At 43.2% G+C, this 57,671-nt stretch carries 38 protein-coding genes and 2 rRNA genes (1 of these 40 running past the window's edge); 18 read left to right on the top strand and 22 right to left on the bottom strand.

Annotated features, from left to right (window positions below; genetic code table 11):
• On the bottom strand, positions 1-304 hold the beginning of the coding sequence (locus K245_RS0105715) for a TetR/AcrR family transcriptional regulator (RefSeq protein ID WP_027358525.1). 362 nt of this gene lie to the left of the window's left edge; only the first 304 of its 666 coding nucleotides appear in the window; it begins with the start codon at positions 302-304; its stop codon lies off the left edge, out of view.
• 259 nt (positions 305-563) lie between these two features.
• Here K245_RS0105715 and K245_RS0105710 point away from each other — a divergent pair, with 259 nt between their 5' ends.
• From K245_RS0105710 to K245_RS0105685, 5 genes are all read left to right on the top strand, one after another.
• Positions 564-2,063, top strand: a complete 1,500-nt coding sequence (locus tag K245_RS0105710; RefSeq protein ID WP_027358524.1) for an acyl-CoA dehydrogenase family protein — start codon at positions 564-566, stop codon at positions 2,061-2,063.
• 306 nt (positions 2,064-2,369) lie between these two features.
• On the top strand, positions 2,370-3,482 hold the full coding sequence (locus tag K245_RS0105700) for an acyl-CoA dehydrogenase family protein (protein ID WP_035276570.1): 1,113 nt from the start codon (positions 2,370-2,372) through the stop codon (positions 3,480-3,482).
• 10 nt (positions 3,483-3,492) lie between these two features.
• Complete coding sequence (locus K245_RS0105695) at positions 3,493-4,341, top strand: acetoacetate decarboxylase family protein (protein ID WP_027358522.1); 849 nt, start codon at positions 3,493-3,495, stop codon at positions 4,339-4,341.
• A gap of 494 nt (positions 4,342-4,835) precedes the next feature.
• Positions 4,836-5,663: an SDR family oxidoreductase gene (locus K245_RS0105690; protein ID WP_027358521.1), complete on the top strand. Its 828-nt coding sequence runs from the start codon at positions 4,836-4,838 to the stop codon at positions 5,661-5,663.
• A gap of 245 nt (positions 5,664-5,908) precedes the next feature.
• Complete coding sequence (locus tag K245_RS0105685) at positions 5,909-6,805, top strand: alpha/beta hydrolase (protein WP_051283910.1); 897 nt, start codon at positions 5,909-5,911, stop codon at positions 6,803-6,805.
• Between the two features lie 114 nt (positions 6,806-6,919).
• Here K245_RS0105685 and K245_RS26385 read toward each other — a convergent pair whose 3' ends face one another.
• The 8 genes from K245_RS26385 to K245_RS23240 form a co-directional block, all read right to left on the bottom strand.
• Positions 6,920-9,583 (bottom strand): PAS domain-containing hybrid sensor histidine kinase/response regulator, encoded by a 2,664-nt coding sequence (locus K245_RS26385; RefSeq protein WP_051283909.1) that lies wholly within the window; start codon positions 9,581-9,583, stop codon positions 6,920-6,922.
• 154 nt (positions 9,584-9,737) lie between these two features.
• The gene (locus K245_RS23260; RefSeq protein ID WP_051283908.1) at positions 9,738-11,903 is read right to left on the bottom strand and encodes a chemotaxis protein CheA; all 2,166 of its coding nucleotides are present in this window, start codon (positions 11,901-11,903) and stop codon (positions 9,738-9,740) included.
• Positions 11,904-12,377: 474 nt separating this feature from the next.
• Positions 12,378-14,384 carry a methyl-accepting chemotaxis protein gene (locus K245_RS0105670; protein ID WP_027358519.1) on the bottom strand — a complete coding sequence of 669 codons (2,007 nt, stop codon included), beginning with the start codon at positions 14,382-14,384 and terminating at the stop codon, positions 12,378-12,380.
• A gap of 61 nt (positions 14,385-14,445) precedes the next feature.
• Positions 14,446-14,919, bottom strand: coding sequence for a chemotaxis protein CheW (locus K245_RS23255; protein ID WP_051283907.1), 474 nt, complete (start codon positions 14,917-14,919; stop codon positions 14,446-14,448).
• A 101-nt stretch (positions 14,920-15,020) separates the two neighbouring features.
• A complete protein-coding gene (locus K245_RS0105660) occupies positions 15,021-17,024 on the bottom strand; it encodes a methyl-accepting chemotaxis protein (protein WP_035276568.1) in 2,004 nt (667 codons plus the stop codon).
• Positions 17,025-17,059: 35 nt separating this feature from the next.
• Complete coding sequence (locus K245_RS26380; protein ID WP_051283906.1) at positions 17,060-20,215, bottom strand: PAS domain S-box protein; 3,156 nt, start codon at positions 20,213-20,215, stop codon at positions 17,060-17,062.
• A gap of 50 nt (positions 20,216-20,265) precedes the next feature.
• Complete coding sequence (locus K245_RS23245; protein WP_035276566.1) at positions 20,266-20,997, bottom strand: response regulator; 732 nt, start codon at positions 20,995-20,997, stop codon at positions 20,266-20,268.
• 347 nt (positions 20,998-21,344) lie between these two features.
• On the bottom strand, positions 21,345-22,343 hold the full coding sequence (locus K245_RS23240) for an AraC family transcriptional regulator (RefSeq protein WP_084156141.1): 999 nt from the start codon (positions 22,341-22,343) through the stop codon (positions 21,345-21,347).
• 402 nt (positions 22,344-22,745) lie between these two features.
• On the opposite strand from K245_RS23240, the gene K245_RS0105635 reads away from it, so the two are divergent.
• The 5 genes from K245_RS0105635 (at position 22,746) to K245_RS0105615 (ending at position 27,834) form a co-directional block, all read left to right on the top strand.
• Positions 22,746-23,930 carry an iron-containing alcohol dehydrogenase gene (locus K245_RS0105635; protein WP_027358517.1) on the top strand — a complete coding sequence of 395 codons (1,185 nt, stop codon included), beginning with the start codon at positions 22,746-22,748 and terminating at the stop codon, positions 23,928-23,930.
• A gap of 15 nt (positions 23,931-23,945) precedes the next feature.
• Positions 23,946-24,929: an aldo/keto reductase gene (locus K245_RS0105630; protein WP_027358516.1), complete on the top strand. Its 984-nt coding sequence runs from the start codon at positions 23,946-23,948 to the stop codon at positions 24,927-24,929.
• A gap of 72 nt (positions 24,930-25,001) precedes the next feature.
• Positions 25,002-25,637, top strand: coding sequence for a flavodoxin family protein (locus K245_RS0105625; protein ID WP_027358515.1), 636 nt, complete (start codon positions 25,002-25,004; stop codon positions 25,635-25,637).
• A 254-nt stretch (positions 25,638-25,891) separates the two neighbouring features.
• The gene (locus K245_RS23235; RefSeq protein ID WP_051283905.1) at positions 25,892-27,022 is read left to right on the top strand and encodes an MBL fold metallo-hydrolase; all 1,131 of its coding nucleotides are present in this window, start codon (positions 25,892-25,894) and stop codon (positions 27,020-27,022) included.
• Positions 27,023-27,291: 269 nt separating this feature from the next.
• Positions 27,292-27,834, top strand: a complete 543-nt coding sequence (locus K245_RS0105615; RefSeq protein WP_027358514.1) for a DUF4881 domain-containing protein — start codon at positions 27,292-27,294, stop codon at positions 27,832-27,834.
• Positions 27,835-28,525: 691 nt separating this feature from the next.
• Here the strand turns inward: K245_RS0105615 and K245_RS0105605 are convergent.
• Together K245_RS0105605 and K245_RS0105600 are read right to left on the bottom strand one after the other, a co-directional pair.
• Positions 28,526-28,825 carry a cold shock domain-containing protein gene (locus tag K245_RS0105605; RefSeq protein ID WP_084156140.1) on the bottom strand — a complete coding sequence of 100 codons (300 nt, stop codon included), beginning with the start codon at positions 28,823-28,825 and terminating at the stop codon, positions 28,526-28,528.
• Entirely contained in the window at positions 28,822-31,023 is a 2,202-nt protein-coding gene (locus K245_RS0105600; RefSeq protein WP_035276564.1) for an acetyl-CoA hydrolase/transferase C-terminal domain-containing protein, read from the bottom strand. Before K245_RS0105600 ends, K245_RS0105605 begins: the two co-directional genes overlap by 4 nt.
• A 309-nt stretch (positions 31,024-31,332) precedes the next feature.
• On the opposite strand from K245_RS0105600, the gene K245_RS0105590 reads away from it, so the two are divergent.
• Positions 31,333-32,892 carry a sigma-54 interaction domain-containing protein gene (locus K245_RS0105590; protein WP_051283904.1) on the top strand — a complete coding sequence of 520 codons (1,560 nt, stop codon included), beginning with the start codon at positions 31,333-31,335 and terminating at the stop codon, positions 32,890-32,892.
• 122 nt (positions 32,893-33,014) lie between these two features.
• Here K245_RS0105590 and K245_RS0105585 read toward each other — a convergent pair whose 3' ends face one another.
• The 3 genes from K245_RS0105585 to K245_RS23230 all read right to left on the bottom strand — a co-directional run bounded on the left by K245_RS0105585 (position 33,015) and on the right by K245_RS23230 (position 38,280).
• Positions 33,015-33,617, bottom strand: coding sequence for a hypothetical protein (locus K245_RS0105585; RefSeq protein WP_027358509.1), 603 nt, complete (start codon positions 33,615-33,617; stop codon positions 33,015-33,017).
• 72 nt (positions 33,618-33,689) lie between these two features.
• The gene (locus tag K245_RS0105580; protein ID WP_027358508.1) at positions 33,690-35,060 is read right to left on the bottom strand and encodes a DUF3999 domain-containing protein; all 1,371 of its coding nucleotides are present in this window, start codon (positions 35,058-35,060) and stop codon (positions 33,690-33,692) included.
• Positions 35,061-35,439: 379 nt separating this feature from the next.
• A complete protein-coding gene (locus K245_RS23230) occupies positions 35,440-38,280 on the bottom strand; it encodes a DUF2339 domain-containing protein (protein WP_051283903.1) in 2,841 nt (946 codons plus the stop codon).
• A 566-nt stretch (positions 38,281-38,846) separates the two neighbouring features.
• On the opposite strand from K245_RS23230, the gene K245_RS0105570 reads away from it, so the two are divergent.
• Together K245_RS0105570 and K245_RS23225 are read left to right on the top strand one after the other, a co-directional pair.
• On the top strand, positions 38,847-40,124 hold the full coding sequence (locus K245_RS0105570) for an ABC transporter substrate-binding protein (RefSeq protein WP_051283902.1): 1,278 nt from the start codon (positions 38,847-38,849) through the stop codon (positions 40,122-40,124).
• A 37-nt stretch (positions 40,125-40,161) separates the two neighbouring features.
• Entirely contained in the window at positions 40,162-43,575 is a 3,414-nt protein-coding gene (locus K245_RS23225) for a response regulator (RefSeq protein WP_084156138.1), read from the top strand.
• A 20-nt stretch (positions 43,576-43,595) separates the two neighbouring features.
• On the opposite strand, the gene K245_RS0105560 is transcribed toward K245_RS23225, so the two are convergent.
• The 5 genes from K245_RS0105560 to K245_RS27620 all read right to left on the bottom strand — a co-directional run bounded on the left by K245_RS0105560 (position 43,596) and on the right by K245_RS27620 (position 46,775).
• Complete coding sequence (locus K245_RS0105560) at positions 43,596-43,946, bottom strand: response regulator (RefSeq protein WP_027358506.1); 351 nt, start codon at positions 43,944-43,946, stop codon at positions 43,596-43,598.
• 171 nt (positions 43,947-44,117) lie between these two features.
• Positions 44,118-44,771: a histidinol phosphate phosphatase domain-containing protein gene (locus K245_RS0105555; protein WP_027358505.1), complete on the bottom strand. Its 654-nt coding sequence runs from the start codon at positions 44,769-44,771 to the stop codon at positions 44,118-44,120.
• A gap of 12 nt (positions 44,772-44,783) precedes the next feature.
• Entirely contained in the window at positions 44,784-46,175 is a 1,392-nt protein-coding gene (gene miaB / locus K245_RS0105550) for a tRNA (N6-isopentenyl adenosine(37)-C2)-methylthiotransferase MiaB (protein WP_027358504.1), read from the bottom strand.
• Between the two features lie 198 nt (positions 46,176-46,373).
• Positions 46,374-46,592 carry a DUF4911 domain-containing protein gene (locus K245_RS23220; RefSeq protein WP_035276561.1) on the bottom strand — a complete coding sequence of 73 codons (219 nt, stop codon included), beginning with the start codon at positions 46,590-46,592 and terminating at the stop codon, positions 46,374-46,376.
• A gap of 9 nt (positions 46,593-46,601) precedes the next feature.
• Entirely contained in the window at positions 46,602-46,775 is a 174-nt protein-coding gene (locus tag K245_RS27620; RefSeq protein WP_156906706.1) for a hypothetical protein, read from the bottom strand.
• A 48-nt stretch (positions 46,776-46,823) separates the two neighbouring features.
• Between K245_RS27620 and recJ the strand changes: the two genes are divergently transcribed.
• The 5 genes from recJ (at position 46,824) to K245_RS0105505 (ending at position 54,813) form a co-directional block, all read left to right on the top strand.
• The gene (gene recJ / locus K245_RS23215) at positions 46,824-48,599 is read left to right on the top strand and encodes a single-stranded-DNA-specific exonuclease RecJ (RefSeq protein WP_051283900.1); all 1,776 of its coding nucleotides are present in this window, start codon (positions 46,824-46,826) and stop codon (positions 48,597-48,599) included.
• A gap of 115 nt (positions 48,600-48,714) precedes the next feature.
• Positions 48,715-49,137 carry a hypothetical protein gene (locus K245_RS0105525; RefSeq protein ID WP_027358503.1) on the top strand — a complete coding sequence of 141 codons (423 nt, stop codon included), beginning with the start codon at positions 48,715-48,717 and terminating at the stop codon, positions 49,135-49,137.
• A gap of 1,030 nt (positions 49,138-50,167) precedes the next feature.
• Entirely contained in the window at positions 50,168-51,403 is a 1,236-nt protein-coding gene (locus tag K245_RS0105515; RefSeq protein WP_198013835.1) for an ABC transporter substrate-binding protein, read from the top strand.
• Between the two features lie 273 nt (positions 51,404-51,676).
• Entirely contained in the window at positions 51,677-52,570 is an 894-nt protein-coding gene (locus K245_RS23210) for an SDR family NAD(P)-dependent oxidoreductase (protein ID WP_035276560.1), read from the top strand.
• Between the two features lie 62 nt (positions 52,571-52,632).
• A complete protein-coding gene (locus tag K245_RS0105505; protein ID WP_027358500.1) occupies positions 52,633-54,813 on the top strand; it encodes an alpha/beta fold hydrolase in 2,181 nt (726 codons plus the stop codon).
• Positions 54,814-54,865: 52 nt separating this feature from the next.
• Here K245_RS0105505 and fusA read toward each other — a convergent pair whose 3' ends face one another.
• The 3 genes from fusA to K245_RS0105490 form a co-directional block, all read right to left on the bottom strand.
• Positions 54,866-56,956 (bottom strand): elongation factor G, encoded by a 2,091-nt coding sequence (gene fusA / locus K245_RS0105500; RefSeq protein ID WP_027358499.1) that lies wholly within the window; start codon positions 56,954-56,956, stop codon positions 54,866-54,868.
• A gap of 443 nt (positions 56,957-57,399) precedes the next feature.
• Positions 57,400-57,516 (bottom strand): 5S ribosomal RNA (rrf, locus tag K245_RS0105495).
• A gap of 56 nt (positions 57,517-57,572) precedes the next feature.
• Positions 57,573-57,671: ribosomal RNA gene (locus K245_RS0105490) — 23S ribosomal RNA — on the bottom strand; the annotation flags it as partial.

The raw sequence follows: 57,671 nt of genomic DNA, 5'->3' as shown, positions 1-57,671 counted from the left end.
CAATCTTTTCAATTACTGTTTCCGCTTTTTTCACGGCATTTATGACAGTATCAACCAGATCCTGATTGATCTCAACTGCCATTTTTTTCAGCACATCATCCTTGTTCTTGAAAAAACGGTAAAAAGTCGGCCTTGATACCCCTGCATCCTGAATAATAAGCTCCACGGTTGTCCCATGAAATCCATGAACAGCACACACATCTGCGGCAGCATCTATTATAACCCGGTCAAAAGACTGCTGGTCTTCCTGTTTTGGAGGACGCCCCCGCCTGCGCTGAAGAGTTGGTTTTTTATTGTTATCCATCTGTCCCTTATATCATGAAAATCTGCATAAATATTTTTTCTTGATTTAAATTAACACCACTGTTAATTTAATCACCAAATTAACACAGATGTTAATATAAAGCTTCTGAAATATATGACCTGAATTAATCAGCCCACACCCCTAAGCTGATTTTTTTCTTAAGTTTTAAAGAAAAGCAATCCGAACGGCACTTTAACTAAGAGCCGGTTTATTTCACAACCCCGCTGCAATCCAGTTTTTTTTAAAAAAGGAACAACAAATGAAACGCAAAGAAATAAATTCATGGCTGAATCAGGCTCCCTGTTTTGAAGAGATGCTGTGCGGCGTGAATGCAGCCGCAGCCCAGCCCAAAGACGTTGTAAGGGATATTAAGAAAGCCGTGGCCCTGGCCAGAAAATTCAATGAAGAAGTTGTCCGGCCAATGACTCTGGAACTTGAAAACAGGATAACTGAAAATCCTGATTATCTGCCCTGGGAGTTCGTTGAAACGGCAAACAGATGGGGACTATACTCACTATGGATTCCAAGGATCTTCGGGGGAAAAGGGCTCTGCCTCACTTCTCTTGCCATTTTTCTGGAAGAAATCGCCTCTGTATGCGCTGGCATGGCCAATCTTATAGGAGTTCATTATCTTGGATTCGGGACTCTTATCTCGGGCTGGAATTCCAAATTAATCATGGAAATCTGCAATGAAGTTGTCGAAGGAGAAAAAACCGGAAAACCATGCCTGATTTCCCTTGCTCTGACAGAACCTGACGCAGGAACAGACATCGAAGAGACTGACCTCATGGATAAAGGCGTCATAACCTGCCATGCCAAAAAAGCTCCGGGCGGATATGCTGTCAACGGCACAAAAGTCTTTATTTCTAACGGGCATTTATCCACCTGGCATATTCTTTTTTCTTTTGCCAGCACAAAAAAACCTTCTGAAAATCTTGTTCTTCTCGCTGTCAAAACAGGCACACCGGGATTTTCTTTCGGGCGCACAGAAAAAAAAATGGGCCAGAAATCATGTCCTGCAAGTGAGCTTGTTTTTCGTGACACTTTTGTTGAGGACAAAAATGTCTGCATTGATCCCTCACAGGCATCAAAACTCAAAAGAAGCCATACCTCAACAACCATGCAGATTATTGATTATATCTTTTCAGCATCCAGAGCCGGAGTCTGTGCGTTTGGAACTGGCGTTGCAAGAGGGGCTTACGAGGAAGCGCTCAGATTTGCGTCAGAAACAAAAGTTGAAGGAAAACTTCTCGTAAAACATGAATGGGCCCAAGGCATGCTTGCGGAAATGTACAAGAATGTTGAACTTGGCCGCCTTTCCTATCTCGAGAGCAATTACGCGAACAGCATCGATGGGGTATTCAGGCTCCTTAACTGGAAGCCTGTCTATTATATGACAAAATTCACTCCGGCATTTATCATGAAAAAACTGGTCTTCCCTTTTATGTTCCACAGCATGGGAACATGGCTGCTGCGGAAAGTACATTTTGACCAGCAGACAGAAAAGCAGATCGAAAGAACATCAGGCTTTGCTTCTCTTGCAAAATTCACGGGAACAGACGCAGGAATGAAAAACAGCCACCTCGCTCTGGAGCTTATGGGACAGGCAGGGCTGAGGCACGATCAAAGAGCTGAGAAACATTTCAGGGACGCCAAGCTGATGCAGATTTATGAAGGCACTAACCAGCTTAACCGCATTAATCTGTTTAAATGTTTGATAGCCCCAAACATACCTGATTCTGATGTCTTCGGAGACTAAACAAATAAAACAATAAAAAAAAATAAGTAACTATTCACCAAATATGAAATTCAACCTTTTAAAAGGACGCTTTTTTGAAAAAAAGCTTGGCAAAAAACTTCAGGTTTTGAATTTGTTGCCTGAATCCGTTGCGCATAACTTTCTTAAAATTTTCATGAAACACTTTTTACCAAAAGGGGTTTCCAAGAATGAAGCCATCCCTTTAAAAAGCTAACTGAATAGTTACAAAAATCATATTTATTTTCAAAACCATAAAGTTTTTGCGGAGCTTTTTCCAAAAAGCGACCCGCCGGAGGCATAAAAAAAATGACCGCAGATGCAAACACCCTCTCCATGATAAAAAAAACAGCTGCTGATTTTTCAAAAAAAGAGCTGATAAAAAACCGTGAAGAATTGGACAACAAAGGCGCCGATGAACTGCTCCGAAGCATTCTGGACAAGGCCTTTGATATGGATTTTTTCCATTCGGCAATTCCTGAGCCATTCGGCGGAACCGGACTTGGAATAACAGGCCTGTGCGCCATACTTGAAGAAATTTGCTGTGATGACGCAAGCATGGGCTGCATTCTTTTCAGCCACGCCTTTTCAATGAAAATGCTTGTCTGCGCAGGTGCCGAGGATCTGCTTGAAGAAACCAGGCAAAATGGCGCTTCGGCAAATCAGATAATAGTCGCCTGCCCGTGTTTCAATAATCCTTCTGAGGTTGAGCATATTGCTGATGCGATTCCAGACAAGGACTCTTACATACTTTCAGGACAGATTCCCTATGTTGTTCCGGCCAAACTTGCCTCCAGAGCCTTGATACCCGGACGCATAAAGGGTCAGGACGGTTATTCCTGGTTCATGGTAGATTTCAATCAGACAGGAGTCAAGACAGGCAAACCTGTGACAAGCTTAGGGATGCACGCCTGCAAGGCAGTTGATCTGGAACTCGTTAACGCGAAGGGCAGATTAGCGGGGCATATAGGAAAAGGAGCTGAGATTTTTGAGATAGCCGCAAATACCATGCATCTGGCCACTGCTGCAATGGCAAGCGGGATAATGAAAGGATCTCTCAAAGAAGCCCTTGATTATGCGAGCAAAAGAAATCAGGGAGGCCGCAAGATAATCAACTGGTCAGAACTCAGAATGATTCTCGCTGATATGGCTGTTCAATCAAAAGTTGCGGAAATGGTCGTGGCAAAGGCATGCGAGCTGGTGGAAAAGAATTTCCCTGGATGGGAGCATGCATCGAGGGCTGCGGCCATACATGTCCTTTCAGCAGCATGTGATCTGACAACAAACGGAGTTCAGGTTCTTGGCGGAGTCGGCTATATGAAGGATTTCGGCCAGGAAAAAAGAATGCGTGACGCAAAGCAGGTTCAGGCTCTTCTTGGAATTTTTCCATTGAAAAAATTAAAATATCTTGAAAAGAAATAAGGGGAACCACATGAAATCTTTTTTCAGAAATACCAGACCAGGCAAGAATGTAACTTATGGAATGGCGAACTTTGATCTGCCTATCCTTTATTTCAGGGACGATTTTTTTGGCCTGTATTTCACGGCAGATCTTGATAAAGTTCAGGCAATCATGCCATCAAAAAATCTTCACCCTGTAGTAATGCCAAACGGTAAAGCCATAATAGCCATTGCCGCCTATAATTACATAGACACAAGCATAGGCTCATATGGAGAAATCCCAGTCGGAATACCAGTTGTATACGGAAAAAAGACCACTCCAAAGACAGGCTTTTTTCCGGCCATGCTTGAAAGCTCCTTCCCTGGATTCGGGGTTATTGTTCAGCACCTTCCTGTCACCAAAGTGCTTGCGAGGGATGCAGGAAGAGGAGAATGGGGATACACAAAATTCGTGGCTGACATGAATTTCAAAATCACTCCAGAATATCTGGGATGCAATATGCAGGATAACGGCAGAAAAATACTTGATATTCAGGTGATGCGCAGAGGCTTTTCGATGAAAGACAATAAGCCTCTTACAACTTATTCCGTGAAAAACGAGGAACTGATCAAAACCGTAATCCCTCAGACAGGAATAAAAAGGGTTTCTGTATTTACAAAGGGTTCATTCGTAAAATTCGGAGATCATCCTGTGGCTGAATCCATAAAGCAGCTCGGCATTTCAAAAAAACCATTCATGTCTGTTTATTATACCGAGCGTTCCGCAATACTTCCTTCAGGCACAGTGGTTGAAAAAAATGTAAAATCTTTTGAAGGCCATATCGGTGAATCAAGAGAGGCTGTTCATTCATGCCAGTACACTGAGTATGAGGGACTTTAGGACTCTTTTAACCAAAAACCAAAAGCAGGCCTTATGTAAAGCAAGGCCGCTTTTTTGAAAAAAAGCTTGGCAAAAAACTTATGGTTTTCTTGTTATGCTGTATCCCTTTTTTACTGAAAAGCTGGAGCCTGAAGCTTGGAAATCATCTTGACCGGCTCAACTCCAAAACCTGAAAAGCTTGTGTGTGCTGCAATGTTGTTGAAATAAGAATATGTAAGTTGTGCTGAGCTTCAGCGAAGCCCAACATGAGACGGGAATTAGACCTACCGTCCCAGTCGAGCTTCGGCAAAGGACGCCTCAGCGCGACCTACGTCTAATTCGACGACATTGCGTTTGTGGGAGTATACATAAAAAGCTTTAAAGACAGTTATAATAGTTAGTTCTCAGCTCTTTTTTTTGCATAGCTTTTCTTTTTAATTCTAAAGTTTTTGCGGAGCTTTTTCCAAAAAGCGACCCGCGCGGCTTCTTTATCAAAAACCAAATCAGGGGATAATATGAAAAAATTCGCAAAACAACGGGTATTGGTCACAGGCGGAGGCTCTGGCCTTGGGCGCGCGCTTTGTCTTGGATTCGCTGAAATGGGCTGGAAAGTATGTGTGGCCGATATCAATGATGAAAGGGCTGAAGAAACTGCAAGGCTTGTTGTAAAAAAAGGCAGCTGCGCAATGACTTTTCACTGTGATGTGTCAAAGTCAGAAGACATTCAGGCTCTTGCCGATAAAGTCCTTGAGGACTGGGGAGGCATAGATATCCTGGTAAACAACGCAGGAATAGCGACAGCCGGTTTTATGGAAAAAATATCCGGTGAACAATGGGATCGCATAATAGACATCAATCTGAAAAGCGTCATTACATCGTGCAGGATTTTTATCCCTATGCTCGAGGCCCAGGGAGGCGGCCATATAGTAAATGTGGCATCAAACGCAGGAATAGCCTGTTTGCCTGAAATGAGCTGTTACAATGTAACAAAGGCGGCTGTCATATCCCTCTCTGAAACCCTGAAATCCGAACTTTCTCCAAAAAAAATTGGCGTATCAGTGGTTGCCCCCACCTTTTTCAAAACCAATCTTATGGAGTCTTTTCAATCTCCTGACGAACGCCAGAAAAAAATGGCCGAAACATTTTTCAAAAGATCGAGATACTCCGCAGAAGATATCGCAGCACATATTATCCGTTCAGTCTTTAAAAACAGGCTTTATGTGATAACCCAGTTAGACGGCAAATTTGTCTGGTATTTCAAACGCCTTTGCCCGGAAATTTTCTACAGGATTCTTGCCTTTGGCAACAGAACCAAACTTAATGAGAAATTCATGGGGATGTGATCAAAATAATTGAATTTCGAATCTATATTTTTGATTTCTGACAAGAGCCCTGGTAATTTCAGGGCTCTTGCGGATGTTTAGATTTGGTCTTATTCCAATTCTAAATCAAAGCGCTATCTCATTACAGTAATCAGGTTGGCATCGTCGTCAGCTCCTCAACGTACAAACCACGTACGTTTGCGTCGCTTCCTCCTTGCCGCCTTGATTTCATCTTTGATTTAAAAATGGAATTATAGGAGCAGAAAATGAAATATTTCATAAAGAGTGCCGAATTTACCGTCAGATCAGATAAACTGAGGGGCGATCTTTACATGCCTGAATCAGATTCCAAACCGCCAGTTCTTGTCATGGGACATGGATTCGGAGGCCTTCGTAAATTCGTGCTTCCTTCTTTTGCGGAACGCTTCGTAGACGCAGGCATGGCTGTATTATTATTTGATTACAGAGGTTTCGGTGATTCAGAAGGATCACCTCGATCTCTGGTCGATGCCAAACGTCATCTTGAGGATTTCGGGGCCGCTATTGATTACGCAAAAACCCTTCCTGAAATTGATGCATCTCGCATTGCTCTCTGGGGAACATCTTTTGCTGGTGGTCATGTTCTGACTATTGCATCGAGAAGAAAAGACATAGCAGCGGCAGTGGCCCAGGTTCCCCATGTGGATGGATTGGCCAGTTCATTGTTATTTCCTTTTAGTAAAATTCCGCAGGCCATGTATCTGGCAATAACTGATAGCATAGCTTCAACTTTGGGCCGATCAGCTGTCACAATACCCATTGTCAGCGAAACAGGAATTGCGTGTCTTATAAGCCATGACAGTTACGAAGGTTATAAATCGCTTATTCCTGAAGACTGTTCACTTAAGGATTATGTTGATGTTCCAGCCAGAATCATGCTCACGGTCGGAACTTACCGCCCTGTTGCCGAGGCCAATAATATCAAGGCTCCGGTGCTGATAGTCGCGGCTGAAAAAGATACTCTGATTCCTTTATGGGCTGTAAGAAGAACTGCTAAAAAAATCAAGGATTGCAGACTGGAACTACTTCCTGTTGGGCATTTTGAACTTTATAAAGGTGAATATTTCGAAAAAAACATTCTGATGCAGATTGATTTTCTGAAAGAGAAGCTGGGGATCATCTGAAGATAAATGTCGGATTACGGTAAAAGAACGCTCTAATCCTACCTACAAATTTGTCAATAGAGCATCGATTTTCATGGCTTACAGAGGGTTGCTTTTTTATTTTGGCAGTTTCCATCAGTCATCCCTGTTTTTATTAAGGATGCTCCTCACCTTCGAAGCAAGGTCTTTTACTGAAAACGGTTTCTGGATAAATTCATAATCATCCATCCTGAAACCATGAATTTTCATGGACTCCTCAGGATAGCCTGACATAAAAACTGCCTTCATTTCAGGATGCTTTTCCCTGATCTTTTTAAAAAGATCGGGGCCTTTCATATCAGGCATTATAACATCAGACAATAATAGCCTGACCTTCCCTGCAAAACAGCTATCTTCCATCATAAAAAGACATTCTTCACCGCTTGAGGCACAAATGGCATTGTAGCCAAGGCTTGTCAGAATGTTCAAAACCACCTTTCTTGTAATCTCCTCATCTTCAGCTACCAAAACGGTGGCTCCGTCCTCTGCTCCGGATAAAACCACCTGATCCCCATGCTCAGATTCGCCTTCAGGCAGGAAATTTTTCCTCTGGGGAATATATACCACAAAAACAGATCCTTTACCCGGCTCGCTATGGACAGCCACACCTCCGTCATGCTGGCTCGATATTCCATAGACCGTGGCAAGTCCAAGTCCTGTGCCACTGCCCTCTTCCTTAGTGGTATAAAACGGCTCGAAAATTTTCTTCTGCGTTTCCGCATCCATACCGAACCCTGAATCAGAAACAGAAAGAGTCGCATATCTGCCAGGAACAAGGCCTGAAATCATCGCAGCCTCGGCATCATCAAGAAAAACAGAGCCTGTTTCGATCACAAGCGTTCCGCCTTCAGGCATCGAATCCTGGGCATTAACAGCAAGATTCATTATTATCTGCTCGATCTTGCCGATATCCGCAATGATGGATGCGCCGGTGCTGTTATGAACTGTTCTAATTTCTATGTTTTCACGAAGGGTTCTTCTCAAAATTTTATAAAAGCCGTCAACAATGCCTGGAAAGCTTGTATTTTTTGTTTCAATGACCTGCTTCCTGCTGAATGCCATCAGCTGCCTGATAAGATCCTTTGACCTTTCAGCCGCTTTTTTAATTTCATCCAGCATAGGCCTTTGAGCACTCTCCCCTTGAGATGAAAGCATCATCATTTCCGTATAACCGAGTATGGGAGACAGAAGATTATTGAAATCATGGGCTATTCCGGCAGCAAGCCTTCCAATGGACTCCATCCTCTGGGCCTGTATAACATGTTCCTCAAGCTGTTTTTTTTCAGTTATGTCACGGACAAAAACCACAAAACTGTTCTTCTCGGTTGGAAGATTGTTTACACTGACATCTACATCAATGACTCTTCCGTCCCTGGATCTTAGCCTGCTCTCAAAACGCCCCCAGCCTTTTGCGCTGACATCCGCGAGCATTTCGACAACCATTTCGTGGCTGTATTTTGCCTCTATTGATGAAATATTCATTCCGAGAAGCTCTGCGCTGGAATATCCTGTCATGGAACAGGCAGCGTCATTGGCTTCGAGTATGCCAGACTTTATGTCTATAATTAAAAATCCGACCAGGGATGTCTGGATGATGGCCGAATACTTCAGTTCGGTCTGTTTTTTTTCTGTGAGATCCCTTGCCAGACCTATCCTGTTTATAATTTCACCATTGCTGTTCTTTAAGGGGAAAGATTTCACCCACATCCATCTGGTCTCGCCATCAGGCCGGACAATTCTGCACTCACCGTCAAAATAGCCTGTTTCCATAACTTTTTTGATTTCATTTCTAATTCTTGGCTGGTCCTCGGGATGGACAGAATCTATAAATGAAGCCAAATTTTCATAAAGAGCCTTGCTGCTGTAGCCCCAGATTTTCTCATACGAAGGACTAATATAAGTAAGGTGGGTTCCTTCAGCATCAATTATCCATAAAACCTCGTCAATATTCTGGGCAATAAGCTCAAGCCTGTCATCGAGTTCCTTGATATCAGTAATGTCGGCCAAAAGGCCCCTGAATCCCTTAAGATGACAGCCTTCAGTTATGGTTTTTACAGAAGCTCTCAGCCAGCGGATTTTACCATTTTGACCCACGACCCTTAATTTTGTTATAAAAACGCCTTCGATTGCGGCGTTCTTAAATTTATTGTCTATCCTTAAACGGTCGTCAGGGTAAATGAACCGGATAAAATCGTTTCCGATTATGTATTCGGGAGCATATCCGGTAATTTTACGGATCACAGGGCTTATATAGGTAATGACTCCCTGGCTATCCATTGTAAAAAGGACATCATTGATGTTCTCGACAATCTCCCTGTATCTGGTTTCTTTTTCAATAAGCTGCTGTTCATAGAGCTCCCTGTCCATAATCTCGGACATAAGCTCCTGATTGATTTTTTTAAGTTCCTCGGTTCTTTTCTGAACCATTGCTTCGAGTGTTCGTTTTTCCTGTTCGATTAGCCTCTTGTTCCTTAGACTGTCTAAAATCACGGCAAGAGTGGTGGCGACATTTTTTAGAACAAAAAAATCGTCGTCACCCAGGTCATTTTTGTCGAAGTTTATACCGCCAAAACTATAGTCAGGGGTGGCAATCTCAAGAAAAAAACCTTCGTGCTTTTCTTTATTACAGCTGAATCCGAGGTGTTTGTTCCCTGTCCAGTCTATTATTGCCTCGATGAACAGTTCCTTGATAACCTCCTCGGAATCAAGCTGGGAAAGGTTAAGCATAAGAAGAAAAAGATCATGCGGGATTCTTGACATTGTTGACTCTTTATATATTGAGAAAAATTGGGGTTATGGCCAGATCCTGTTTTTTTACGAACCTGCCATGACGTTTAACGAGTCTGAATACGGTTATATGTATTCAGACGTTCTCTATAATGGCGAAAATAATTTTTTGCGGCATTGTAACTCACTAATCAAAAACCTTATCAAACAGTCCTGATACGTCCATTATCAAGGCAACTCTGCCATCAGCCACTATCGAACCGCCGGCAATGCCTTTTATCCCCCTGAAAACATCACCAAGGGATTTGATTACAAATTCATCCTTTCCGAGAATATCATCCACAAAAAGGCCTATCTTCCTGCCCTTGTTCTCAATAACAATTACAATGCCGTCCCAGGGATTCTCAATATCAGACTTTGTTCCGAAAATGCTGCCAAGCCTCACAAAAGGGATCAGGGAATTCCTCACAAGAAGCATTTCCCCGCGCTCAAAAGAAGTCTTGTAATCATTTTTATCAGGCCTGAAAGATTCGAGAACTGACAGCGTTGGAATAATATATTTTTCAGTCCCTGACCTGATAACCATGCCTTCGATTATGCCAAGGGTCAGAGGGAGGGCCATGGTGAAGGTGCAACCCATTCCCTCAACAGAATCTATGGAAATATGCCCTTTCATTTTTTCGATGGACTGCTTCACAACATCCATTCCAACACCTCTGCCGGAAATGTCAGTGATTGAGCTGGCGGTCGAAAATCCGGGCTCGAAAATGAGACCATATATCTGCTCGTCGGTCATATTCTCAGAGGATTGTATGAGTCCCTTTGAAACAGCTTTTTCTGTAATTTTTCCCTTATTCAGCCCCCTGCCGTCATCTTCAATCTCAATGACAATATTGCCGCCTTTATGAAAAGCCCTTAAAAAGACTGTCCCATAAGGTGTTTTGCCTTTCGCTACCCGTTCATCAGCAAGCTCAAGACCGTGGTCAGCCGAATTTCTGATCATGTGAACCATTGGCTCGTAAAGGGCGTCAACCATATTGCGGTCGATTTCGGTTTCTTCGCCTGTCATCTGAAGAATGATTTCCTTGCCCGATGATTTAGAAAGATCCCTGATAACCCTGACCATTTTCTGAAAAGTGCTTCTGATTGGCACCATCCTCATGTTCATGGCTATTTTCTGAATCCCTGAGACAGAAGAGGATAGCTGGCTTATGAATTTATAGAACTGGGGGTCTGAATCCATATATTTCTGGCTGTACTGCCTCATCATGGACTGGGCTATTACAAGCTCCCCTGTCAGATCCACCAGACTGTCAAGTTTTGATGTGTCAATTTTCACCTGGCTTGAAACCTGATTTGAGGCCTGGCTTCTTTCTCTCTCCTGGTTTTTTACAGCCAGACTGACTGCCTCGGCATCAGCCTTTTTATTCTCAACAAGAATTTCTCCGAGCTTTTTCCCAGGATTCTTTTTCTGAATCTCAAGCCCCTCATCGAGATCCTCTTTTTTTACTATGCCCTTGACCACAAGAATCTCGCCTATGGGCATGTCATCAGACTCGCCCGATGCCTGCAAAATGGCGGCTATCTTGTGCTTGATCCCCTTTATACTGATCGCGCTGCTTGTCCATGGAGAGCCGCTTTCAATATTATCCCTAATCTCAAGAATCATTCTTTTTAAAGTATCGACAGACTCAAATATTACATCTATGACTTTTTTTGCGACCCTGATACTGCCCTGCCTGATTTCGTCCAGGAGGTTTTCCGTTGAATGGGAAAGGGAGTTTATTTCATTCAGATTAAGAAAACCTGAAACCCCCTTGATTGTATGAAAAATCCGGAAAATAGCATTTATCACATCCGAATCACCAGGATTTTCCTCAAAGGCGACAAGGCTGAATTCCAGAGCGTCAATGCTGTCAAGGGACTCGGTAATAAACTCACAGACTATCTGCTGGTCTTCGTCTGTCACATCCTGGCCGTTTGCAGTATTTTCAGGAGAAGAGGAAACATCGGTATCCATGTCTGAAAACCAGTCAGGCTCATTTTTAAGAGCAAGACCGGCCAGAATATCCCTGATGTTTTTTTCGTTATAATCATCTGTGAAGCAGAATTTTTCGACACAGGATACAAGGAAATCTATGTCTTTTTCCTCTTCAAAAATCAGCCTCTCTATATACCGTTTTATCACAGGAACGACCTCACGCACGGGATGATCTTCGGGCAGGATGTGAAGAGGAAGATTATCCATAAAATTAAGGCATTTGCCGAGGGCGGGGATGTCCGAGGCGCTGGCATTTGAAATCACTCCAAGAAATTTCTCGGATTCCCGCCTTATTCTTTTTGCAATTACCATTTAGCTGTTCCTGTATGTGACTTTATTTATATCTGTTTTGCCATCTTCATTGCGAGGCCATAAGCATTGACCTCAGGTGTCCGCTTTTTTTGAAAAAAAGATCAGCAATAATACTTAACGCCGAAACACTCATTCTTTTAGACTCTGTTTCCGTTAAATGCGGAATATTTTACCAACCCGACAACAAACCAATATCTTCAATAAAAAGCAGAGACTTACATGGTTAAATTGCCATAAAAAAGATTAATTCGCAGGTCGGATTAGAGCGTCTTTTGCTCGTAATCCGACATCGATCCGCATGCAGGCGGGTCGCTTTTTGAAAAAAGCTCCGCAAAAACTTTCAGATAATTAACCAAAGCATGCAGAACTTTAGGGCATTTGCGTCTGATAATAATAAAACGTGAAGTTTTTAGGGAACCTATCCTTATTTTATGTTTCAGAATTCATAAGGAATGCGGAGCCTTTAAATTGTGACTAAAACTCGGCAAAGTCGTCATTGTCAAGCGGAATAACATCCTCAGGCCTTATTTCCCTGCCCCTGCCTGAAAGAACCTGACCGGATTTTCCGGAGGCCCCCTTTACAGGCGAATAGGAGGAAAGCATGGGGCGCTTCATATTATGGGAAATCGAAACAGATTTTGGCCTTGATGGCCTGTTCATATGCATTGAACTGCCTTCTCCTCTTATCAGGATTATGAGCTGATTGACAAAATCCATCATTTGCTCTGACTGGGCGCTCAATTCTTCCGATGCGCTGGCAGATTCCTCCGCATTGGCCGCATTCTGCTGGGTTACCTTGTCCATCTCAGCAACAGCCCGGTTTACCTGCTCTATCCCCTTGGCCTGTTCGTCTGAAGCGCCAGCAATCTCGCTGACAAGCTCTCCGACCTTTGAAGCCGAAGAAGCCATTTCAGCAAAAGCTGTATTTGTCTGATCAAGAAGAATACTTCCGTCATTCACCTTCTTGACCGTGTCTTCGATCATCGCGGCAGTGTTTTTTGCGGCATCTGCTGATCTGAGGGCAAGGTTCCTTACCTCCTCGGCGACAACGGCAAAGCCTGCTCCTGCCTCCCCTGCCCTTGCAGCCTCGACTGCGGCATTCAAGGCCAGAAGATTTGTCTGGAATGCTATCTCGTCTATGGTCTTGATGATCTTCTGGGTCTGGCGGCTCGCATCCGATATCTCGTTTATAGAATCCGTGAGGGCGGACATGGATATTGACGCCTTTCTGACAGTCTCTCCGGCTTCCTTCATGAGATTATCAGCCTGGGCAGAATTGTCTGCGTTGCGTTTGGTCATGGAGGACATCTCTTCAAGGGAGGATGATGTTTCCTCAAGTGACGCAGCCTGTTCAGAAGCGCCTTCAGCAAGAGACTGACTGGAACTGGCCACCTGACCTGCGGCTGCCGCGACCTGGTTTGCGCCTTCGCCGAGCCCTGCAATGACATTGTTTATAGGCTTGGTTATGCTTCTGATTATGATGAATGCCAGGACAACACCGGCTGCGAATACGAACAAAAGACCTGAAACAAGAACAAATGACGAAGCCCTTAGATTTATGACGGAAGAATCGGACGCCTTCTTTGTTGAATCAACGGCAGATACACTTGTAGCCCTGACAAGCTCGAGGGCATCAAGGCCGACCACCACACGCTTATCTCCCACTTCAGCAAGAGATGACAAATTATCAAGGAAATCAGAAAGGGCTCTTTTATATTGACCCGCTGATTCCTCAATTGAATCGAGGAGTTTTATATTGACTTCCTGCCTTGTTGTTGCCCGTAAATCACCAATTTTCTTTGCAACTGTCTCAAAGCTTTTCATTGTTGCTTTAATGGCATCCATATCCCTCAAGGCCTGGGACTTAAAATTTGCTATGCGGATGGAATTTCCTATTTCAATGATCTCGTTTATTGCCATTATCTTGTCGAGGCGCTCATGCATTCTTTCCCCGCCTGCATCAGAATCAATATCTTTTGACGTGGCAATTTTCTGATTCTCAAGATAGGTAAAACAGGGTTTCATGTATGCTGATGCAGCTTCATCCATGCTTTTTCTGACAGCATTTAAATTGCCAATTCTATCTGATGTCGTTTTGGCAAGGGATTCATACTCGTCCATTTTGGAGGCAACCAGAGATATGTTTTTCCCAAAATCCTGGAGTTCGGGATTCTTTTCAAACAGCTTCTTGCCCATATCTATGCTTTCCCTGATCTTTTTCAGATCATCAATCGCAAGATCCAGATATTTTTTCTCTTCGGTAAAACCATAACCACGCATATTGAACATATAGCGCTGAATTCTGCGCTCAAGCTGGCCCGATATGGCCACTTCCTCAATATACTGGTCATCTATTCTTACAGCATTATTTTTTGCCTTTGTCATGCTTACAACCGAGATTCCACCAAGAACAAGAGCCAGAAAAATCACCGATCCAAAACCCCAGGCTATCTTAACCCCAAGCTTCATTTTTGCGAACATGCAAACCTCCGTAATCCCTATGATAAAAAGTAAAAAATATGCTTAAATCAGCAAAATAATATCAGAGTCCTGAAATCGCGCAGACCTCTCCTTCAGTAAGAACCTGGTCTATGTCCAGGAGGATTTTAACCCCTCCCCCAGATTTTGCCATGCCAAGGATATAACCGGTATTCAACTTGACACCGAACGCAGGCGTTTCCTCAATTTCTTCTGCCCTGATATTAAGAACCTCGGATACCGAATCCACAATTATCCCAATAAGAAGGTTGCTGCTTACACTTGAAATATCAAGTACAATTATGCATGTTCGATCATCATGGGGAATTTCATCCATGGAGAATCTTAGTCTCAAATCAATTACAGGAATGACCTTTCCCCTCAGATTAATAACCCCCTTTACAAATATTGGCGTCTGGGGGACAGAGGTTATGGGCATAAGGCCGATAATTTCACGGATCTTCATTATGCCAAGCCCGTACTCTTCACTGCCCAGCCTGAATGTCAGATATTTACCTCCAAGACCAGATATGTCCACTAACGCCCTCCTTAAAAACCCTTAAATGATTACGGTGCGTGAAAAAGCGCCACGCGCCCTATATTTCGCTCAAGTCCTGCATGATCATGATCTGCTTTCGGCTACAACTTGAACTGATCAACCATATGCTTGAGATGTTCCGAGAGCTTTGAAAGATCATGGGCGCTTACATCAACCTGGGCGCTGTTGTTAGACATTTCAGCCATAGATCCGTTCACATCAGCGATATCCTTCGTAATATATGAAGCTGCCGCTGAACTCTGGTTGACATTTTCATTGACTTCCTGAATGCCAGTGGAAACCTGGGCGACATTTCCGGCTATCTCTGTTGTGGCGGCTGACTGTTCTTCCACTGCTGCGGCAATTGTTGTAACCACCTCGTTAACCTCAGCGATGACACCTGTTATTTCAGTTATCTCTTTGACAGTGATTGCAGTTGTTCCCTGAATTCCTTCGACCTTTTCCCTGATGTCCTGAGTTGCGTCTGCCGTCTGTCTTGCAAGCTCTTTTATTTCATTGGCAACAACAGCAAAGCCCTTTCCTGCTTCACCAGCCCTTGCAGCCTCTATCGTCGCGTTCAGGGCGAGAAGGTTAACCTGTTCAGAAATATCCGTGATTGTCTCGATAACCTTTCCGATGGATTTTGCGGCTATCCCAAGCTGATCAATATTTTCAGTGGCGTTTGTTGCTTTCTTAGCGGCATTGCTTGATATGGTTCTCGCCTTTTCGGCGTTTCTGGCTATCTCGTTTATGGTCGAGGACATTTCTTCTGAAGCTGTGGCAAGCATATTTGTATTTGCGGATGACTGTTCCATGGCTGCCGCCACGCTGTGCATACTTGCGCTCATTTCTTCGGATGCCGCAGCAACAGCAGATGATTTTTCAGTAACTATCGAAATCCCTCTGTTCATCTGGGTTGAAATCACTGAAAGCTCGGTTGACGAAGAGGCAAGGGTCTGAACACCGCCTGAAATATCCTTCATTATTCCCTGGAGTTTTTCGATGAACACATTGAACCATGTTGCAAGTTCACCAACCTCGTCTTTTGAATTTACTGAAAGGCGCATGGTAAGATCACCTTCCCCCTGGGCAATATCCTTAAGACCTTCAACAGCGCTGTTTATTGGCCTGACTATTGATCTTGAAGCAATTACAATGACAGTACCAACAATCAGTATGGAACATATAATAACCAGCAAAGTCAGATTCCTGATGCTGACTGCCGCCTCAAGGAATTCATCGGAATCCTGGGTCACGCTTATTGACCACCCGTTTATTCCGACCGGTGCGAAACCGGCTATTTTATCAACCCCATTAAAAACATATGATTCAACGCCTGTCTGTCCGGCAAGCATCTGCTTGGAGATGCTGTCCATTTCCTTGATGGCCGAAGCATCCAGCTTAAGCACATGTTCCTGTTTAGGATGGGCAAGTACAATGCCTTTTCCGTTTAGCATATAGCCATAGCCTGTTTTACCGATCTTACGGTCTGAAACAAGGCTTGTAAAATATCCAGCTTTCAGAACTGACCCGAAAACTCCGACAATCTGCCCCTGTTCAGATTTAATTGGCGAGACAACTATGACAATCAATTTCCCGGTTGCTTTTGAGACAGTCATTTCACCGACAACATCTTTCTGATTTAAAACGGCTTTTTTGAATTCCTCATTTTCAGCGATATTAACGCCTTTGTATTCGGCCCCGCCCTCAAGTACGCCTGTCAAAAGATTGCCCTTGATATCAGTGACAAAAATCCCCTGATAATTATCACCCATATGGGTAAATTTTTGTTTCATATTCTCAAAAAGGATTTTTACTGATTCGGCTTCTTTCTCAATTCCGTTCTGGTTGATCAGGGCGACGTGTTTCATGATGTTCTGGGCTGAGGAAAAAGTTGCGGCAATTCTCATCTCAGCATTTAGAATATTATGGACAAGATTTGCCGTATCCTGGGCCAATATCTGAACCTTTTCTTCTGAGACGGCGGTCAAGGCACGGGATGATTTCGATATGGAAACCCCTCCCACGACCATCAAAGGGAAAAGCACGGCACAGAGACTGATAACAAGAAGCCTGAATTCTATTGACCTGACATTAATTTTCATAGTCTTATCCTCCCCGATAAGTTAGCAGCTATTTTCTATTTTTCTTTATTATCAAGAACCTCCCTGACCTTCACGGCCAGTTCATTCTGGAGTATAGGTTTTAAGACAAAGCCCTCTATTCCAAGCATCCTTGCCTTGTCTGCATCCATTTTCTCGCTGAAACCAGTGCATATTATGATAGGGACCCCAGCTCTGATCTTCTTAATTCCCATAGAGAGCTGATCGCCTGTCATTTTGGGCATGGTCATATCCGTAATAACCAGATCAAATCTGTAAGGATCGTCTTTGAAAAGCTGGAAAGCCTCGGCGCTGCTTGTACGGACAGTCACAGTATATCCGAGGCGCTCAAGCATTTGTCTGACCATTCTTGCGATTGCCTCTTCATCATCAACCACAAGAATCTTCTCGCTTCCGCAAGGAGTCGGAACCATATAATCCTTTTGGGCATCCTTTCTGTCTTCCATAAGGCATGGGAAATAAATAACGAATGAAGTTCCCTCTCCCTTAGTGCTTTGAAGTTCAATGTTGCCACCGTGGCTCTTTACGATCCCATGAACCACGGCCAGACCAATTCCTGTACCTTTATCTTTAGTTGTAAAATAAGGATCAAAGATTCTGCCCTGAATGGCCGGAGCTATGCCGCAACCCGTATCCGATACGGCCATACGGATATAAAGACCTGATTCTATTGAAAGATTTGAAGAAAGTTCATTATCCATCTGGATCTCATCAAGGGCGATCGTTAAAACACCGCCGTTTTCCTCCATTGCATGGAGAGCGTTTGTGACAAGATTCATGGCTATCTGGTGTATCTGGGTTGAATCAGCAAGCACAGGGCGGCATTTCGTATTTATAAAAGTTCTGACTGTAATTGTGCTTGGAAGTGTTGCTCTTGAGAAACGAACCACCTCGCCCAGAATGTTTTGGATGCGAAGAACCGTTTTTCCCGCCTTTGACTGACGGCTGAATGCGAGTATCTGCTTGACAAGCTCCTTTGCCCTGAAAGAAGCCGTGAGTATTTCACTGACATAATCCTGCAAATGACTGTCCGCAGGAAGATCTTGTTGTAGAATATCAGAAAAACCGATTAGAGGGAAAAGAATATTATTGAAATCATGGGCTATTCCGCCTGATAGGGCACCGATTGCCTCCATTTTCTGGGACTGAAAAATCTGGGCCTCAAGATTCAGCTCGTTTGTGATGTCTCTTTTTACAGCGACAAACTCGATTATTTCCCCATTGTCATCAAATACCGGGGAGATGGTCGCCTCTTCAGTATAAAGGCTTCCGTCTTTTTTTCTGCTTACGAAACGGCCGCTCCAGATTCTGCCGGATTCAATGGTTGACCATAGATCCCTATGCAAACCATCGTCAAGCGCTCCCCTGTTCAGGACTTTGGCTTTTTTCCCCATCACCTCGGAACAGCCGTATCCACTGGTCTTTTCGAATGATGGATTGACATATTTGATAACACCGCTCTTATCAGTGATTATAATGGTATCGGCCACCTGGTGCATGGCCGAGGCAAAACGCCGCAACTCCGCATCCTTGCTTCGGAGTTCTGTAATATCCGAAATAAATCCCTCTATCGTTACAAAAGCCCCTTCCATGGAAGAAACAGCTATGCCGCGCCCCCAGAGATGCCTGAAAGCTCCGTTTCTATGTATCACTCTAAACTCAACCTCGTAGGGCCGGTTATTGTTGAAAAAACCTGGAACCATCCTGGCAATCATCGCAGAATCTTCATGGTGAACTATGTCAAAAAAATTGACCTGGCCGGTTGTGAATTCATCAGGGGAATAACCAGTGATTGCTGTGCAACCATCACTCACGAACTCAACTTCAAGCTTTAGCTCAGAGCTGACCCTGCACCTGAATACTATTCCGGGTAGATTATCCATCAGGGTTTTAAGAACACGCTGGGATTCGCCGAATCTCTTTTCAGCCTCCTTCCTGCCAAGTATGTCCCAGGCCATCTTGGCAAGCTCGGTTACCACCTCCACATCGACCTGATCATAATCGGCACGTTTGTTGCCCACCCCGAGCGTTGCGACAATTTTTTCTCCCTCAAACACAGGCACGACAAGCTCACGGCTTATATGGGTATGCCCTGGAGGAAGCCCTTTTTTAGCATCAAGATCAGGATAGTCATTATGGATCACTGGCTTGCGGCCCCTTACACAATCTGCCCATACCCCCGCTTTGTCGAGGCCGTATGATTTTTCATGCGTTTTTATGGCACAGACCTTCACAGCGTTTTCAGACCATGTGTTCAGATGAATCATTTTGTTGATATCATCCACAAAATGAAAAAAAGAAAACTGGCTCTCGGTCAGCCGCTCAGATTCTGACAATACCTTCTGGAAAAGTTCGGGGAGGGAACTTGAAAAGGAATAATTACTGATGCAGAGCCTCGAGTTAAGAAGTTCATCAAAGCGCTTTTTTCTGCTGATGTCCCGGACTGAACACAGGACACCGGATATGGAGCCCCTGGAGTTCATAACCGGGGTCTTGATGGTCTGGTACCACACAAGATTGTCTTGTTGCCTGAATTTTCTCTCAAATTCCTTGGAAATGCCTGTCTTTATTATTTCCTGATCCTCGGCACGATATTTAAGGGCCTCTGTTTCAGGGAAAAAATCAAAGTCAGTCTTTCCCACTGCCTGGGCCTCCGTAATTCCTGAAGAACGGCAAAAAGCCGGATTGGCCTTCTGATATACCGAATTCAGGTCTTTAATCACAAGGGCGTCCGGGGTCGATTCGAAAATCACCTGGAGAAGAGTCTTTTCCTTTTCAAGTTCTGATTTTGCGTTTTTAAGCTCGGTAACATCATGAACGATTGTAAAAAGACTTTGCTGGCCTCCTATTGAAACGATTTCCCCAAACATGCTTAGATTGAGAATCTTTTTTTCATTTGTTCGAAATTCAACTTCAAAGTTTTCGAGTCGGCCTTTATCCGCAAGTTTTTTTTTAATCCTTTCCCTGTCTTTATCAGACATTAGCCCAAGCTCCACGGACGTTCTTCCGATGATTTCATGCTTTGGAAAACCAACTGCCCTTACAAAAGCCTCGTTGACATCAATATAAACGCCTTCATCAATCGTGCTGAAAAACATGATTATATTGAAACTCTCGTTATTAAACGCTCTGTAAAATATAGACTCCGGTTTTTTGAGGCTTGATTCAGACATATTCCCATTCCTCTTCAAGAATCTTTTCTTCAAAACATGAAAAAGCGAAACTAATTATCTGCCAGAAGCTTTTTAACCTCTGCGGCAAGGACTGAAACATCGGCTGTTTTTGACAGGAAAGAATCTGCGCCCAGCTTCATTATTCGATCTCTGTTCTCAGGGGAATCGAGACCTGACATTGCAAGAATTTTTGTCTGGGCAAGCTCTTTCTTGTTCTTTATTCTGCTGCAAACCTCAAATCCGTCTATTCCCGGCATGAAAAGATCAAGAAGCACAAGATCAGGAATGAGTTCGGCAACCTTTATGCCTGCATCAAAACCATCGCTGGCTGTCTCGACAAAATAACCCATTTTGGAAAGGGTGATCTGGAGAATCAGCTTCATCTGAATATCATCATCCACAATAAGAATGGTTTTCTGATGCTTGGCTGACTGGGTCAGGGACAGGTTATCCTTGAGTATTCGTTCCACTTCTTCCTTTATAATCCTGTGATGCCCCCCAGGAGTTACAAGGGCTTTAATCTGTCCCGATTTGACCCAGCCCCACAAGGTAGTGCGGCTTACTCCGGAGAGTTTCGCGGCTTCGGGTATGCTGTAGAACATTTTGGGTTCGCTCATGTGACCTTCTTGTATATTCAGATTATTTTTATCATAAATAACAATAATTTCATTATTAACATATTGAACATTTTTAAAGTCGAGAGCAAGCATTTTTTTCACATCAGATTCCATTTTGCGATTATCAAAATCTGACAAGGTCGCAAAAAGTCCGATTACCGTCATTCCGGCGCAGGCCGGAATCCAGAAGTATTTGAAATTACTGGATGCCGGATCAAGCCCGGCATGACGCCGACGCCTTTTTTTGCTTTTTGCGAGTCCATCAAATCTGACACAGGAAGAAAAAAAGGCCCCAAAACAAGCTGAAAAAAATTGCGAAGATGAAACGGGGAAAAATCCGGGATAAAAATATTAGAAAAATGTGTTTGAAAAGCCGGGTTTCCGTCATTCCGGCGAAGGCCTGAATCCAGAAGTGTTTGAAAATAAGCATATACCTGATCAAGTCCGGCATGACGATGATGTCTTTGTCTGACTTATTGCAAAACCATCTTGCTTTGGTTGAACTAAAATCCTCAGGCCATTAAATCGGCCGTCATTGACTTTTGATTTCCCTTAAGAGGCGAGTTCGTACCTCTTTCATCTGCGATTATCTGGTGCAACCCCTTGATATCCCGCAACGGCGGAGCGCCAAACAGTCGGCTGTACTCGCGGCTGAACTGGGACGGGCTCTCATAGCCAACCTGAAAAGCTGCAGTCGCTGCGTCCATGCGCTCTGTGAGCATCAGCCGCCGTGCTTCGTGCAGCCTCTGCCACTTCTGGAACTGAAGAGGACTCATGGCTGTCAACGCTCGGAAATGATGATGAAAGGTCGAGGTGCTCATACCACTGTAAGAGGCCAGATCATCAACCCTGAGCGGTTCAGTGAAATTATCCTTTAACCAGTCTATCGCCCTTGAAATCTGATGGCTCTGGCTTCCGACAGCCGCTATCTGTCGCAGCCGAAGCCCCTGCTCACCCATAAGCAGCCGGTAAAGGATTTCCCTCTGGACAAGCGGCGCAAGAATCGGGATATCATCAGGTTCATCAAGCAGATTGATCAACCTCTGGAAAGCGTTGAGTAGGGGCAGCGAAACCTTGGTGACAGCCATTCCACGATTTGCCTGCTGGGTACGGGGCAATGGGAGATCACTGTCAACCATCAGTTTCGCTATCGCTCTATGCTCAAGCTTAAGCATAAGCCCCAGATAGGGTTTCTCAGGGCTGGCCTCGGTTATCTGGGCCACTACAGGCAGGTTGACCGAGGTCAGCAGAAAATGATGAGCGTCATACACATATATATCATCTCCCAGAAATACCCGTTTGGAACCCTGGGCGATCATGCATATGCTCGGTTCGTGCATATAGCTTGTCAGCTCGGTTGGCGCTTCCCACTTTCTGAGCGAAAGCGCAGGGATGGCAGTATCAGGCTGTCCCATATCAACGGTCAATCGTGCAATACTCTCCACCAGAGCTACCTGAGCTGATACCAGACCACCTGACTCACTGGCCTGTCCAACATATTGTCGATGCATTGTAATCCTCCCATATTTAATCTTTTTCATGCTAACAGAGAGAGTGATCATTGCACAAGACCATTATCATAACTTTCGGACAATCAGGCAAGAATCAGACAGGATCAATCTACCGGGCATCTCGAGGACAGGTGTATATATCAAAACAACAAAACAAACGGCAGCCCCGCAGACCAAAACAGAAAGCTGATGATCTAAATGGGGCATGATGGATTTGCAAAGACTTTATATCAACTGAAAAATTTGATCGACTCGCAAAAAGTCAAAAAAGGCGGCGGCGTCATGCCGGACTTGATCCGGCATCCAGTATTATCAAATAGTTTTGGATGCCGGCCTATGCCTAAATGACGACAATAGGACTTTTTGCGACATTGTCAAATTCAACCGGAAAGGAAAACAGAAATGGATAATTTTATCTACAGTATCCCAACCACAGCATATTTTGGCAAAGGACAGATAAGCATCCTCGGCGAGACCCTCAATGCGCATGGAGCTTCAAAAGTGTTGCTGGCCTATGGCGGCGGAAGCATCAAAACAAACGGCATCTACGATGCAGTCATTGATCAGCTTGCCAAAGCCGGAATCACCCTTATCGAGCTCTCCGGAATCATGCCCAACCCAAGGGTCGAAAGCGTTGAGGAAGGCATCAGACTATACCTGGAAAACGGCTGTGATTTCATTCTGGCTGTCGGAGGAGGATCCACCCTGGACGCTTGCAAGGCAATTGCCGCAGGAGTAATGCATGACGGCCCGGTTACAGATCTTTTTGTGAATGAGTCGGGATTGTCCGATATTGCAGCAGCAGCTCCTATTGCCACAATCCTTACCATGTCAGGAACAGGCTCTGAAATGGATATGGGCGCTGTCATCACAGTTGGTGAAGATCACAAGAAAATGGTTCTCCTGCACCCGCTCGTCAATCCGAGGTTTTCGATCCTTGACCCTGAATACACCTTCACTGTGCCGGAAATCCATTCAATGGCAGGTGTAGCAGATATTCTCTGCCATCTCATGGAACAGTATTTTACCCCTGATGTAAATACAAAGGTTCAGGATCGCATGAACGAGGGGGTTATGATGGCCGTGCTGGAAGACGCGCCAAAAATTCTTGCAGACCCAAAAGACTACGACGCCCGCGCCAACATCATGTGGGCAAGTTCCATGGCACTCGCCGGATTCCAGTTCATGCTCGGCAAACCCGGTTTTTCATTCCCTCTTCACGGCATGGGACACGAACTCTCAAGCAAATATGACATGACCCACGGCGTAACTCTGGCACTTTTGACTCCGTCATGGATGCGTCACACAATGAAAATAGCCCCTCAATATTTGGCAATTTTCGCACGGTTTGCACGGAATGTTCTTGACGTACGCGAGGCGGATGACTCAAAGGCAGCTGAAGAAGGCGTCAAGAGACTGGAGGCTTTCTATTCAGCCATTAAAATGCCTGCAAACCTCCGTGAAGCGGGCGTCAGGGAAGAAGATCTTGATTTCATGGCAGAAAAGGCTGTGGAAAGAGGCAATCTGGGTATCCTGACTTCAATTGGCAAGGACGAAGCACTTCAAATCATGCGGGATGCATTTTAAGCAAAGGGGGAAAACATGCAAAAGCGTATTTTGGGAAACAGCGGGCTGGAAGTGTCAGCCATCGGACTCGGATGCATGGGCATGAGTTTTGGTTACGGCCCGGCATCGGACAAAAACGAAATGATATCCCTGATCCATGGCGCTATTGACCGGGGTGTCACATTTTTCGATACCGCCGAAGTTTACGGCCCGTTTACCAACGAAGAACTCCTGGGTGAAGCGCTTGCCCCATTCAAGGGAAAGGTTGCCATTGCCACCAAATTCGGCATAAAAATAGAGGGCGGCAAACAGATCCTTGACAGCAAACCTGATAGAATAAGAGCATCTGTCGATGGCTCGCTCAGGCGTCTCAGGATTGATGTCATCGATCTTTACTACCAGCATCGTGTTGACCCCGATGTACCGATTGAAGAAGTGGCTGGAACGATACGGGATCTGATCAGCGAAGGCAAGGTCAGAAACTGGGGACTTTCCGAAGCTGGTGTGCAGACGATTCGGCGCGCACACGCAGCTTTACCCCTTACGGCAATACAAAGTGAATACTCCATGATGTGGCGACAGCCTGAAGAAGAACTTTTGCCAACGCTCGAAGAACTCGGGATCGGCTTCGTTCCGTTCAGCCCGCTCGGCAGAGGGTTTTTGACTGGAAGATTTGACGGAAACTCGACCTTCGACAGTTCCGACTTCCGAAGCATTGTTCCACGCTTTACCCCTGAAAATCTTGATACGAATCAGGTTCTGGTCAATATGGTCAAAAAAATTGCAGGGGACAAAAACGTAACCCCGGCCCAGATAGCACTCGCATGGGTTCTGGCTCAAAAACCGTGGATCGTTCCCATTCCCGGCACGACGAAGCTTGCGCGCATGGAAGAAAATCTGGGCGCTGCGAATATTGAGCTGACAAACCCGGAATTGAAAGATCTGAACGACGCACTATCTATGATCGAAATTTCAGGGGATCGTTATCCGTCGGAATATGCTAAAAGAACTGGGAAATAGCAGAAAATTCATCTCTGCTCAGTCCGTATCCAACGGATATGGCCTGTCTTAAAAAAACATAAGGAGGCAAGCATGAATGTAATTCTTGTAAATGGCAGCCCACACGCAAAAGGCTGTACCTACACGGCTCTTGAAGAAGTAGCAGAAACGCTGAACAAAGAGGGAATCGAAACACAAATTTTTCAGGTTGGGACAAAGCCTCTGGCTGGCTGCATAGCCTGCAAAAAATGTGCGGAAACCGGACGATGCGCTTTTTCTGACGTGGTCAACAAGTTCGTTGATCTCGCAGTTCATGCGGATGGATTCATCTTTGGATCTCCTGTGCATTATGCGGCCGCAAGCGGTGCCATGACATCCTTCATGGATCGGGTGTTTTATTCGAATATGATGTCAGGCAGAAACGCGTTTTACTTGAAGCCTGCGGCGGCGGTTCTGTCAGCAAGAAGAGCCGGTACAACCGCCGCATTTGACCAGCTCAACAAATACTTCACCATATCCGAGATGCCCGTCGTCTCATCAAAGTACTGGAATATGGTTCACGGAATGGAGCCTCAAGATGTAAAAAAAGACCTGGAAGGGCTCCAGATAATGCGTACGCTGGCAAGGAATATGGCATGGCTACTGAAATGCAAGGAAGCCGGAAGAAACGCAGGAGTTGCGCTCCCGGTTAAAGAAGAGGTCGTAAGAACCAATTTTATTCGGGAATGATCCATAACAATGTTAATAGGTTCAAATTGGGGCTTTCAAAACAGATCTTTTCTATAATATCGGGATGAGAGAGGCAAAAACCAGTCAGGTTCGCCCTTCCCCCGGTGTTCTTTGATCTCTTATGGTGCGCGCAATAATTGCACGCACCATTGGATAACGCAGACGGTGCGTGGGAAAGCGCCACGCACCCGACTATTGACTTATTTCAACAACATTGCTCAAATAACCGGACAGAAAACCCAAGGAGGACATATTTGAAAAAAAGGCCGGCATTTTTTTCTGCAATTATCTTTTTAACAGGAATTCTGTCTGTAATACAGGCCTGCCAGCATCCCGTTCCGACGGACAACAGCCTATCAAGCCCAAGTCATGAATCAGGAGAAACTGACCAGAATACACCCCAACGCTCAAAATTCAGCGCGCTCATGGATTATTTCGTAGGCGGCGCAAAAAGAATACCTGACACTTCGCCCGGTCCATTTTCTACAGATCTGAACGCATTGAACAAAAAACAAGGGGATGGCCTTCAGATAACATGGCTTGGCCATTCCACTGTCCTCATGACAATCGAAGGTAAAAGATTTCTTACTGACCCTGTCTGGAGCAGAAGATGTTCGCCTGTATCGTTCATGGGGCCAAAAAGGTTCTTTGAAGCGCCTATCAGACTCAAAGATCTGCCGAAACTTGATGCAATCCTTATTTCCCACGATCATTATGATCATCTGGACAAGGAAACAATCCTGTTCATCGCAAACAATACGGATACTCCTTTTTATATGCCATATGGAGTCGGAAAACATTTCAGGGACTGGGGAGTGCCGGAAAAAAGGATAAATGAATACAGGTGGTGGGACGAAATAAAATTAGGAAATACACACACACTTGCTCTTACTCCTGCCCGCCATTTTTCAGGACGTACCCTTTTTGACAGAAATTCAACCTTATGGGCGTCATGGGTTATCATGGGCAAAGAAAAAAAAGTATATTTCGGCGGCGATTCAGGAATGTTTCCAGGATTTAGCGCAATAGGAGAAAAGTACGGGCCTTTTGACATTACAATGCTTGAAATCGGAGCATTCGACAAAGCATGGAGCGACATTCACCTCGGCCCTTTAAATGCCATCAAGGCCCATAAAATGCTGAACGGAAAAACCATGATGCCGATTCACTGGGGAACATTCAATCTTGCTCTCCACGCCTGGGATGAACCTATTGAAACCCTTATCAGCACAGCCAGATCGGAAGATTGTGAACTGTTTATTCCAACCCCTGGCAAAATCTATGGTTATCACAACCTGACAGCATATTCTATGTGGTGGAGAGAAAAGACAGAATTCCAGGCCCAGGCACCAACTGAGCCTGCTGAAGTTGAGGCAGCAAATTAGTCGCACTGCTTAAGTATGGAACTGGCCTTTGCTGGGCCTTGCTTGTAAACTGGCGTCAATTCTTATATATCAGGGTTGCTGCCTTGTATGGTTAAATTGCCGTAAAAAAGGCCAATTCGTCGGATTAGAGCGCCCTTTGCTCGTAATCCGACATTGATCCGAATGCCAGCGGGTCGCTTTTTGTAAAAAGCTCCGCAAAAACTTTATGACTCAAGATTTTTGTTTAAATAAGTTCTTCCAATAATCCGTAAATCTAACAGGAGAAAAAAATGAAAAAAAGCTGCCGAATCATTGTCATGACCGCTACGTTGCTTGGATTCATGGCCTCTTTTGCATGTGCTGAAGAAGTCAGCGGGAGGTGCGTGACATATGATAAAACAAAAAACACAATCTCCATCATCAAGGATTTCAATAATAACAAGACCAAGCCAGACTTTCAGCTTCCGTTACTGACATATTCATTGCCGGAAGGAACCACTGTTAAGGACGGAAAAAGAATCAAGCTTGATCTGACCGAAAACAAGCTTAAATACTACGACGATACTACAAATTCGCTTAAAACCATTGATTTCAAATTGGTTGAAAAAAAAGAAAATATTCAGCCTTTGGATAAAATTGTGGTGGGCGAAAAATTTCCGGCCATAGACAAGGCAAAAAAGACCGTTACCATTTATTCCAAAAGACAAAAGGTTCTGACAGTCATTTCTGTTGATGACAATGCATTGTCCTTACCAGAAAAAATCTATGATAGCGGAGATGATATTAAAATAACAGTTGGCGAACCTGGCAAAGCAGTTAAGGTAGAAAAGTAAAAGAGCATCTGTAGGTATATTTCAGACCTATTCGAACCGATCCAGCGTCGTACCTGAATTGTCATACTCTAAAAACAATAGATTCAGATGCGACGCTTTTTCATATGGGGTATCACATCGAAATTTATGCAGGTTGTGCTGCAATGCCATTTAGTTAAGGTTTTGAACATCCCAAAGGAGTTTTACACACCAGCCATGGGAACGTCTAAATATTAAAACAGCCTTGAAAGGGCGTTACAAATATCAATTCGAATGAAAAGTCTGTGTTTATGTTGCGCCCTTTCAGGGCATAATATCTCAATATAGACTATTTATCTGGGCTTGCAATCAGGGTTAAAAAACTTAAAGCATCTGGTTTATCAGTTGATGACATTGTTAAAGAGATTTTCGGAGGCGAGCATCCATTCATGCAACTCACCGACGGCCAATTTTCCACTGCTAATCTGGTCAAGTCTCTGCTTGAAACAATATAAAAAAATGAAAACACTTGTGAAATTATCACTGAAAAAGTCTTGATGATATTAGACTACAGACTTTTGATCGATGATTTTCATTTTTTAAGCAAATTCATTCCCACCGGCTCTGAGCATGGGAATGAATTCGGGGAGAAAACAGCCCGCGGAGGCTCGGACTATTTGGCAAAACAGAATAAAAAATCTATGGAGACTGCCGGTGTGCAACAATCACACTTCTAAAGTACTTTTCCGGCAGAATATGTGGTTCCAGCATCAATTTTCCTGACCTTGCGGGCACCGTCACCAAGATCAATTTTTACAATAACGAAACGCACCTTGTCTCCTGTGGATATATCAGCGCACTCCGGCATCATCAGGGATGAGGTGTCAAAATAAACCTCCTTCCCGCAAGTGCTTTCAATATAACCAAACAGCATGTTTCCGCGCTTAATGAACCAGCTTACAGTGCCCTCGGCTTCAATCTGATTGCTTTGATTTTCAATCGGAATCTTTTCCGAGCCAAATTGAACCATCATATCGCTCCGGACAGCTGAAGAGCGTTTACCACTACTTTCTGCATGAGTTTTTCCCTCATGCTTTTCGGTCTGTCGAGCTTCAATCTTTCGAGATATCTTCCTGCCCCTGACGGAGGAGCGGAAAACCACGAACCAATAATACCGCCTGCTGTGGAAAGCCTGTTTTCTTTGGCATTGGCCTTGAATTCCCTTAGAGACTTACCGAGAACAATCTCTTCTTCAGTGAAATCAGTGCCAAACGGAAATGCAGGGAAAAGACCGGCATTTCTGGATGGAGCAATAATTTTCTCCAGTTTTTCAGGAGTGTTGTTCCTGAATCTCTCAGGGATGATATAACCAGCCGGAACTTTCCGAGCCTTTTTGGCCTGACTAAGCAGGGTTTCCTGAAATCTTGAATCAGCTATATTCAGAAGCGCCTGAATGATTTCGCTGTCGCTTTTTGAGCGTATGTCGGCAATTCCGTATTCAGTTACAACAACATCCCTGAGATGGCGGGGAATTGTTGTATGCCCGTAATTAAACACAATATTTGAGGCAATATTCCTGCCCTCTCCTCTTGTGCTTCTTATCATTATTATTCCGCGCGCATCATCAAGGGCATGGGCCATGGACACAAAATTATACTGACCGCCGACTCCACTGATCACCTTTCCGTTTTCAAGGCCATCAGAAACGACTGCCCCCAGAAGTGTGACCATGAGTCCTGTATTTATGAATCTGGAATTTTTCCTCTGAAGCACCCTTAGCTCGCTGCTGGAATACCTGTTATTGGAATAAAGCTGATTCACATTAAGCACGCTGGTCATATTGATCTGCATGCGCTCTTCTTCGGACATATCGCGAATCGTGTCGTAAAAATCCTGGGGGCCTGCGTAAAAACCTGCGTGAATCCAGACTCCTTTTTCAAGCTTGTTTCCTAGACAGTTTTCCGCAATTTTTTTGAAGTTTTCAGGGTTTTCGAGATCAGCCTCATAACATCCTGAATCAGTTGTTATATGACCGCTTTCAAAGGTCAGGCCTTTTTTGAAAATTCCATATTCCACAAGCATGTCAAAATCGTCAGTCGAAAGCATTTTCCCAATAGCGCCATTTTGGACAAGGCCGCAAAGCAAGGAAGGTGTCACGGCGCCGTTTTCGCCAATGCCGTCATTCACAAGTTTCTGGATATGAATATTATCATAGCATCTGCGCTTCATTATGCCATTTTTGTAAAGCTGAAGAAGTCCATCCACAAACATTTCCGTAGAGCCATAAAGCCCTTTTTCAAAGACTCCGGTAGCGCCCCATTTCTCGATGATCTGAGCCGAGTTTTCGAGAACACCGCTTCTTTCCAGAATATCTATATAGGCAGAATTCCTGTTCTGCCTTGCAATTAAAGCCGTGGCAACTGCATCGCCAAGGGAGCCGATCCCTATCTGAATGGTTCCGTCGTCCTGGATCAATGCGCTGGAATTAAGGCCTATCATATAATCAACGGTGCTGACGGCTTCCCTTGGAATGCTGAAAAGCCGCGTTTCAATGGACGGATTTTCAAGAACAGCGTCAAACATTGAAGGATCGCCAAGAGCGTCTCCATACATGAAGGGTAGAGTTGAATTGACCTCGGCAACGACGCAACTGTTCATCCTGGTCTCACGCTCTTTTTTTCTGAGAAGATCAATGAGATCTATTGTCGTGTCACCATTGCAGCCAAGACTGATTTTTGTATTCCCGGAGACTTCCTTTTTACCGATCAGTGCTCCGACGACATTGGCGCCCTGGGCAATGACATCCCGGGCAGCAAAGGTATAATTCGTGCTGATATAATTCTGCTGCATATAATCATTACCCATGAACGCGCCTGCCTTGCAGAAGAACTCGCTCACCTCCACATTAGGCGGAAGATTTCCAGTTCTTGCCGCTGCCGCATATTCGAGTGGAACATACCCGCCCCAGATTCTTTCTATTATGGGGCCAAGCATCCTGTGTTCAAGCTCGCTGGAGCTGACTGGAGTTTCAAGGGAAAGGGCTGTCATGATTTTCAGTTTGATTCCAGGATCGTTTTTGGCCTTTCTGAAAAGCGCGTTTACTATGTTGTTCGGCTTTCCGAGGGCAAGCTGGGTTCCGAAAGCAATTTCTTTTCCTGTTTTTTGGACTATGTAATCCGCCATTTCATCCGGATCGGTAAAATAACGAGGTTCTTTGTTTATTTTTATCATGTTTTTCTCCTGTAGCTCCGATTCCATATCAAAGCGCTATCTGCGTTGGCTACGTCGTCAGCTCCTCGACGTACAAACCACCGTACGCCTGCGTCGCTTCCTCCTTGCCGCCTTGATTTCATCTTTGATTTGAAATCGGAATAAATTATGGCCTCTTCTCGTAATTTGCTGCCAATAAAACAGAATACTAATTACAAAAACAGTGCCATCCAAAAACATCTTGATTTTCAAGGAATTACAGATATCATGGCAATAAAACGTGAAATAAAACGAATACACTCGCTAAATAAAACACATACGTGAAATAAAATGATTAATGCAAATCCTGATCTTTCCCCTGATCTATTCAGGGAAGTTACCCTCAGAATCTGTGGCAGCCTCAACATAGACGAAGCTGTTTATGATGTTTTCACATATCTAAAAAAACAGCTTCCCCTGGATGCTATCCTAATCAGTGTCTATGAGGCCGGAGTCAAGGCGGCCAGGGTCATAGCAATGGCTTATGGAGACAGGGGCTTCCTTGTGGATGAATACGTGCCCCTTTCCGAATCAGCGTGGAAATCCATTGGCAAATGGGAGGAAGAGTCAAAAATAGAGACCATTCCCTGGATCAGGGATCATACCCATCCGATAAATATTGAAATGGTCAGGCTCCTCCAGAAAGGGATTCTTGTGGACAGGGCCATACGCGGTGATGAATTCTGTAGCATAACCTGCGCCCTTAAAATCAAAAAAACCATAATAGGCAATCTCACCCTCTGCGCCTGGGGGGCCGAACATTACAACACTTCCCACGCAGAACTCATAAAGGAAATAAACGAACCATTCGCCATAGCACTTTCAAACACCCTCAGATACCTTGACATGGAAAGGGACAAAAAGGCGCTCTTAAAGGAAGTTCGCCAAAAGGCCGGAGATGTGATGATCGGAGCCGACGCAGGGCTTGTGGAAGTAAGAAGGCTTATTGAACACGTCTCTCCTACAGACAGCCCTGTGATTCTGCTCGGAGAAACAGGCACAGGAAAAGAAGTGGTGGCGGCTGAACTTCACAGGCTTTCAAGAAGATCCCAGGGGCCTTTCATTCGTCTCAACTGTGGAGGAATTCCTGAATCACTCATCGATTCCGAGCTGTTCGGACACGAAAAAGGCGCTTTTACAGGGGCTTTTGAAAGATCGGCAGGCAGGTTCGAGCGCGCCGACGGAGGGACTCTTTTTCTCGATGAAATCGGAGAACTGCCCCAGGCCGCCCAGGTAAAACTTCTTAGGGTGCTCCAGAGCGGCGAGTTCGAAAGGGTCGGAGGGGGCAGGCTTCTCAAGGCCAATGTAAGAATCATAGCTGCCACGCACCGCAATCTCCAGTCAATGATTCACCACGGCTCGTTCAGATCTGATTTATGGTACAGGCTCAATGTTTTCCCTATAAAAATTCCTCCACTCAGGGAAAGAAAACAGGACATACCCGCAATGATTCATCATTTCATAAGAACAAAAAGCTTTGAAATGAATTTGCCGTACAGGCCTGAACTGGCGCCGGGAGAACTTGAAACCCTCATGTCATACGACTGGCCCGGGAATGTAAGGGAACTCCAGAATCTTGTGGAACGAGCCATAATACTATCCAAAGGCAAACCTCTGAAATTCGGGATAGGAACGAGGGAATCAGCGCCTGAATGTCATTCCTCGGCATCGGACAATGAAAAAATAATGACCTGCGATGAAGCCACCGCCGCCCACATCAGATTTGTCCTTAAAAAATGCGGGTGGAAAATATCAGGTCAGGGAGGAGCAGCCGGAACTCTCGGAATGAACCCAAGCTCACTCAGAAGCAGAATGAAAAAAATGGGGATAGGTTTCAGGCGTGAGATATAAGGCAAACCAAAAATGGGCTGTGAAAGTAGCTGTAGCGCTTTAAGCTCTAAAGCAAAAAGCCTTTTGATTTAACGAATTGCCCCATCATTTACTGCAACAGCAGCCCATCAGAATCTTTTTAATCAAGGATCAACTTTATATGTCTGAAAAGACTTGAGAACTGAATCGTATGCCTTCCGATTTTCTTCGAATGTCTGATTTCTGGAAATAAACGTAAAGGTCAGAATATAATTAACTCTCGCGTTGAATGAATAAACGAAAGTATTCTGCTCAAGCCGTTCCTTCACAAACTCATTTTCATAATAGAGTTCTTCTCTTTCAACCAGATTGGCAAGAGGAGCTTCTTTAGGTGTATAGTACTTGCAATTTATCTTTTTGAAATAAGGATCAGCCTGCATTTCTTTCTTCTGATCCTGAAATGCATCTTCAAGGAACTTCCTGATGCCATCCATACTTCTATAAGATTTTACGCAGGACACTTCGATGAATCCGTTAGTTTCATTATTAAAACACATATACTGAGTTCTAAGAACAACCCACCCTGAAACGCCTTTTTTCAGCCACTCAGGCATTTTATTGGTATTATGCCACCCTTCTGGTGTTTTAAAAGAAAAACCATAATTATCGTTATAATAGATGCCATCCCGGATAATTGCCGGAGGAGCAGTTGCGCAGGATGTCATACAAAAAAGCAGCAACATTAGGACTGATTTAGCGATTCTCATATTTCACCTTCACACCCTCAATTTCTTCATAATTCTCAATTCATAAGCAAGGTGCTGAAAACACTGGCCAGCCTACTTATCCCCCATCTGCCTGTAAAGCCTGTAAGCCATAAAACCTATCACAGCGACACCCAAAACAAGCACTCCCCAAAGCAGCCATTTTCTGATTGGGAAAGACCTGACAGGTGGATTACGGTTATGATTTTTCACATTGGAAACCACCGCCAAAGCCGGTTTGAAAGAAGAGTCTTTGAAAAGTTGGGATAAAAGAGAATCAACCGCATTGTCAGATGGAAGAGTTACGCCCTGTTTACCAAAGGCAAGAACGCAGTTTTTGCTTGAGCCTGGAACAAAATAAAGTTCATGGGGAACCCATCCTATTTTAAGCATGGGAATAGCAGTATTTTTAAAGGCAGATTCTTGAGAGGTCTCAAATTCCCAGAATCTGTCCGTCCCATATGCAATTGAAGCCTGACCTCCATTTATGGTTTTCCCATTAACCATCAGATCATAGAATGTCCCTGTGTACCTTACTCGCCAGTTCGAGGCAAGATCAGGCCTTGACATCAAAGTCCCCTGAAGAACACCAAGCCCGGCAGGAATCTGCATCTCTATACGCTCCACAGGAAAAACGCCGTTTGTATCAAACTCATAGACTGTTTTGCCTGAAACAGCTCCCATTGCAGCACTGGCTTTCTGGCCATGCACTTCTTTCCATTTCATTTCAGGCTGAACTCCTGGCTTTGGGAATACGGCCTTTATTGAGGAAATTCTTGCGCCTCCTGCTTCATTAGGCCAGGAAAGGCGAAGGTATTTAACTTTGATCAGGGGGATATCCGCCCTGTTTCTGGAAAGCCTGTGCCCACCGTAATCAAGATCAGCAAGGGTTACTGGCCCGGATATTCTTCTCAGCCTTGAAAGATCATCTCCAGCCTCAATTATCACATCAAAAACAAGATTGACTGCACCCGACCATTCCACAACAAGCCCTGAAAAAGGCTTCTCTGCGGAAGTCGCGTCAATAAGCCATGACGTAGGAGCTTCAGTTTCAGATTTTTTCTCTCCTGATCCGGTCTTGACATCAATAATGGAACCGCCTGCACCTGTTTCAACCCTCATGGAAATATCACCATTATGGTTTTCGTCTCTGTAAACAGGAAAAAATGGAAGTTCAACAGGAGCTGGAGCCTCGCCCTGGGAATACTCAGGCTTTTTTATTGTGTGCGGAAACACATTCCCGTCAGGACTGAATACCCGCAAGTCTCCAAGATCCTGCCTCGTCACGCATTCATAAACCTGATCAGGAATAACAATTCTGGCAATTGCCGATTCCTGGGTAATATCAAGTTCAAGTGCGCATCCGAAATCAGAAATTTCGGATTTTCCTGCATAAGCCGGAAACGCCATTAATATAAATAAAACTACGGCCAGGTATTTTTTCATTGTTATCCTCCGGAGGGTCGCTTTTTTGCAAAAAGCTCCGCAAAAAACTTCATTGATTTTATGAGTCTTATTCCTAATCAAAAGTTCATTTTTTATCTCGGTGATTTTTTAGGCGAAGAGCCGCCATTCGTTTGCCTATAAAAAGATGGCTATGCACGATTTTCAGTATGATTGCCTGGTCTAAAAAAGTGACTTACAAAAATAACGTAAGTATTGTTTCCCAAGCATCTGGCATATTCATAAAGTTTTTGGGGAGCTTTTTTCAAAAAGCGATTCCTCGAAGGCGCTCATAACTGAAAGAAAGACAGAGCCAAATAAAAAAATAGAGCTTTTTACTGGGCGGAAAACTTTTTACAAAAAGCTCCCCGCTTTTTAACCTTTAAGTAACAGAACCTTCCCCGGAATCCTTTTCTGAATCAACAGATGGAGGAAGCGGCGAAAGAAAGCCTATCACAAGCATGAGAACACCTACCGCAATGAAAGATATGATTCTCTCCCCTGTTCCTCTGCCACCGAGATCGACAAAAAATAATTTGATAACAACAGCGCAAAGCAGCCAGGCGCCGACAAACCATAATTTCCGAATTCCTTTTCTTGAAGCAAGAGACATTATGCATAGCGCTGAAAAGGTCCATAATATGGAAATGGAAGCCTGAAAAACAAAAGATGCTGTCAGATTATGAAAGCTGTAATAAACATCAGCCCAGACATGAACACACCTTGCGACAATCACGTTCAGCAGAATAAAAGCTGCCGCAGCGCTAAAAAAAACGAGGCCGCCCGGCCTGAAAACAGGGAATGAAGGCATAGGCATTCTTTCCACAGTTATTGCCCTTGACCAGACAAGGAGCACGATAACCACAAATAGCTGCAGGATATCAGCAGGATTTAAAACCGGAAAATATGAAAGAGGAGAAGCATTTCCGTCATTATGGCATGCCCATAGAAAAAACATTCCAAGCATTGAAGCAATCAGGCAGCAACCAGTTGAAAAATAAGCTTTTCTGAACTGCTCTTTTGGCCATTCATCGTGTTCTCCATATTTTATCAAAAAAAGAATCGTGATACCTGGCACTCCAAGCCATCCTGCAAGTTTCCAGACATCCGAACCTTTTATTAGATAATCGGCAAGCCAGGCGACTTCCCAAGAAGCCACGACAACAAGAATCACAAAGCCTGAAGTGTGCCAGAAATAAGCGAACCTTTGCTTCCAGTCAGTATCCAAAACATGAAGAACATAAAAATGGGAAATAACAGCTGAAACCCATGCAATCAGCCCATATTCAGAAAATGGATGAGTAACTCCCGCTACCAGGTCAGCAAGCAGGACAAAGAACATCCAGGGCATCAGAATTACAGGAGGCAAGGAAAGAAATACCCAATCAAGGGGCCTTCTTAAAATTGTGAAAGCGCCGGAAGACAGGGCCATGAAAATCAGTCTGGCGGAAGTTTTGTTCTGATAAATATGTCTGTCTATTTCAGACAGCCCGCCTCCGAACCACCAGAGAGTTCCCCACATACCAGCGATTCCATGAAACCATCTTTCCCATTTATAAAGCCTGTCAGAATAATAATTATAGAAAAACCCTGAAAAAAGTCCGGCCATAGCCATTATGATGCTGTTGAAACATCTGGTATTAAGGATAAACCACTCATCCCCCTGGTTATAGCCATAATAATGATGAAACCCGGTGAAAAGAGTAAATCCTGCACATATCTGGAGAAAAAGACCAAAGGATCTGGCAATGCATCTTTTCTGCCTGAGTCCTATCCAGACCATGGAAGCGCCTTCAAGCCCCCATGATGCGGCGATCCACTGCCTGTCAAACGCAAAGGGAATTGCAAGGGTAGCAAATACGACTCCGATGGCAAGAAATGCTTCTGTAAGCATTCTGATCTGCTCGATTTTTCTGCTCCACAGCCATATTGCAAGGAATACATAAAATGCAGCAAGACAAAGAGAGCTTATGGCTATTCCATATTCAAACTGCCTGACAAGGCCGCTTTGAAGGCCGAATGCAACAAGTGGAAGCCCGAAAACAAGAGCGCCGTCAACATAGCCTTTAAGATCAGGAGGCTGACGAAATGCAAAAAGGACTGAGATTGAAGCATACATGATAAAAAACAGGAGAAGGAAAGGCTCGGTCGTGGCAAAATTTTCAGGTATGTAATAATTTATACCCCAGATTGCGCTGATAACAAAGGTGAAGGCAAAACCTGTGAGATTAAGCTCCCGCCAGGACTTGAACCAGGCAATTCCAAGCACGCCCGCATTCAAAAGCAGATAATATAAAAACAGCATGACATGGCTGCCGCCACCACTTGAAACAAGAACTGGCGCAAGAAAACCTCCGGCAGAAGCAAGAACAGCAAGAGCCTTTGCATCCTGAATAACTGCGATGAATCCTGAAAGAATCACGAAAGAAATCATAAGACTCATGGCAAGAAATGGAGGGATCAGAGCATAAAGCTTAACAGCCGAAAAGACCGTCAAATAAAGAATGCCGATACCTCCGCCCTGGAGGGAAAGTCCGAAGGCCCGCTTTTCCACCCTCATTTTCCATCCGAAAACAAGAAGACCAATACCAGCAGCAGCGACTCCGCAGAGCCTCACCTCTATAGGCAGAATACTGTGATCAGCGGCGTATTTCAGTAGGAACGCGACTCCAAAGAAGAGGATTATTATTCCGACCTTGACCACGACATTGCCGGTTGTGAAAAAAGCCCTGATATAACCGATTAGTTTGGCAATTTTACCCTCGCCCGGAGGAGTTTTTTCTGGGTCTGGTTTAATAGCCAAAACTGTTTCGTCTTTGGCTGCAGCAAACAAAGCATCCTGGATTCTGGTCTCGTTAGCTTCTGGAATGGCCGCAGAAGCTACTGTTCCGAGATTATCTGCAATATCTGATTCAGCATGAGCATCAGGCTCTGTTTCAGTTATTACTTCTTTATCTTTAAATGAATCATAAGTATGCGGTGCTGTTTGGACAGGTTCAGGGTATGGCTGTTCCGGCTTGGCTGACATTTCAAAGGATTTTACTGAAGAAGCTTGCTGGCGGGTGTCCCTTTCCTGCTCAAGCTTCCTGACCCTATCCCTGAGATCAATAACTGAGCCAAGAAGGAATCCAAGAACACCACCGCTGACTGCGCCATGAAAACCGAAAAGCCAGGCGCCCACGCATAGTCCTATAATACCTAAAATGAGGGCAAGCTCGTTCACTTTTACCTCCTTTGATTTTTTATTGCCTTGATGCAGGTTGGAATCTGAAGATTCTGATCCAGTTGGTACTGATGCAGGTCAAAAAAACCACTAATTTTTCCGGGTTTTCAATGACAATAGCATATACAGCGTTTTTTAAGTTACAATTTTATTCGAATCTTCACCTGCAAGATTTCCATTCGAATTCAAACCTATGGAAATAAATAGAGCCGTGTGTTATCTTTGATAAAGTCGCAAAAAGTTCGATTACCGTCATTACGGCGCAGGCCAAAATACAGAAATACCTGAAAATACAAATATACAGGATCAAGTCAGACATGACGCCGGCGTTCTTTTCTGACTTTTTGCAAGACCATCGTCTTTAGCGTCATTAATAATTCAGCACTTTTGAAAGTTTTTTTCCCAAAAGTCATACGTCAGACGAGCTGATTAACCTCAAAGAAGTCCGGGTAAGCATATAGAACCATGCCCTAATAAAGAAATCGCCCGCTTTGTTTCACACGTATCATTCCTTGGTTTTTTTAGTTTCTTTGAGAGTATTTTCCCAAATTAGAAAGGAAGAGCATATGCATGCAGAATTCAAAAAATTCCGAAATCTTTTCGTTTTTATTTTCATTGTTTCAACCATATTAATTTGCGGAAAGGCCTTTGCCGAGGAATCAAAAAAGCTGGTATTTCTTCACTACTGGACAGGAGACATGAGCGGCGGAATCAATGAAATGGTGAATACATTCAACAAAAAAAATCCTGGGTATGAGGTAAAGGCAGCTGGTTTTGAGCATGAAACTTTCAAACCAAGCATAAAAGTCATGCTCGAAGTTGGTAATCCGCCTGATTTCTTTTCTTTCTGGGCAGGGGCAAAAACCCAGGATCTTGTTAACAGCGGTTATCTTTTGCCTATTGACGATGTCTGGAAAAAAGCTGACCTTGCTTCAAGATTCAGTCCTGCCATTACAGGTGCCTGCACCTATAATGGGAAAATATACGCAATTCCTGTGACACAGCATTTTGTAGCCTTTTTCTATAACAAGGCAATATTTCAAAGGCTCAATCTTCTTCCTCCTAAAACATGGCAGGATTTCCTGGCCTTATGCGATGTTCTCAAGGAGAAAAAAATTACTCCGATTTCTCTTGGTTCCAGAGAAAAATGGCCGGCCCAGTTCTGGTTTGATTATCTTCTGCTCAGAACAGCAGGGCCTGAATTCAGGCAACAGCTAATGGATGGAAAAGTTTCATATAACGATCCAATGGTTGCCGAGGTTTTTTCAGTATGGGACAAAATGATTTCAAAGCAGTATTTCAATACAACACCTAATGTATTCGACTGGTCTGAGGCTTCAAAAATGGTTTACAATGGCGAGGCCGCAATGACGCTCATGGGAACCTGGATAACAGGACTTTTTGAAAACAAACTCAACTGGAAACAGGAAAAGGATTTCGATTATTTCTGTTTTCCAATCATAAAACCAGAGATACCGATAGTTTCCCTCGGCCCGGTTGACTGCATACTTCTTCCGAAATCAAAAAACGCGGAAGCTGCAAAAACAGCGCTGGAATTCTTTTCAGACACGGAGCCCCAAAAGGAAATGAGCAGAGGAAGCGGCGCTCTTGCTCCTAATGCCAATATACCTGATTCGTTTTATCCGGCAATGCAGGCAAGAATACGTCAGACAATCAATCAGTCGAAATTATGGGCATTCAATTATGATCTTGCTACGCAACCAGAGGTCGCAGAAATCGGCCTTGACTGTTTTGTCAAATTCCTGAACACCCCTGAAAAATATAACGAACTTCTTCGCGAAACTGATAATAAAGCCAAAAATTTTTTCCATAAAGGCAGATAAATTGACCATGAACCTCTTCTGGCAAATACCGGAGTAAATGATGTTCGTCTTGAAAAGTCTCATATCCAGAATAGGTGTCATAATTATTATAACAGAAGTAATAATCCTGTCTGCAATGGGAGTTTATTACATAGAAAAGTTTTCAAGGGAAGTTGACAAAGCTCTTGAATCCCAGATCTTACTCCCGGGCAAGCTCATGAACAGGCAGCTGTTGAAATATGAATCAATCGCCAACAAGGATACAATGGTGGATATTTTAGGGGAACGCTTCAGCAGCGGTTTTGTATTCAGCAGAAATCTCAAAATCTATTATGCCCTGGACAAAAATATGATCGGTAATAGTGCGAATGAGATAATAAAGTCCGAAGCCCCTGAATTCTCAGAAAACCAGATTACTCCCCTCTTACTTAGGACTAAGGACTCTGAAAAAAGCTTCATAATCTGCATAACTCCGCTATTTGCCTATGAAGGAGCGTCTCCGTTCTTTTTTTCATTTGTGAAGGCTGAGACAAGTAAAAGCGAAGCAGACAAAAAAGGAATCCTGATTCTTTTTATCTGGGGATCAGGACTCTGCATTCTCTTTACCTCCGTGTTTCTTATTTTTTTTACAAGAAAGCTTGTAATCTCGCCTATTCGAAAGCTTGACGCCAGCGTGCATCTAATAACAAGCGGACAACTGGATCAGCCACTGGAAATTAAACGCAATGATGAAATAGGTAAACTTGCGCTCAGTTTCGAGAAGATGAGGGATTCCATCAATGAATATATAAAACAGCTCGGTGAATCCGAAAAAAAATACAGGGAGATTTTTGAAAATGCCGTTGAAGGAATGTTTCAAATTTCATCCGAAAACAGATTTATGGCAGCGAACAGAGCCATGGCCTCCATTTTTGCTTTTGAATCAACGGACGAACTTCTTGAATCCATAAAAGACATAAGACTCCAGGTTTTTTTAAATCATGAAGACTGTGACAGGCTATTATATAATTTAAACAAAGAAGGGCATATAATGGCCGTTGAAAGTGTTTTTGTCAAAAAAAACGGAGAGGCTTTCTGGGGCTCGGTCACTGCAAGGAAGGCCTATGATGAAAAAAACGGCAAAGCATTTTATGAAGGATCGATATTAGATATAACAGAAAGTCATCTCAGGGCTCAAGCTGAGTCTGAACGCCAGAAGGCTGAATCAATAGCAGAAACAAAGAGCAATTTCCTGGCCCACATGAGCCATGAAATAAGAACCCCTCTGAATGCGATCATGGGCATGTGTCATCTTGCAATGAAGACAAGCCTCACACCAAAGCAGACTGATTACCTGGACAAAATCAATTCATCCTCAAAATCGCTTCTTGGAATTTTGAATGACATACTCGATTTTTCCAAAATAGAGGCAGGGAAACTTGAGATGGAGTCGATTGATTTCTCTCTTGAAGAAGTTTTTTCTTATGTTGCGACGATCGCAAGTCTTGCAGCCGAAGAAAAGGGGATAGAACTGATAATAAATATCGAAAAAAATACCCCTAAAATCCTGAGGGGTGACCCACTGAGATTAGGCCAAATACTTGTTAACCTGACGACAAATGCAATTAAATTTACGGAAAGCGGAGAAATCATTATTGCCGTCCGCATATTAAAAGATGGTAAAAGCCAATTAGGCATGGAGTTTTCAGTAACAGACACGGGAATCGGACTGACAGAAGATCAGATTTCCAGACTCTTCGTATCATTCACCCAGGCAGATTCGTCGATCACCCGCAAGTATGGCGGAACAGGTCTTGGCCTTGCAATTTGCAAAAACCTCACGGAACTCATGGGCGGAGACATAAGGGTTGAGAGTGAGCCAGGCAAGGGAAGCTGCTTCTCATTTACAGCCTTTTTTGAAAAAGTAAAATCCCCTGAAAGTCAAAAAAGGTATATTCCGATTGACCTTCGGGGCATGAAGGTCCTGCTGATTGATGACAATGCTTCTGCCTTGGAAATCATGGGTGAAATGCTATCAGCCTTCTCCTTTGAAGTTACGACTGCTTCGTCAGGACTACATGGAATTCAAATGATCGAAGCAGCAAACAATTTCAGTCTCGTTATAGTCGACTGGAAAATGCCTGAAATGGATGGAATTGAGACAATTCAGAAAATAAGGCAAATGCCAGGTAAAGAATCTGTGCCAAAGATCATCCTGATGACAGCCTATGGCAGAGAAAAAATCATGAAAAAAGCAGAAAACGAAGGTGTCGAAGCTTTTCTGTTCAAACCGATCAAGCCATCTGTTCTGTTTGATGCAATAGTGGAAATATTTTCAGCGGGCATTGATACACTCTCTGCCAAAGAAGCCAATGACATTGTTCATGATAAAAACCAGAATATGGATATTGACCTTTCGCAAGTAAGAGGGGCAAAAATACTCATAGCTGAAGACAATGAACTGAATCAGCAGATTGCCGTTGAAATACTTGAACAGGCAGGATTTATTGTGGATGTGGTCAATAATGGCAAAGAGGCTCTGGATCTTATCAAGAAAAACAATGATTATGATTCTCTGCTCATGGACATCCAGATGCCTGTAATGGATGGATATGAGGCTGCCCGCCAGATCAGGATGTGGGAAAACGAAAATATGATTGATAACCGGGCCATGATGCATCTTCCTATAATAGCAGCCACTGCCCACGCTTTAAAAGACGACCTGCAAAAATGTATTGAATCAGGGATGGATGACTATGTTTCAAAACCAATCGATCCAATTCAGCTTTTTCATGCCCTAAATAAATGGATAAGCACAAAAAAAATAGAGCAGGAGATTCAACCAAAAGCTTCGGAAAAACCAGATCATGATGATAGTTTTCCTGATGATTATATTTCAGGCATAGACATGGATGCAGGCCTTAGGCACATGGCTGGAAACAAGAGACTTTATGTTGATATCCTGAAAGGATTTGCCATGAAATACTCTTCAGAACCTTCCAGAGTAAGGGAATTTATCAAGTCAAAAGATAATCGCATGGCATCAATTGCCTGCCACACATTTAAAGGCATAAGCGCTAATATAGGAGCTACCCGGATTTCACTGATAGCTTCTAAACTAGAAAATGACATCAAAACAGGTGATATGCAGTCATCTTTCAGGACACTTGATAATCTTGAACAAGAGACAGCGCTGGTATCAGAGGGCATAAAGGCATGGCTAAGATCAATTAAGGATACAAATGAATATCAGACAGATGACAGAAATAATTTTCAGAGAGCTGACTCTCTGATCATCAACGATCTGTTCTCGAAGCTTCACGAACATCTAAGCCATAATAATATTGCGGCTATAAACTGTTTTATGGAATTGAAAAATCTTTTTTGCGGATCATATCAAGGAGATATGGACTCAATTGAACAGTACATCAATAATCTTGAGTTCGAAAAGGCCCTGGAAATATTGAACATGATGAGGCAGGAACGGGAATGACGAAAAGAACAGAAAAAAGTCTATTTTCTTGAGAAAAAACTTCTCACCCTGGACAATAGACAATCTATGGAAAAAGGCTTTGCAAGTACTGCATCAAATATTTTTTCATCGAGCATCCATGGAGTACCTGATATACCGATAACAGGGACCGAGCCACCGGTTTTTTCGCGTACAAAAGCAGCCACAGCACAACCGTCTGCATTGGGCATAATTACATCTGTTATAACAAGATCAAACTTGCCCTTGTCAAAAATTTTAATACCCTCAAGACCATCATTAGCAGTTACAACACTGAAACCGGAGTGTTCAAGAATCCCCTGGATAAAGTTCAGGAGAACAGCCTCATCATCTATAGCAAGAATTGAATGCATGGCGTGGAAATAATTTAAGGTTGTTATGTTGTCAAAATGCGATGCGCATATTGGGCTATCGACATAAAACACAATAAAAAAAAGGAATTATAGCTAATGGCTTATAAGCTATAATTCCCATTGTCAATAAATAACTATCACAAACAATTATTATCAAAAATTAAGCGGCAATTAACAAAAACCAACCTCTTTGAAAAATTTCGAGGCATTTTCCTGCATTTTTTTGAAGTCATCAATGCCAAGACCGGCACCAATGGCCACTGTAATGGCAAAGGCTTCGTTAATTAGGTCACGAGGAGCATGGGAATCTGTGTTAAGAACCATCATGGCCCCTGCTTTTTTGGCCATTATAGCCACATGACCATTAGAAAGCGAATGCCCGCCCCTTGCGGTTATTTCAAGACAAACTCCCTTTTCAGCAGCAAGGGAAGCTTCCTCAGCAGTAATTAGTCCTGGATGCGCAAGAATATCCACACCTGCCATGATAGCGGCAAGATTAGTCCCTTTGGCCACAGGTTCCACAACCGTTTCTCCATGAACAATCACAACCTTAGCGCCAAGGCTCCTGGCAAGTTTTACGGCTTCATCGATATGCGGGGGCGGTACGTGGGTTATCTCAATTCCAGGCAGAACTCTTATCCCTGGCAGGCTGTTCATATATTCGGAAACCTTCACAAGCCTGGGAATAATATGATCCATATTGGAAAAATCGCCGTGATCCGTGATGGCCATGCCTTTAAGACCAATCGCCTCTGCCCTTCTTGCAAGCTCCGAAGGAATGAGTTCACCATCGCTGAAAACTGTATGCATATGAAGATCTATCATGGAATGCTCTCCTTATAAGTCGAGATTCTTAAGTTTTGCCACGCCTCTTAGGGAATGGCCAAGACCATCTGCAACCACCACCGGTATTATTTTTCCTGTCAGATCAATACTTACGTCAGAGCCGGATCCATCCTGCTCAACAGTAAAATTAAGCACTTTATTTCCGTCTGTCCTGCCTGTCCATTGAACCGGCTCAGAATCCGCAACATCCGAATCTGAATTAGAACGTCTGCTCATTCCTTCAACAAGAACAACTTCAGTTCTGCCTTCCATTGCCACATTCTTCTTTTTAGAAATTTCGTCCTGAACATCAAGCAGCTCGTTCAGTCTTCTTTTTCTCTCTTTTTCAGGCATCTTGCCCTCAAACATAGCAGCAGGCGCAAATGGCCTGTCAGAATATGCGAATGCAAAAATATTATCAAACTCCACCTTTCTTACAAGATCAAGCGTTGCCTCAAAATCCTCAAGCTCTTCACCTGGAAAACCAACAATCATATCCGATGTTATGGCGATATCAGGACATGCGTTTCTGAGTTTTTCTATCTTTTCAAAATAATCTGCGCTTGTATATTTTCTGTTCATGCTCTTTAGAATTCTGTCAGATCCACACTGAACAGGAAGATGAATATGCTTGCAAAGTTTATCAAGATCCTTATACGCCTTTACAAGTTCATCCGACATATCCTTGGGATGGGAAGTCGCAAAACGTATTCTTTCAAGACCTTCAATGTCATGGATCATTCTGAGAAGTTCAGGGAATGAAGGAAGACCTTCCTTTTTACCATAACTGTTTACATTCTGGCCAAGAAGGGTAATTTCCTTTCTGCCGCCTTTTACAGCTGACCTGATCTCTGAAATTATGGCATCAGGCTTTCTGCTGGATTCTCTGCCCCTGACATGAGGCACAACACAATATGAGCAGAAGTTATCACAGCCCCTCATTATGGTTATAAAACCGGAAACGCTATGGGATCTGTATTCAGGCAGAACATTATACTCTTCAATATCCTCGTTGAAGCTTGTGTCAACGATCCTTCCGCCGCTGATCTCTATGCTTCTGACAATATCATGAAGCCTTGCAACAGCATGCGTGCCTATCACAAAGTCGACATACGGAAGCCTGTCCAGTATATTTTTGCCTTCCTGCTGGGCAACGCATCCAGCCACACCAGAGATAAGGCTTTTTTTCTTCTTTTTTAAAGCCTGAAGGCGGCCTATGAAACTGAAGGCTTTTTCCTCTGCTTTTTCCCTTACTGAGCAAGTGTTGGTTATCACAAGATCAGCCTGCTCAAGGAATTCCGTCCGTGAATAACCAAGTGGAGCCAGAAGCTTCTCAAACTGCTCAGAATCATAGACATTCATCTGGCATCCGATTGTATATATATAAACCAGCTTGTTACTCATTTAACAAAAAAAACTCCTGATAATGTTGACAAAGTTACAAAAACTCCGATTCCCGTCATTCCGGCGTGGCCTGCCCCTGTGAAAACTGGAATCCATAAATATCTGAAAACACTGGATGCAGATTCAAGCCCGCATGACGCCAACGCCTTTTTTGGGCTTTTTGCTAAACCATATAGTATGACTGTTCCTGATTCTAAGTTATTCCATATCCACTGATTCAAGACGCATACTCGACGACAAATCGCCAATCAGCCCTGAAACAGCCTCTTCACATCCCGGAGGAACATGAAGGACAACAATACCGTTACGCTGATCAACAGTGCTAAGAACAGCAATCCCCTCATATGCCTCGACTATAAATCTTAAAAAAGCGATTTCCCGCCTGTCCACCCTGTAATAGTATGGAATGGTTCTCATCGTGATCCCCTAAAAATCATTTAATAAAGCTACAGACATTATAATTATCCCCTTATTTTTCCAAGGAATTTTTTTAAGGCTGGTCAAAAGTTCAGAAATGAGCCTTGCCCATATTTTATGAATCTGTTCTAAAGAGCGTCCAACATTAATGATTGATAAAGCTTTTTTATTCAGGCCGTTCAATAAAACTCCTGTTTATTTACCAATATCCCTCTTTTTAAAGAGACGTTTTTGAATAAAAACACCATATATATTGCCCGCAAGATCAAAAAGTTATATATGGTGATTATGAATTACTCATGGGTGATAAAAAAACCTGATCCGAATCACATTCAGCACCTTTGCAGAGTTTTGCAATGTGCTCCTGCCACTGCGGCAGTCCTCCTCAACAGAAATCTGGCTGGCCTACGAGATATCAACACATTCCTGAATCCAAGCCTTACGAATCTAAGACCGCCTGAGAGTATCAAAGATATGGATATCGCGGTATCAAGACTCGAAAACGCCATAAAAAACAATGAAAAAGTCCTTATTTTCGGGGATTACGACGCGGATGGCATTACCTCCACAGCTCTTCTTTACAGCTTTCTGTCTGCAACAGGTATAACTCCGGATTATTATATTCCGCATAGAATTTCAGAAGGCTACAGCCTGAAACCCGAGCACATAAAAATGCTTGCTGGCAGCAACAAACCAGATTTGATCGTTACTGTGGACTGCGGTTCATCAAGTGCTGACGCAATAAGCCTTGCAAAAGCAAACGGTATTGATGTGATTATAACAGATCATCATTTAGTTTCTGAAGTCCCGACTGACGCTGTTGCAGTTATAAATCCCAAGAGGCCTGACTGTTCTTCAGGTCTTGAACACCTCGCTGGAGTGGGAGTTGCATTCTATCTTGCCATTGCCCTTAGATCAAGATTGAGAAAAACAGGTTTCTGGGAGCATCTTAAGGAACCCAATCTCAAGGCATATCTCGATATGGTGGCCATCGGAACCATAGCAGATCTTGCCCCACTTACTGATGAAAACAGAATATTCACAAAAACAGGCATAGAAGTAATAAACAGCGGGAAAAATATAGGTATAAAAGCACTTGCAACAGCATCTGGAAGTCTGCAGACAGTAACAGCCGGAGACATAGCATTCAGGCTTGCGCCAAGACTCAATGCCGCAGGCCGCATGGAACATGCCAGCATAGGATTCGATCTTCTCCTTGCAGACTGCCCAAACAGGGCTGCATCCATAGCCAAGGAGCTCAGCAGGCTCAACTCAACAAGGCAGGAAGTTGAAAACAGTATATTTGAAGATATCTGTCACCTGATAGAAAGAGATTCGGATGATTTTAATAGACCAAGCATAGTCATGGGATCTGAAACATGGCATTTGGGCGTACTTGGAATCGTGGCATCAAAACTCGTTCAGAAGTACAACAAGCCAGCCGTACTCATTGCATGGAAAGGAGAAACCGGCAAAGCCTCGGCCAGAACAGCCCAGGACATAGATCTTTACAATGCAATAAAAAACTGTTCTGAAGTTCTGGAAAGTTATGGAGGCCATGCCCAGGCAGCTGGTTTGTCACTAAATAAAAACAATATGAAACAATTCATTTCAATGTTTGATGACGCAGTTATTGAACAGCTCGGAAAGACGGGTGGAAAACCCAAAGAGCTGAATATAGATTACGAGCTTAATTTTGAAGATATAAATGACAGGCTTCTTGACGAGCTGGCAAGGCTGGAGCCATTTGGAGCAAACAACCCGTCTCCCATTTTCATGGCTAAGAATATAAAAATGTTCAACCATATTACAACATCAAAGAATCACACAAGAATGCAGGCGGCACAGAACGGAAGATCGTCCAAATCCATCAGCGCAACCCTGTTTGCCCAAAACCGCCCATCGGACAGTCCGCCCGCATACTGCCGCCAGATTGCGTTCAGAATAGGCTGGAACCAATATGGAGGGACTAAAAAGCCACAAATGACAATAGAAGCTTTCGATTGATTTTATCCTTGCATTAAAACCGGCTTCTATCTATACATTACATTAATTTTTAAACTGTAAACCCCGTTCGAATCATGAACCATACAGGACCTTACAGGGTCAGATAAGAGGAGACATGGCAAAGGTATTCAGGCCCAAAACAAGGGAAGCGCGCATACTGTCCCAGATCGAATCATCCAGAGAAAGAGAGAGACATCATTCCATTACGAAAGTAAAGGAATGCATGGGCCCCCTCAGCAACAGCATAGCTATGAAGCTTATCGAGAATAATCTTGTTGAAACAGTAAGCAAGACAAGCCTTGAAGATCAGATATCGAAATGCCTTGAATCGCTGATGACCGCAGATGATTTTGATGTGGATTACAAGGTTGCTCCTTTCAGGAATGTTTCCAGCAATCCAAATATAGTTTCAATGTATCTGACTGCATTTGTAATAGAGACACTAATCAATCACAAAGATGTGATAGATATTTTTGGATCTGATGACGAGATATATTCATGCATAAACAATCAGGTACAGAAGCATATTTCTCACTGATACCAAAGCATCATGCAAATTCTGTGTGCTGCAGTCATATCAGTTGCAGCGCACATGGGATTTTTGCATCTGATTTCTCATCGCCTGATTAATCATGAAGGAATCAAGTCACTTGAAATATCATTTTTTTTGCGGAACTCCATACAGGTCTCAAGTGACAAGGATCAAACGACATTAACCGGAATGGACTGACCGGACGAGGTTGAATTATTATTTGCTAATCGAAGAAACTGATATCAGTTATTAATTAATGATTTTGTCGTCCATAGCTAAAAACTCAGTTGTCTTGAAAATCGGCAGATCCGTAATCCCAAACATGGCCAGACCATTTTTTGAAGCAAAATAATCCAAAACTTATTATAGCATTCCGCGCAATATGTTAAAGGGCAGCATTTTCTGTCTTTATTTCGGTTTTTTTGCCGATTTTATCGTAATTATAGATTCTTTCCCCACCCAGCCTAATGACGACTTTATATAATTATCTAAACCATAGTGCCAACCAGCCTCAGAATAACACAATTCCAAAAGCAATGGCGTTAACTGCATAAATAAAAACGTAAGTCAGAAATATCACGCGGACATATAGTAATGGCAATGATCAGCAACTCAAATTTGACAAGGTCGCAAAAACTCTGATTCACGTCATTCCGGCGGTACCTGTCCTGTGAAAACCGGAAACCGAAATCCAGAAGCAACTGAAAATACGAAAAATACCGGATCAAGCCCGGCATGACGCAGAAGCCCTTTTTTTACTTTCTGCGTGACTATCATATTTATGAAGGGAATAGGCTTTATGGTTATTCCTCGATCAAAACAGGACAAAACATCAAACTTGAATACCGACATTTATGAAACAACATTCGCATAAAAATCCATATCTCTTTAACGCAACCTGGGTTTCTATTCTTTTAATATCACTGAGTAGCCAGCTTGACATTGTTCATATTTGAGGGTAATGAATTAAGTAATTAATCTCATAATCTAATTCAAACTGGATTTCACCAGGCAGATATCATCAATGGAGGCAATAGTGTTTTATAATTACTTTCCCAAAGCCAGCCAGACAATAAAAAATCTGCAAAAAACAGCCCTTTTCACCATGATCTTTTTTATATGCATAAGCACCTGTTCCTTTGCTGCGGACCCTGGCATATCTAAAAATGAAATACTGATAGGACAATCATGCGCACTTTCAGGCCCGGCTGCTGGACTTGGAAAAAGCTATCTTGCCGGTGCTGATGCATATTTCAAAAGCATTAATGATAGTGGCGGGATAAAAGGACGAAAAATAAAACTCATTTCAGCGGACGACGGTTATGAGCCTGAAAAATGCAAACAAAACACAACCAAAATGATAGAGACAGATAAGGTATTCATGCTTTTCGGATATGTGGGAACTCCAACAGCCAAAGCCGTTCTTCCAGTCGTAGAGCAGTCAAAAATCCCTTTCTTTGCTCCGATGACAGGCGCAGAAGCCCTGCGCAAACCTTTCAGCAAATACGTTTTCAATATACGGGCAAGTTATTTGAAAGAGACTAAGGAGCTCGTTGATAGACTGATAAATGAAAAAAAGCTGCGCAAGATAGCAGTTTTTTATCAGGATGACGACTTTGGCAAATCTGGATTTGACGGTGTAAAAGCGGCCATGGAACAATATGGCGAAAAAATTATCGCAACAGGGACTTACACCAGAAATACAATAGCAGTTGAAAAAGCTGTAAAGGACATATCCTCAAAAGCTCCTGATGCAATAATAATGATCGGCACATACGAGCCTTGCGCTGAATTTATCAAGGAAATGAGAGTTCTTAAAAGCAAAGCCCTTTTTCTGAACATCTCATTTGTGGGCAGCGAAATCCTTGCCGATAAACTCAGGGAAAAAGGAGAAGGCATTGGCACCATAATAAGCCAGATAGTTCCGTTTCCTAATTACATGAAAATGCCAATTGTCAAGGATTTCAACGACATATTTGAAAAATACAATAAAGGCAAAGATGTCGATTCCATAGGATTTGAAGGATTTATTGCAGCAAAAACCCTTTGCAAAATCTTGTCTGAAATGCCAGAAAGCATGACAAGGGAAGATTTTATCAAAACAGCCGAATCTCAGCAGATAGATCTCGGTGGTTTCAATATCAGTTTCGATCACACAAATCATCAGGGCAGCAACCTGGTTTTTCTCACCCAGATTGGCCCTGGAGGCTATCTTACTCGCCTTGAGAATCTATATTTAATGTATGAATACAGCATGGAAAATCCATACTGATAATTTCTTTACGCCCGGATCTACTAAAATTTCAGGAAATCCGGGCCGCAACATTCCCCATACTTAAAAATAACACCGCCTTGTGCCCATCACTCCACATGTCAGATCCAGCCTACTCTGATTCATAAAACTGTCAAATTTTTCTCAAGTGTTTCTTAAAATCATGGTATTATTACTCAGATTCTCTAATATCTTTAAATTAGCGGCATAATAATCATGATTCTATTATTGAAAAGCGTAGAAAACTACACCTAATTATTTCAAGGAGATACAATGATTAGCTTCGAAGGCAAAACAGCGGTCGTCACTGGCTCAGGAAGGGGCCTCGGCAGAATATACGCGATTGAACTATCAAAAAGAGGCGCTAAAGTTGTCATCAACGATTATAGCCCTGATACCAGCAAGCCTTCACCGGCAGACGAAGTGGTAAAAGAAATTGTCGCATCAGGGGGTATTGCAGTCGCGAACTATGACAATATTGCAACCGAGAAGGGTGGTGCTGCCCTAATACAAAAAGCCATGGATGAGTTCGGAGCACTGGATATTCTAATAAACAATGCAGGCATTATTTCCGATAAAAGTTTTTCAAAGATGGACATAGATAGCTGGCAAAGAGTACTGGACGTTCACCTAAACGGCGCATACCATGTAACAAAGCCTGGATTCGCTATTATGAAAGAAAGAGGCTATGGACGAATAGTTTTCACCAGCTCTGCAGCAGCATTATTCGGTAATTTTGGACAGACAAATTACTGCTCTGCAAAGATGGGGCTGATAGGCTTCATGAATTCGCTGAGACTGGAATCCGAAAAATACAATATTCATGTAAATACGGTTGCTCCACTTGCAAAATCACAGATGACGGAAAATCTTCTCCCCCCCGAAATTCTGGATAAAATGCTCCCTGAATATGTTGCTCCGATTGTATTATTCCTTTGTTCTGATGAAATGAAAGAATCAGGAGGAATTTATAATGCCGGATTCGGGTATTTTAACAAAGTTATGATAACCTCGGGAAAGGGCTGTTTGATCGACAGCAATAAAGGCAATATTTCCCCTGAAGATATATCTGCAAACTGGGATGAAATATCAAGCATGGAAAACAGCAAAGGATACAAGGATATAGGAGGCTTCATCCTTGACCTGTTAGGAATGATTGATAAATAGTTTATGCTTGGTTGAAAGCTTAACCCAATATTATAATTACTAAATAGCTGTCAGGTTTAAAAATGAACAGATTTGCTTTTCTAACTTCAACATATGCTTTAAAAAAAATGTATGATTTTTCAAAGGCAAAGATCATTATTTCTGACAGCGATAAAATTCCTTCAGGTCCCAATATTTTTGTAATCAACCATTTTACAAGAATAGAGACCCTCTTTCTTCCATTTCATCTGAATAAAATAACTTCAAAGCCCGTTTGGGCTCTTGCCGACAGCTCCCTTTTTACTGGGCCGCTTGAAGGTTTTCTCAGGCAGGCCGGCGCGGTATCGACCAAGAGTCCTGACAGAGATTTGCTCATCATCAAAAGCTTACTAATAGATGAAGCAGACTGGATAATATTTCCGGAAGGAAAGATGGTTAAGGACAAAAAGGTCTTTCATGAGGGCGAATATGTGGTCTCATCAGAGCATGGTCCCGGACTTGGAAAGCCGCACACAGGTGCGGCAAACCTTGCACTGAGAACCGAGTTTTACAGACAGAGAATCAAAAAGCTATCGTCTTTAAATAATAATGAGGCCCTCAGCATTATCAAAAAATTCAACATAGATTCATTTGATAGGATATCAGACAAAAGCGTCAATATTATCCCTGTCAATATCACCTACTATCCGATCAGAGCAAAGGAAAATGCCTTTAATCTGATTTCTGAAAAATTGATGGATGGAATCACAGAAAGAGTCAGGGAAGAAATAATGACTGAAGGTACAATGCTTCTTTCAGGTGTGGATATCGACATCAGATTCGGGGATCCGATTAATATTGCTATATTCATGAACCATCCTCATATCCAGAAAGACATTAATTCAAATACCTCTTTTGAATTTGACGATATCATACCGTCCCTAGAAGTCCTGAAAAAAGCCGCTGAAGATATAATGACAAGATACATGTCAGATATTTATAATATGACCACCCTCAACCACGATCATCTTTTTTCATCGTTACTTAAAATGATACCTGCAGAGTCAATTGAAGCTGTGGATCTGAAAAATCGTGTTTATTTAGCCGCAACACTTGATATAGATAAGGAGAACCTGCATATACATAGCAGTCTCCAGGAAAACCAGATACATCTTCTGACCGATGACCGTTATGGCAAATTCAGTGATTTCATAAAATTAGCCCAGGAAAAAGGAATTATAAAAATTGATAACGGTATAATTAAAAAGGATAATTCCGCATTCTTGAGCAAGCCTGCTTTTCATCAAATCAGATTCGAAAATCCGGTGTCTGTCATGGCCAACGAAGTTGAACCTATCGATTCAATCAGGCCACATCTATATAGACTTGCACTTGATACAAAGTTTAATATCAAAAGAAGGATTGCGTTCCATCTTCTATCAAAAGGGATTGAGTCCTTTGATCTTGATTATGAGAAATTTTATATTTCAGGCGAATCAAAAAACAAGGACGTAGGCAGACCGTTTCTCTTGGAAGGAGATAAGCGAGATACAGGCATTCTCATTATACATGGGTACATGGCAGCTCCTCTGGAGGTACGGGCTCTTTCCGAGTACCTGAATAAAGAAGGATACTGGGTTTACGCTCCGCGCCTCAAAGGACATGGAACGTCTCCTTTGGATCTTTCGACCAGAAAGTATCTTGATTGGATTGAGAGCGTTGAGGAAGGATATGCAATTCTGAAGAATTTCTGTTCAAATGTAATTGTCGGTGGATTCTCTACGGGAGCAGGATTGGCACTTTATCTTGCTGCCAAAATACCCGATGTAACCGGTGTATTTGCAATATCACCTCCTCTAAGACTCCAGGATTTTATGGCAAAATTTATGCCTGCCCTGGGTGCATGGAACAGGATAATGGGAAGTGCCGGTTTTGAAGGACGGAAAAAAAACTATTTTCAGAACAACCCGGAAAACCCTCACATAAACTATCTTAGAAACCCGGCACTTGGGATTCTGGAGCTGGAAAAACTCATGGATGAGGTCAAGGACATCCTGCCGGATGTACTGATACCTACGTTTATAATTCAAGGACACAGGGATCCGGTTGTGAATTCCAAGGGGTCGCTGAATGCATATGAACTTATTGGTTCAGAAGACAAGGAATTTTCAATGTATAATTTCAACAGACACGGAATAATCAATGGAGAGGGGTCTGAAATAGTTTTTGAAGCTCTTGCCAGATTCATAAAAAGAACTGAAAAAAAAGCCACGGTCAGCAAATAATATTTATTTGCGGGCCGCGGCTTTAAAAACTGCTAAGCTATATATTCAGAAATCAGGAAGCCTTCTTCTTTCTTGCTGCCTCAACTTCTTTCATGATTACTTCAGCAACACTCTGAGGAGCTTGCTTGTATGAGCTGAACTCCATGGTAAACTGAGCCTTGCCCTGGGTAGACGATCTCAATACGGTTGAATATCCGAACATTTCAGATAAGGGCATGAGAGCTTCTACGCTTGTCATTGGACCTTCTTCTACAGCACCGACAATCATACCGCGTCTCTGATTGAGTGTTCCCATAACAGAACCCTGGAATTCAGTTGGAGTCTCGACAACCACCTTCATGATTGGCTCAAGTATGGCAGGGGCTGCCTTGGCATATCCTTCCTGGAAAGCTCCGCGTCCTGCAGCCTGGAATGCGTTGTCAGATGAGTCAACTGCGTGAAAAGCACCATCATTAATGGTAACTCTGACTCCGGTTACAGGAAAGTCTGTAAGAGGGCCCTTTGCGAGGCAGGATCTGAAGCCCTTTTCGCAAGCGGGAATGTACTGGGTAGGAATTGCTCCGCCAGTAATTTTATTTACAAACTCAAAATCAGCCTCTTCACATGGCTCTATGAATCCTGCAATTTTTCCGTACTGACCAGCACCACCGGTCTGTTTTTTATGGGTATAGTCGAACTGGGCCATTCTGGTTATGGTTTCTCTGTATGAAACCTTTGGCTTGCCAGTTTCAACCTCGACCTTGTATTCTCTCTTCATTCTCTCGACATAGATTTCAAGATGAAGCTCGCCCATTCCCTGAATGATAGTCTCTGTGGTTTCATCATCAACATATGCATGGAAAGTAGGGTCTTCTTTTGTGAATCTATTGAGCGCCTTTGACATGTTAATCTGGGACTTATTGTCTTTTGGCTTGAGAGCAAGAGAAATAACAGGATCAGGAACAAACATGGAGGTCATTGTCAGATTAACTTCAGGAGAAGCAAAAGTATCGCCTGACGCACAATCGATACCAAATATTGCGCCGATATAACCAGCCGGTATGATCTCAATATCTTCCATCTGATTAGAGTGCATTCTAACAAGACGACCGATTTTAACCTTTTTGCCAGTTCTTGAATTTATTAGAGTGTCTCCACGTCTTACGATTCCCTGATAAACTCGAATATATGTCAACTGTCCATAAGCTCCGTCTTCAAGCTTGAATGCAAGAGCTACGGTAGGTGCCGAGTTATCCGAAGTAAGAGCTACGGGAGTTTCATTGTTATCTCTGTCGAGTGCTTCATTTGGGACATCATCCGGGTTAGGGAGATAGAGGATTACTGAATCGAGTAAAGGTTGTACAGCTTTATTCTTATATGCAGAGCCAACCAGAACAGGAGTCATCCCTCTTTGCAGAGTTCCTTTCCTGACTGCGGTTCTGATCATCTCAGAAGTAATTTCAGCTTCATCAAGTATGGCTTCTGTCAATTCGTCAGAAAAGAGTGAAGCGCTGTCAATCATCTCGTCCCTCTTTGATTTTGCAAGGTCAAGAAGATTTTCAGGTATGGCCTCTACTCTTACAATCTCACCATTCGGACCGTCAAAATAATAAGCCTTCATCTCTATGAGATCAACAACACCTTCAAATGTGTTTTCAAGTCCTATGGGTATCTGTAAAGCAACGGCATTGTGCCCGAGCTTTTCTCTAAGCTGATCAATAACTCTGTCCGGATTTGCGCCGCTTCTGTCACATTTATTTATGAAAGCAATGCAAGGGACTCCATATCTCTTCATCTGATTGTCAACAGTTATGGACTGAGACTGAACGCCGCCAACAGAACAAAGAACCAGGATGGCGCCATCAAGAACTCTGAGCGAACGCTCAACTTCAATTGTAAAGTCAACATGGCCAGGTGTATCTATAATGTTGATTTCCCTGTCATCCCACTCACAGAATGTGGCAGCAGAGGCTATTGTAATACCTCTTTCTCTTTCGAGATCCATGGAATCCATGGTTGCGCCGACACCATCCTTACCTTTTACGTCATGGATTGCATGAATCCTGTTTGTAAAAAAAAGAATTCGCTCTGTTAAGGTAGTTTTTCCTGAGTCGATGTGTGCGCTTATTCCGATGTTTCGGACATTCTTGATATCATTCTTCATCTGTCTTATCCCTTTATTAATTTATTCCCAGATTCAGCAGACACCTTCCCACCAAGAGGATCCCTATCCCATACCTCTAAGCAAAAACTCACAAGAAGTTGTATTCAGCTTGCTTGAACAGGACGCCTATCACATTGACGGATTAAGCAGGGTATTTAGCATTGGTCAGCGGTTACTACAAAATCGATATAACTATACCTCAAAAAAACAAATAAATATACAATAGAAAAACTAACACAAAAAACCGTAATGATCACAACTTTATTTTTATTGTTGTGTCAAACGGTTTTCAATTATCTTCATAAAATTTAGTATTTATTAGGAAATAAATAATTCCTAATAAATTAAAATTGAAAATTTTTAATAACAAAGAAATAATATCTTTAAAAAAGTACAAAAAAATACCCCTGCTAATCGGTAAAATCAGCAGGGGTAAAAGAAGTAATCGGCGGCGACCTACTCTCCCACGCAGCTACCCACGCAGTACCATCGGCGCTAAAGGACTTAACTTCTGTGTTCGGGATGGGAACAGGTGTACCCCCTTTGCCATCGCCACCGAAAAATTTAGCTCGCATATAGCTGCAATAAAACACTCAACATACAAAAAGCGGAAGTTGTGGCTAAGCCTCACGACCTATTAGTACTGGTAAGCTCAACATGTTACCATGCTTACACATCCAGCCTATCAACCTCGTAATCTTCAAGGGGTCTTCAG

This window comes from Desulforegula conservatrix Mb1Pa, assembly GCF_000426225.1.
GTDB classification, from domain to species: domain Bacteria; phylum Desulfobacterota; class Desulfobacteria; order Desulfobacterales; family Desulforegulaceae; genus Desulforegula; species Desulforegula conservatrix.
Note: the sequence above shows the minus strand (reverse complement) of the source record. Positions and strands in the feature narration are given on the sequence as shown.

What these genes read in the sequence shown, in the direction of transcription:
- K245_RS23260 (WP_051283908.1), bottom strand. Translation starts at nt 11,903, where the DNA reads ATGGTAATTGCAAAAAGAATAAGGCGGGAATCCGAGAAATTTCTTGGA.
- K245_RS0105615 (WP_027358514.1), top strand. Translation starts at nt 27,292, where the DNA reads ATGAAAAAAAGCTGCCGAATCATTGTCATGACCGCTACGTTGCTTGGA.
- miaB (WP_027358504.1), bottom strand. Translation starts at nt 46,175, where the DNA reads ATGAGTAACAAGCTGGTTTATATATATACAATCGGATGCCAGATGAAT.
- K245_RS23220 (WP_035276561.1), bottom strand. Translation starts at nt 46,592, where the DNA reads ATGAGAACCATTCCATACTATTACAGGGTGGACAGGCGGGAAATCGCT.
- K245_RS0105685 (WP_051283910.1), top strand. Translation starts at nt 5,909, where the DNA reads ATGAAATATTTCATAAAGAGTGCCGAATTTACCGTCAGATCAGATAAA.
- K245_RS26385 (WP_051283909.1), bottom strand. Translation starts at nt 9,583, where the DNA reads ATGTCAAGAATCCCGCATGATCTTTTTCTTCTTATGCTTAACCTTTCC.
- K245_RS0105700 (WP_035276570.1), top strand. Translation starts at nt 2,370, where the DNA reads ATGACCGCAGATGCAAACACCCTCTCCATGATAAAAAAAACAGCTGCT.
- K245_RS0105525 (WP_027358503.1), top strand. Translation starts at nt 48,715, where the DNA reads ATGGCAAAGGTATTCAGGCCCAAAACAAGGGAAGCGCGCATACTGTCC.
- K245_RS0105635 (WP_027358517.1), top strand. Translation starts at nt 22,746, where the DNA reads ATGGATAATTTTATCTACAGTATCCCAACCACAGCATATTTTGGCAAA.
- K245_RS0105660 (WP_035276568.1), bottom strand. Translation starts at nt 17,024, where the DNA reads ATGAAAATTAATGTCAGGTCAATAGAATTCAGGCTTCTTGTTATCAGT.
- fusA (WP_027358499.1), bottom strand. Translation starts at nt 56,956, where the DNA reads ATGAAGAATGATATCAAGAATGTCCGAAACATCGGAATAAGCGCACAC.
- K245_RS0105580 (WP_027358508.1), bottom strand. Translation starts at nt 35,060, where the DNA reads ATGAAAAAATACCTGGCCGTAGTTTTATTTATATTAATGGCGTTTCCG.
- K245_RS0105590 (WP_051283904.1), top strand. Translation starts at nt 31,333, where the DNA reads ATGATTAATGCAAATCCTGATCTTTCCCCTGATCTATTCAGGGAAGTT.
- K245_RS0105695 (WP_027358522.1), top strand. Translation starts at nt 3,493, where the DNA reads ATGAAATCTTTTTTCAGAAATACCAGACCAGGCAAGAATGTAACTTAT.
- K245_RS0105670 (WP_027358519.1), bottom strand. Translation starts at nt 14,384, where the DNA reads ATGTTCGCAAAAATGAAGCTTGGGGTTAAGATAGCCTGGGGTTTTGGA.
- K245_RS23210 (WP_035276560.1), top strand. Translation starts at nt 51,677, where the DNA reads ATGATTAGCTTCGAAGGCAAAACAGCGGTCGTCACTGGCTCAGGAAGG.
- K245_RS0105570 (WP_051283902.1), top strand. Translation starts at nt 38,847, where the DNA reads ATGCATGCAGAATTCAAAAAATTCCGAAATCTTTTCGTTTTTATTTTC.
- K245_RS26380 (WP_051283906.1), bottom strand. Translation starts at nt 20,215, where the DNA reads ATGTCTGAATCAAGCCTCAAAAAACCGGAGTCTATATTTTACAGAGCG.
- K245_RS0105630 (WP_027358516.1), top strand. Translation starts at nt 23,946, where the DNA reads ATGCAAAAGCGTATTTTGGGAAACAGCGGGCTGGAAGTGTCAGCCATC.
- K245_RS0105625 (WP_027358515.1), top strand. Translation starts at nt 25,002, where the DNA reads ATGAATGTAATTCTTGTAAATGGCAGCCCACACGCAAAAGGCTGTACC.
- K245_RS0105585 (WP_027358509.1), bottom strand. Translation starts at nt 33,617, where the DNA reads ATGAGAATCGCTAAATCAGTCCTAATGTTGCTGCTTTTTTGTATGACA.
- K245_RS23240 (WP_084156141.1), bottom strand. Translation starts at nt 22,343, where the DNA reads ATGCATCGACAATATGTTGGACAGGCCAGTGAGTCAGGTGGTCTGGTA.
- K245_RS0105690 (WP_027358521.1), top strand. Translation starts at nt 4,836, where the DNA reads ATGAAAAAATTCGCAAAACAACGGGTATTGGTCACAGGCGGAGGCTCT.
- K245_RS0105605 (WP_084156140.1), bottom strand. Translation starts at nt 28,825, where the DNA reads ATGATGGTTCAATTTGGCTCGGAAAAGATTCCGATTGAAAATCAAAGC.
- K245_RS0105505 (WP_027358500.1), top strand. Translation starts at nt 52,633, where the DNA reads ATGAACAGATTTGCTTTTCTAACTTCAACATATGCTTTAAAAAAAATG.
- K245_RS0105555 (WP_027358505.1), bottom strand. Translation starts at nt 44,771, where the DNA reads ATGATAGATCTTCATATGCATACAGTTTTCAGCGATGGTGAACTCATT.
- K245_RS0105560 (WP_027358506.1), bottom strand. Translation starts at nt 43,946, where the DNA reads ATGCATTCAATTCTTGCTATAGATGATGAGGCTGTTCTCCTGAACTTT.
- K245_RS0105710 (WP_027358524.1), top strand. Translation starts at nt 564, where the DNA reads ATGAAACGCAAAGAAATAAATTCATGGCTGAATCAGGCTCCCTGTTTT.
- K245_RS0105600 (WP_035276564.1), bottom strand. Translation starts at nt 31,023, where the DNA reads ATGATAAAAATAAACAAAGAACCTCGTTATTTTACCGATCCGGATGAA.
- K245_RS23245 (WP_035276566.1), bottom strand. Translation starts at nt 20,997, where the DNA reads ATGACGGTAATCGGACTTTTTGCGACCTTGTCAGATTTTGATAATCGC.
- K245_RS23225 (WP_084156138.1), top strand. Translation starts at nt 40,162, where the DNA reads ATGATGTTCGTCTTGAAAAGTCTCATATCCAGAATAGGTGTCATAATT.